The sequence below is a fragment of the Synergistaceae bacterium genome, from assembly GCA_031272035.1.
Taxonomy (GTDB): domain Bacteria; phylum Synergistota; class Synergistia; order Synergistales; family Aminobacteriaceae; genus JAISSA01.
Genome location: JAISUO010000049.1, coordinates 1 through 49,039, shown reverse-complemented (window position 1 = coordinate 49,039; position 49,039 = coordinate 1). Strand labels below are relative to the sequence as shown.

Annotated in this window: 42 protein-coding genes; 20 read left to right on the top strand and 22 right to left on the bottom strand. The window is 56.2% G+C overall.

Going from position 1 to position 49,039, the window contains the following annotated elements:
- The first annotated feature begins 155 nt into the window (after window positions 1-155).
- Genes LBR61_06380 through LBR61_06360 form a run of 5 tightly spaced genes read left to right on the top strand, consistent with a single transcriptional unit; the run spans window position 156 to window position 5,597 of the window.
- Entirely contained in the window at window positions 156-677 is a 522-nt protein-coding gene (locus LBR61_06380) for a TRAP transporter small permease subunit (GenBank protein MDR1731706.1), read from the top strand.
- Entirely contained in the window at window positions 674-2,032 is a 1,359-nt protein-coding gene (locus tag LBR61_06375; GenBank protein ID MDR1731705.1) for a TRAP transporter large permease, read from the top strand. The genes LBR61_06380 and LBR61_06375 overlap by 4 nt, the downstream gene beginning before the upstream one ends.
- A gap of 38 nt (window positions 2,033-2,070) precedes the next feature.
- Window positions 2,071-3,684, top strand: a complete 1,614-nt coding sequence (locus LBR61_06370) for a D-aminoacylase (protein MDR1731704.1) — start codon at window positions 2,071-2,073, stop codon at window positions 3,682-3,684.
- Window positions 3,685-3,735: 51 nt separating this feature from the next.
- Window positions 3,736-4,926, top strand: a complete 1,191-nt coding sequence (locus tag LBR61_06365; GenBank protein ID MDR1731703.1) for a PLP-dependent aspartate aminotransferase family protein — start codon at window positions 3,736-3,738, stop codon at window positions 4,924-4,926.
- Between the two features lie 14 nt (window positions 4,927-4,940).
- Window positions 4,941-5,597, top strand: a complete 657-nt coding sequence (locus LBR61_06360; protein MDR1731702.1) for an aspartate/glutamate racemase family protein — start codon at window positions 4,941-4,943, stop codon at window positions 5,595-5,597.
- Window positions 5,598-5,784: 187 nt separating this feature from the next.
- Here the strand turns inward: LBR61_06360 and LBR61_06355 are convergent, their stop codons facing one another.
- Entirely contained in the window at window positions 5,785-7,749 is a 1,965-nt protein-coding gene (locus LBR61_06355) for a DHH family phosphoesterase (protein ID MDR1731701.1), read from the bottom strand.
- A 568-nt stretch (window positions 7,750-8,317) separates the two neighbouring features.
- Here LBR61_06355 and thrS point away from each other — a divergent pair.
- Entirely contained in the window at window positions 8,318-10,270 is a 1,953-nt protein-coding gene (gene thrS, locus LBR61_06350) for a threonine--tRNA ligase (protein MDR1731700.1), read from the top strand.
- Between the two features lie 102 nt (window positions 10,271-10,372).
- On the opposite strand, the gene LBR61_06345 is transcribed toward thrS, so the two are convergent.
- Window positions 10,373-11,797 (bottom strand): TIGR00366 family protein, encoded by a 1,425-nt coding sequence (locus LBR61_06345; GenBank protein MDR1731699.1) that lies wholly within the window; start codon window positions 11,795-11,797, stop codon window positions 10,373-10,375.
- A 113-nt stretch (window positions 11,798-11,910) separates the two neighbouring features.
- The gene (locus tag LBR61_06340; protein ID MDR1731698.1) at window positions 11,911-13,044 is read right to left on the bottom strand and encodes an amidohydrolase; all 1,134 of its coding nucleotides are present in this window, start codon (window positions 13,042-13,044) and stop codon (window positions 11,911-11,913) included.
- A 496-nt stretch (window positions 13,045-13,540) separates the two neighbouring features.
- On the opposite strand from LBR61_06340, the gene ligA reads away from it, so the two are divergent.
- Both ligA and LBR61_06330 read left to right on the top strand, forming a co-directional pair.
- A complete protein-coding gene (gene ligA / locus LBR61_06335) occupies window positions 13,541-15,598 on the top strand; it encodes an NAD-dependent DNA ligase LigA (GenBank protein MDR1731697.1) in 2,058 nt (685 codons plus the stop codon).
- Between the two features lie 170 nt (window positions 15,599-15,768).
- Window positions 15,769-16,290 carry a hypothetical protein gene (locus tag LBR61_06330; protein ID MDR1731696.1) on the top strand — a complete coding sequence of 174 codons (522 nt, stop codon included), beginning with the start codon at window positions 15,769-15,771 and terminating at the stop codon, window positions 16,288-16,290.
- Between the two features lie 6 nt (window positions 16,291-16,296).
- On the opposite strand, the gene LBR61_06325 is transcribed toward LBR61_06330, so the two are convergent.
- From LBR61_06325 to trxB, 5 genes are all read right to left on the bottom strand, one after another.
- Entirely contained in the window at window positions 16,297-17,448 is a 1,152-nt protein-coding gene (locus tag LBR61_06325) for a M48 family metalloprotease (protein ID MDR1731695.1), read from the bottom strand.
- Complete coding sequence (locus LBR61_06320) at window positions 17,420-17,911, bottom strand: flagellar protein FlgN (GenBank protein ID MDR1731694.1); 492 nt, start codon at window positions 17,909-17,911, stop codon at window positions 17,420-17,422. The genes LBR61_06325 and LBR61_06320 overlap by 29 nt, the downstream gene beginning before the upstream one ends.
- Window positions 17,901-18,419 carry a flagellar export chaperone FliS gene (gene fliS, locus LBR61_06315; GenBank protein MDR1731693.1) on the bottom strand — a complete coding sequence of 173 codons (519 nt, stop codon included), beginning with the start codon at window positions 18,417-18,419 and terminating at the stop codon, window positions 17,901-17,903. Before fliS ends, LBR61_06320 begins: the two co-directional genes overlap by 11 nt.
- Before the next feature lie 145 nt (window positions 18,420-18,564).
- Window positions 18,565-19,500 (bottom strand): PfkB family carbohydrate kinase, encoded by a 936-nt coding sequence (locus LBR61_06310; GenBank protein MDR1731692.1) that lies wholly within the window; start codon window positions 19,498-19,500, stop codon window positions 18,565-18,567.
- Between the two features lie 9 nt (window positions 19,501-19,509).
- Entirely contained in the window at window positions 19,510-20,700 is a 1,191-nt protein-coding gene (gene trxB, locus LBR61_06305) for a thioredoxin-disulfide reductase (GenBank protein ID MDR1731691.1), read from the bottom strand.
- 354 nt (window positions 20,701-21,054) lie between these two features.
- On the opposite strand from trxB, the gene LBR61_06300 reads away from it, so the two are divergent.
- The 12 genes from LBR61_06300 to LBR61_06245 all read left to right on the top strand — a co-directional run bounded on the left by LBR61_06300 (window position 21,055) and on the right by LBR61_06245 (window position 36,821).
- Window positions 21,055-22,221: an FIST C-terminal domain-containing protein gene (locus tag LBR61_06300; GenBank protein ID MDR1731690.1), complete on the top strand. Its 1,167-nt coding sequence runs from the start codon at window positions 21,055-21,057 to the stop codon at window positions 22,219-22,221.
- Window positions 22,222-22,236: 15 nt separating this feature from the next.
- Complete coding sequence (locus LBR61_06295; GenBank protein ID MDR1731689.1) at window positions 22,237-24,420, top strand: response regulator; 2,184 nt, start codon at window positions 22,237-22,239, stop codon at window positions 24,418-24,420.
- 39 nt (window positions 24,421-24,459) lie between these two features.
- Window positions 24,460-26,520 carry a response regulator gene (locus tag LBR61_06290; protein ID MDR1731688.1) on the top strand — a complete coding sequence of 687 codons (2,061 nt, stop codon included), beginning with the start codon at window positions 24,460-24,462 and terminating at the stop codon, window positions 26,518-26,520.
- 92 nt (window positions 26,521-26,612) lie between these two features.
- Window positions 26,613-27,935: a hypothetical protein gene (locus LBR61_06285; GenBank protein MDR1731687.1), complete on the top strand. Its 1,323-nt coding sequence runs from the start codon at window positions 26,613-26,615 to the stop codon at window positions 27,933-27,935.
- A 241-nt stretch (window positions 27,936-28,176) separates the two neighbouring features.
- Window positions 28,177-29,109: an ABC transporter permease gene (locus LBR61_06280; protein ID MDR1731686.1), complete on the top strand. Its 933-nt coding sequence runs from the start codon at window positions 28,177-28,179 to the stop codon at window positions 29,107-29,109.
- 11 nt (window positions 29,110-29,120) lie between these two features.
- Window positions 29,121-29,993: an ABC transporter permease gene (locus LBR61_06275; GenBank protein ID MDR1731685.1), complete on the top strand. Its 873-nt coding sequence runs from the start codon at window positions 29,121-29,123 to the stop codon at window positions 29,991-29,993.
- Between the two features lie 20 nt (window positions 29,994-30,013).
- Window positions 30,014-31,063 carry an ABC transporter ATP-binding protein gene (locus LBR61_06270; protein MDR1731684.1) on the top strand — a complete coding sequence of 350 codons (1,050 nt, stop codon included), beginning with the start codon at window positions 30,014-30,016 and terminating at the stop codon, window positions 31,061-31,063.
- Between the two features lie 70 nt (window positions 31,064-31,133).
- The gene (locus LBR61_06265) at window positions 31,134-32,045 is read left to right on the top strand and encodes an ATP-binding cassette domain-containing protein (protein ID MDR1731683.1); all 912 of its coding nucleotides are present in this window, start codon (window positions 31,134-31,136) and stop codon (window positions 32,043-32,045) included.
- Between the two features lie 99 nt (window positions 32,046-32,144).
- Entirely contained in the window at window positions 32,145-33,644 is a 1,500-nt protein-coding gene (locus LBR61_06260; protein MDR1731682.1) for an ABC transporter substrate-binding protein, read from the top strand.
- A 108-nt stretch (window positions 33,645-33,752) separates the two neighbouring features.
- Complete coding sequence (locus LBR61_06255; protein ID MDR1731681.1) at window positions 33,753-34,823, top strand: M20/M25/M40 family metallo-hydrolase; 1,071 nt, start codon at window positions 33,753-33,755, stop codon at window positions 34,821-34,823.
- Window positions 34,820-35,857: a M42 family peptidase gene (locus LBR61_06250; protein MDR1731680.1), complete on the top strand. Its 1,038-nt coding sequence runs from the start codon at window positions 34,820-34,822 to the stop codon at window positions 35,855-35,857. The genes LBR61_06255 and LBR61_06250 overlap by 4 nt, the downstream gene beginning before the upstream one ends.
- A gap of 4 nt (window positions 35,858-35,861) precedes the next feature.
- Window positions 35,862-36,821, top strand: coding sequence for a hypothetical protein (locus LBR61_06245; GenBank protein MDR1731679.1), 960 nt, complete (start codon window positions 35,862-35,864; stop codon window positions 36,819-36,821).
- 45 nt (window positions 36,822-36,866) lie between these two features.
- Here LBR61_06245 and LBR61_06240 read toward each other — a convergent pair whose 3' ends face one another.
- The 14 genes from LBR61_06240 to LBR61_06175 form a co-directional block, all read right to left on the bottom strand.
- Entirely contained in the window at window positions 36,867-37,451 is a 585-nt protein-coding gene (locus LBR61_06240; GenBank protein MDR1731678.1) for a hypothetical protein, read from the bottom strand.
- Window positions 37,444-37,953 carry a hypothetical protein gene (locus tag LBR61_06235; GenBank protein ID MDR1731677.1) on the bottom strand — a complete coding sequence of 170 codons (510 nt, stop codon included), beginning with the start codon at window positions 37,951-37,953 and terminating at the stop codon, window positions 37,444-37,446. Before LBR61_06235 ends, LBR61_06240 begins: the two co-directional genes overlap by 8 nt.
- Window positions 37,950-38,336, bottom strand: a complete 387-nt coding sequence (locus tag LBR61_06230) for a hypothetical protein (GenBank protein MDR1731676.1) — start codon at window positions 38,334-38,336, stop codon at window positions 37,950-37,952. Before LBR61_06230 ends, LBR61_06235 begins: the two co-directional genes overlap by 4 nt.
- A 34-nt stretch (window positions 38,337-38,370) precedes the next feature.
- A complete protein-coding gene (locus tag LBR61_06225) occupies window positions 38,371-39,645 on the bottom strand; it encodes a lactate racemase domain-containing protein (protein ID MDR1731675.1) in 1,275 nt (424 codons plus the stop codon).
- A 22-nt stretch (window positions 39,646-39,667) separates the two neighbouring features.
- On the bottom strand, window positions 39,668-41,050 hold the full coding sequence (locus tag LBR61_06220; GenBank protein ID MDR1731674.1) for a sodium:solute symporter family protein: 1,383 nt from the start codon (window positions 41,048-41,050) through the stop codon (window positions 39,668-39,670).
- Window positions 41,051-41,113: 63 nt separating this feature from the next.
- Window positions 41,114-42,139, bottom strand: a complete 1,026-nt coding sequence (locus LBR61_06215; GenBank protein ID MDR1731673.1) for a hypothetical protein — start codon at window positions 42,137-42,139, stop codon at window positions 41,114-41,116.
- A 16-nt stretch (window positions 42,140-42,155) separates the two neighbouring features.
- A complete protein-coding gene (locus LBR61_06210) occupies window positions 42,156-42,596 on the bottom strand; it encodes a hypothetical protein (protein MDR1731672.1) in 441 nt (146 codons plus the stop codon).
- Window positions 42,597-42,939: 343 nt separating this feature from the next.
- A complete protein-coding gene (locus tag LBR61_06205; protein ID MDR1731671.1) occupies window positions 42,940-43,974 on the bottom strand; it encodes a mannonate dehydratase in 1,035 nt (344 codons plus the stop codon).
- A gap of 48 nt (window positions 43,975-44,022) precedes the next feature.
- Entirely contained in the window at window positions 44,023-45,066 is a 1,044-nt protein-coding gene (locus LBR61_06200) for a mannonate dehydratase (protein MDR1731670.1), read from the bottom strand.
- A 113-nt stretch (window positions 45,067-45,179) separates the two neighbouring features.
- Window positions 45,180-46,478, bottom strand: coding sequence for a TRAP transporter large permease (locus tag LBR61_06195; GenBank protein MDR1731669.1), 1,299 nt, complete (start codon window positions 46,476-46,478; stop codon window positions 45,180-45,182).
- A gap of 3 nt (window positions 46,479-46,481) precedes the next feature.
- On the bottom strand, window positions 46,482-46,940 hold the full coding sequence (locus tag LBR61_06190; protein ID MDR1731668.1) for a TRAP transporter small permease subunit: 459 nt from the start codon (window positions 46,938-46,940) through the stop codon (window positions 46,482-46,484).
- A gap of 129 nt (window positions 46,941-47,069) precedes the next feature.
- Window positions 47,070-48,122 (bottom strand): TRAP transporter substrate-binding protein, encoded by a 1,053-nt coding sequence (locus LBR61_06185; protein MDR1731667.1) that lies wholly within the window; start codon window positions 48,120-48,122, stop codon window positions 47,070-47,072.
- Window positions 48,123-48,393: 271 nt separating this feature from the next.
- Window positions 48,394-48,675 (bottom strand): type II toxin-antitoxin system YafQ family toxin, encoded by a 282-nt coding sequence (locus LBR61_06180; GenBank protein ID MDR1731666.1) that lies wholly within the window; start codon window positions 48,673-48,675, stop codon window positions 48,394-48,396.
- Window positions 48,662-48,943 (bottom strand): type II toxin-antitoxin system RelB/DinJ family antitoxin, encoded by a 282-nt coding sequence (locus LBR61_06175; protein ID MDR1731665.1) that lies wholly within the window; start codon window positions 48,941-48,943, stop codon window positions 48,662-48,664. The genes LBR61_06180 and LBR61_06175 overlap by 14 nt, the downstream gene beginning before the upstream one ends.
- Window positions 48,944-49,039: the final 96 nt, after the last annotated feature.

Genomic DNA, 49,039 nt, shown 5'->3' with positions numbered 1-49,039 from the left:
GCCTGATGAAGAAACTAAGCGACTCACGCGGCTCATACTTCACCGGTTCGCTGCTTATAAAGTTAGAATAGCTAAAAGCAGTGATATTCAAACATTAGCTTCTTCATTAACGCTCGGTTAAAAGCAAATTGGTATCATTCTTCAAGGAGGATTTCATGAAGAAAATTTATCTGAAATTCGTCAGGTGTCTTTTCGTTTTTGAAACGGCGATGGCCGCATTCGGACTGCTGTTTGCCACTTTTACCATCATGGCGCAGATTCTGAACCGCTACTGGCTCCATTTTCCGGTGATCTGGCTGGCGGACGTGTCCCTTTTCGTTTACGTTTTCTGCGCCTTTTTCGCTATCCCGCTGGCCACCGGACAGGACTCCCACATCAACGTGGACGTCTTCACCTCTTTCGCCGTCAAAGGGGAAAAAGCCAAAAAAGTGGTCAAAATACTCATCAATCTTCTGTGCCTGACTTTTTTGTGCCTGCTGTTTCCGGTTTTCTACGCTTATTTTCTGCGTGCCATCAAATACCCCGAATGGGCGACTCTCGTCACCTGGCTGAACACCAGCTGGATGATCGAGGCTCTTTTTGTCGCGTTCGTCCTGAACATCTTTCACATGTTCCATAACACGGTCGCGCAGATTCTGAGTCTGTGCGGAATTTCGGAAGGAGGCGCCGGCAAATGAGCGCAGGACTCATCGTCGCCCTTGTGACATTTCTGGGAGGGCTTATCTGCAGCGTGCCTCTGGGGTGGCTTTTTCTGGGCGCGCCGCTGTTCGGCTCTCTGGCGGACGGGGTCAGTTTCGCTTTCATTCCGATGACTCTGTACCACGCCATGAACAATTCCACCATCCTGGGCATAGCGGTTTTCGTTTACGCGGGCAGCCTCATCTCGGACGCGGGACTGGCTGACCGGATCGTTCGATTTTCCTACGCGCTGGTGGGGCGGGTGAGAGGCGGCATGGCGCTGGTGGGCGTCGTCGCGGCCGTTTTCATGGGAGCCCTGACGGGGTCTTCCGTGCCCGTCATCTCCGCGCTCATTCCCCTTCTCGTGCCCCGTCTGAAGAAGTACGGCTACGCCCCCAGATATACCACCGCCGTTCTCTGCTCCTCCAGCTTTCTGGGTTATCTCATTCCTCCCAGCGTGCCGGCCCTGATCTACTGCCTTCTGACTCAGCAGTCCATCGCGGCGCTGTTCCTGTCCACGGTGTTTCCCGGCCTCCTTCTGGCCCTGGGGTACGGCATCCTGAACTACTTCATCTGCCCGAATTACGTGATGCCCGAGTTGATCTCGGCGGAAGTGGCGGCGGAAATGAGCCGGAACCAGGAAATCGAGGCCGGCGGCGGCAGGCTCAAAGAGCTCCTGAGCGCCACCTGGTCCGCCCTTCCCGCTCTGGGATGTCCCGCCCTGATTCTCACCAGCATTTACGGAGGGCTCTGCACGCCCAACGAAGCCGGCGCGCTGGCCGTGGGCTATTCCCTGTTCGTTGGTTTCTTCGTCTATCGGGAGCTGACGATTAAAAAATGGTGGAAAGCGACTTACCACACGGTGATTTCTCTGGGAGTCATCGCCATTCTGGTGTTGGGCGGCACGGTTTTCGCCCGCTATCTGACCAAGCAGGGAGTCGCTCAGCAAATGACGAGCTTTATGCTGGGGCTGTTCCACGGCAAATACATGATTCTGCTGGCGGTGAACCTGCTTTTCCTCTTCATGGGGATGTTCATGGAGGCCATACCCATCATGCTTCTGGGCGTTCCCCTGGTGATGCCCCTGATGCAGGAACTGGGCGTCAACATGGTTCACCTGGGCGCCATGATTATCGTGAACGTGGGATTGGGGGTCGTGACCCCGCCCTTCGCCATGTCGATCTTCATCGGAAGCCGACTTTCCGGCTGCGGTTATGGCGAGCTGGTGCCGATCATGATGAAGTTCCTTCTGTTCGTGGGCATACCGGTGCTGCTCCTGACCGCCTACCTTCCCGTCCTGTCCTGCTGGCTTCCCGAGGTCATGCTGGGCTCCATGGTCGTAGGCCCCTGGTAGATCGCAAACGGGCAGAGTGTGAAAGAGAGTGAAACGACGTGTATGATTTCGCTGTTAGAAACGTCCAGGTGTACGACGGAACGGGAAACCCGCCCTTCAGGGGCGACGTGGCCGTACAGGACGGAAAGATCGCGGACATCGGGCGTTTGAAAAAAGGGGACGCCCGCGACTCCGTGGATGGAGGCGGGCTGACCCTGTGTCCCGGTTTCGTCGATATTCACAACCACCTGGACATGGCGGCCCTGGGGCTTCCCTTCATGCACAGCCACACCCTGCAGGGGGTGACCACCTCCCTGACGGGCAACTGCGGGCTGTCCATGGCGCCTTTGTCCGACTCCACGCGAGACCTGGCCCGGCAGTATCTTTCGCCCTTCATCCCCTCCGCCGTGGAAAGCGACTGGGCCTGGAACGGGTTCGGGGAATTTCTGAAGAGGCTGGAGGACACGGGCCTTGGACACAACATCGCGAGCTTGGTGGGGCAGGGAACCATCCGCATCGCTGTGAAGGGGTTCGACGCCTCTCCGGCCACGGAAGAGGAAATGACGGCCATGAAGACCCTGCTGCGTCAGAGCCTGAACGACGGGGCTTTCGGCCTCTCCAGCGGTCTCATTTATCCTCCCGGGAGCTTCACCGAAGACGCGGAACTGGAGGAACTGGCCTCCGTGCTGGCGGAGTACGGCGCGTTGTACGCCACCCACCTGCGCAGCGAGGGAGGAAAGCTGACGGAGTCCGTGGAGGCCGCGCTGAATCTGGGACGAACAAACGGCGTGAGGGTGGAAATCTCTCACCACAAGGCCACGGGACGCTACAATTGGGGCAAGCTGCGCCGAACCCTGCGTCTGATGGAACTGGCGCGGGAAGAGGAAATCGACGTCTGTTGCGATATTTATCCCTATACGGCCGGCTCCAGCACCATCACCATGTGCCTGCCCCCTTTCGCGCTGGAGGGAGGCGTCCAGCGCGCGCTTTCGCGCCTTTCCGACCCCGCCGAACGGGAGAAAATCCGACGGGAGTTCAAAAATCCCGCCTGGGAAAACAACGTGGTGAGAAACTGCGGGATGGAGAACATCGTGATTTGCTCCGCCCCGTCCCGTCCGGACATTCAGGGCAAAACTCTGAGGGACCTGCTGGAAACGCCGGAGGCGGGAGACCCTTACGAGGCGTTCATGGATTTGCTGGCCGAAATACGCTGCAACGCCACAATAGCGCTTTTCGCGGTGGACGAGGAGGAGATGGAGTGGGGCCTGACGCACCCGCTGTCCTCGGCGGCGTCGGATGCCTGGGCCATGTGTCCCGAACTTGGAGGGCGGCCTCATCCCCGCGCTTACGGAACCTTTCCGCGCTTCCTGCGCCGGTTCGCCCTGGATTCCCATTTGCTCTCGCTGGAAAACGCCATCCGCAAGATTACGTCTTTGCCCGCGTCCCGCATCGGCCTTTCCGACAGGGGACTTATCAAAAAAGGCTGCTGGGCGGACCTGGTTCTCTTCGACCCGAAGTCGCTCAGGGACAAAGCCTCTTATGACGATCCTCACCGTTATCCCGAGGGCATCGAAATGGTGCTGGTCAACGGTCGTGTGGCCGTGGAACGCTGTCAGATACGCGAAGAAAAGGCGGGGCGCGTCCTGCGAAGAACAAGTCAGCAGTCATGTTGAAAAAAACCTTGAATCGACTCGAACCAACTCGAACCGAAAGGAAGGGCAAATATGACCGATTCGAAAAATAGAAAAAAACTGGGTTTTCAAACTCGCTCCGTGCATGAAGGGAACGGCATCGACAGGGAAACGGGGGCTCTCCGCAGACCGATCACCATGGCCAACTGCTACGCTCTGCCCTATGACCCCTCCAGCGTCGATTGGAGCACCTCCAAAGAGGCCATATATGCCCGTAATGGGAACGCAAATCAGAAATTTTTGCAGGAAAAAATCGCTTCTCTGGAGGAGGGCGAGGACTGCGTGGTCCTGGCCACCGGAGTGGCGGCTTTGTGGGGCGTTTTTTTCACGACCCTGAAGACGGGGGATCACGTGGTGGTTTCGGACAGCACCTATATCGGGGCGTACCGTCAAATGCACCAGCTTCTGCCGGAGAAATACAACATTCAGACAACGCTGGTGGACAGTCGGGACCCCGAAAACGTCAGAGCGGCTCTTCGTCCCGAGACAAAGCTGGTCCACATCGAAACGCCCTCGAACCCCCTCACGAAGATCAGCGACATACCGGCCATAGCGAAAATCGCCCACGACGCGGGAGCGCTTCTGTCCGTGGACAACACCTTTGCCTCGCCTTACAACCAGCGTCCCATGACTTTGGGGGCGGACCTGTGCGTGGAAAGCCTGACGAAGTACATTAACGGCCACGGCGACGCGCTGGGCGGCGCTGTCATCGGCCCCTCGAACCTGCTCCATAAGATCCGCCGGGAAGCCATGATCAACACGGGCTGCGCCATCAGCCCGTTCAACGCCTGGCTGATCATGCGAGGCACGGTGACGTTTCCGTTCCGTATGCGTCAGCACAATCAAAGCGGCCTGACGGTGGCGAGGTTCCTGGAGGGTCATCCCGCGGTCCGTTTTGTGGCCTATCCCGGACTGGAAAGCCACGCCGGTCACGAACTGGCGAAAAAACAAATGTCAAACGGCTTCGGGGGCATGATGTCTTTCGGCCTGAAGGCGGACCACGACGCCCACTGCCGCTTTGTCAGCCATCTGCAGATCATCACCTCCGCCATGTCTCTGGGGCATGACGAAAGCCTCATCGTCTTTAATGGCGAGCAGGACGAACGTCAATACCTGTATCCCGAAGAATTTCACGCCGGATTCTTCCGGTTGAGCGTCGGTCTGGAGGATACGGAGGATCTCATTGAGGACATCCGCCAGGCTCTGGAAAAAGCCGGGCTTTAAGGAGATGTGAAAATATGAACCGCACAGTGTCTGTCATAGCGGGGACTCCTGTCGATACCAAAATGGGCATGGACCTGCTTTCCAGAAACGGTTTTACCGGAATCCCGACGGCCACCGCTTCCAGCGGGCCGGAGCAGTTCGACCTTCAGACGTATCATCGGGATCGGCTGCAAAAGATCACTCTGGACGCGATTTGCGCCGCCGCGGATAAAGGCGGAAAGGCCGCGATGATTTACTGCAATTCTTTGTCGGCGGCGCTGGACCTCGCGGACCTGAGGGCGAAGTCCCCTCTGAAAATCGTCACGCCTTTGGACGCCCATGCCGAAATCGCCCGAAAACACAAATACGCGGGGGTTCTGGCGGTTTCCGCCCAGTCCGCCTGCGGCCTGGAGCTGGCGTACTACGGGGCGAACCCCGACATGCTGGTCATCAGTTGTTCCGTAAGGTCCGTCATAAAGGGAATTGAGGCGCATAAGCCTCCCCTGGAGCTGGTCGAAAAAATGGGGCTGATCGAAATCTGCGAGGGCATGGCCAAAGTCGGAGCCGAGTGTATTGCGCTGGGCTGCACGCACCTGCCCTACATCGAGCGCGAGCTGGCCGCGCGAATATCCATTCCGGTGGAGAACCCCGACGACATCCTGATCCGCATGTTGAAGGAACTGACCGACTGAAATTTCCGGAGGGGCGGTTCGCTCCAGGTCTTCGAAGGAGGAACTGCCCTTCCATCGTATGCAAACATTGCGCCCTTTGTCTGTTTCATACTAATTTGCTTTCAATCGAGTGTTAATGAAGAAACTAATGTTTGAATGTCATTGCTTTTAGCTATTCTAACTTTAGGCCTTTGATTTCAAATTGGTATCAGTTGAGTTTGAACTGCGCGGCTTCTGTTTCGGACCTGAGGATGTCGCAGGTTTTTTCGAAAATTTCTCGCCCCACGATGCCATATTCGTTTGGCGCGTACTGAAGGAGCCAGTCTCCGCGATTGCCTCGCAGAGTGCCTCTGCCGGGGAGCCTCACGATGAATGGTTCGTGAATTTGCAGGGCCCAGGCGGGAAATTTCCCCTTGAGGTACACGCCGTCGGAGCCGGTCTCCGTGCCGGGGAGGGGAACATAGGTTTCGGTGAACCGTTTTTTGGGCACGGGCCAGGATTCTCCCTCGGGGCCGGTGAGCAGCGCGTCTCCCAGTTCGTAGGAAATCCGGCCCTCCCGGGTGTAGAGGGAGCCGCCCTTGGTGGCAAAGGTCACGGGGACGGGGAAACTTTTTTTGAGAACCCGCACGGCCTGGGGCTGACCGGAGATGTCCTCGTCCGTGCAGTCCCGAATGTAGAGTTTATCGAACAGGTCCGCCGTAACGATATAAAGGTCGTCCGAAGAACGGGCCACGATCCAGTCTCCGGGATCTCCGCGGAAGTAATTTTCGGTGTCCCATCGGGTGAAAAGTTTGACGCGTTTTTCGAGGCGCATGGCCAGCACGCAGCCTCCGCCCTCGCCGGAGGATTCGCAGGCCTGCGCGTAGTCCGGCAGAGATACCCTCGTTCCCGTGTTCTTGTTGAACACTTTGGGCGGATAGGAAAAGTCGATGGCAAAACGCTCTCCGGTCAGAGTGTAGGTTTCGATGAAATTTTCGTACTTTGCGGGATAAACTTCTCCTTTAAGGCCAATCATCAAAATCGTTTCCTCATCCGCGGAGATGTCGATGTCTCCTTCGAGCATACGAATCTGGAGGTCGGCGTGTCCCTCGAACAGCGTATGACAGGGCACGAACCCCAGGCGTACCGGCAGTTTCCGGTAACGTTTCATCTCTTTGACGTTCAAATCCCCGGAGAAGGGAGAAGTTACGGCCGCGCAGTCGATGATGGTGCAGGTGTCGAGGTACTCCCGAACCTCCGCCAGAAAATAGAGAGAAAGAGGGCGGTCACCGAACTGGTCCGCGTATTTTCTCCCGGCCAGGTATCCGCCGGCTTTGTCCCGGTGTCCGCCTCCCGACCCGATGTCCCGGGCCAGCCAGCTCGCCAGCTCCGAGGCCTTGGTTTCACGGACGGCCGTCCGCACGGAAAATTTGATGTCGTCCATTTTTTCCATCCCCGGCATGTAGACGATCGCCAAATCCACGGCGTCCACCTGCATGGACAGGTCGCTGATAAAGCCGAGAAGATTGGGGTCGCAGGGCGGCGTGGCAATGACCATGAAACGCCTCCTTGGGTCGAAGTGAAAATCCTTCAGCGCCGCCGACGCGATGGACAGATCGGAAAGCGCCAGATTCGACCTCTTGAGTTTTTTCAGAATACGCTCATTGACCGGAAGAGAATCCCACATATCCCGATCCAGAGGGTGACGAACCTCGGAAAATCCGTTGGTGTCGGTGAACAGACCGTAATGCAGCGCCGTTCCCAACTGGACGTCCACGGAGAAGCCCGCTTCTTCCAGAAGTTTCCACACCAGAGTGGAACAGCTTCCCAGCCAGGGACGCAGGTCCGCCAGAGCGGGCAGTTCGCTTTCCTGGATATGATGGTCGATGACGGCGATGCGAGGGGCCGAAACAGGCGCCACGTTTCCCGCTCCGTACTGGCAGTCCACGGTGATCAGCAGACCGTCCCACTCCTTCAGGTCCGGCTCGTGCTCCACGGGGATGTTCAGTTCTTCGATCATGGCCGTCAGGTTGGGTTTTGTCACGGCCGGGCCGCCGTAGAACAGCTTCGGGGGGTAGTGGCCTTCCGAGTCGAAAAAGCAAAAGAGTCCGAAACCGGCGGCCAGAGCGTCCGCATCGGGGTTATTGTGACACTGAATCGCGATCCGCTCGTCGGTCAGAGTCCTCAGACGCATGATGCATCTCCCCGTCCAGGCAGAGTGAAAATCACTTCTTCAGGAGACATTGTTCTCATAAGATATTTCCGGTCGTCCATTTTTGTTTGCGCGCTCCATACAGGTGTTCGTCATTTTGTGTAAAAATTTGTATTAATTTGCTGTATAAAATATTTGTTAAATCATATCACGGAAAACTATTCTAAGAGCCCTCTTGTGTTAAAGATGTTTCGATGTTATTCTTTTTCTTCAGAGTTGACAAATGAAATAGACACGATGAAGAGGAAGAGTAACTTCCATCGAAGGCGAACAGAGAATCGGGATCGCGGCTGAGAATCCCGCCGCCGGAAAAGAAGCGAAGACCCCCTCTGAGTGAGCGTCGAGGTCCGGTTTTGCCGCGAGGAAAGCGACGGAGGAATAAGACGCAGGGGAGCCGCCCCGTACAGCGGTTTTGAGCGCCGGATCGTTTTTTCGGTCCGGAAATGGAGTGGAACCGCGACAAGTCTGCGCCCACGTCGTCTCCATGGTGAGAGGACGCGGGCGTTTTTCTGTCTTGATTTTTTAGATCGAAAATTGGGAGATGATGGAGATGTTGAAATTCCAGGGAGGCGCCGGGCAGGGGAAAGTGTGTGAACTGCCTGAGGAATCGGCGAAGGTATCCGAGATTCTGTCCGGACTGGGCCTTCTGAAAAGTCCGAATGGAAAGAAGGCTCTGGCGGGGAAGCTGGACGGAGAGCTTCTGGATTTGGAGCGGACGGTGTCGCGGGGAGGCACGATGGAGGGCGTCTACGCGGATTCGGAGGAGGGGCTTGACATCATGCGCCATTCCTGCGCTCACCTGATGGCTCAGGCGATAGAAAAGCTCTGGCCGGGAGCGAAGTTTGGCATCGGTCCCTGCATTAAGGACGGATTTTATTACGACGTGGACGTGCCGGTGACTCTGACGGAACAGGACCTTTCCGCCGTCGAGGAGGAAATGCGAAAACTGGCGGGGGCCGCGCTGAAGATCGAGCGAATCGAGATGACGAAGGAAGACGCTCTGAAGTTTTTCAGGGATCGGGGAGACCCGTACAAGGTGGAGCTGATCTCCGAACTGGACGTCCCGGGCGTGTCGCTTTACAAACAGGGCGATTATGTGGACCTGTGCCGGGGGCCCCACGTTCCGGATACTTCCCGGCTCCGGAATTTCAAACTGCTTTCCATCGCCGGCGCTTACTGGCGCGGAGACGAGAAGAACGTCATGCTGACCCGCATTTACGGCACGGCCTTCGCGACTCCAGACGAGCTGAAGGAGCACCTGCGGCGTCTCGAAGAGGCAAAACTGCGCGACCATCGCAAGCTGGGCAAAGAGCTGGACCTCTTCAGCCTCCACGACGAAGGGCAGGGCTTTCCCTTCTTCCACCCGAAGGGTATGGCGGTCATCAACACGCTGCTGGACTTTTGGAGAAAGGAACACGCGAAGCGCGGGTACGAAGAAATCCGGACGCCGCTGATTCTGGACCGTTCGCTGTGGCTTCAGTCCGGGCACTGGGATCATTACAAGGAGAATATGTACTTCACGGAAATCGACGAAAAACCCTTTGCCGTGAAGCCGATGAACTGTCCGGGGGGAATGCTGGTCTATAAAACTCAGATTCGCAGTTACCGGGACCTGCCGCTTCGCATGGCGGAGCTGGGCATCGTCCATCGACACGAGCGCAGCGGCGCCCTGCACGGACTTATGCGCGTTCGCTGCTTCACTCAGGACGATGCGCACCTGTACTGCACCCCCGAGCAGGTCAAAAAAGAGGTCGTCGGAATCATGGACCTGTGCGACTACATTTATCGTGAGGTTTTTGGTTTCCGCTACCACATTGAGCTTTCAACGCGGCCGGAAAACTCCATGGGGACGGCCGAGCAGTGGGCGGCGGCGGAGGCGGCCCTGAAGGAGGCCCTGGACTCCACCGGCTCCCAGTACCGGATTAACGAGGGCGACGGCGCGTTTTACGGCCCGAAAATTGATTTCCACCTGGAGGACTGCATCGGCAGAACCTGGCAGTGCGGCACGATTCAGCTCGACTTCCAGATGCCGGAGCGATTCGACCTGACCTACGTTGGAGCCGACGGAAAGGAACATCGCCCCGTCATGCTCCATCGCACGGTTCTCGGCAGCATCGAGCGGTTTTTGGGCATCCTGATCGAACACTATGCGGGGGCGTTCCCCTTCTGGATCGCCCCTGTGCAGGTGAAGCTGATTCCCATTTCGGAGGAGCACGAGGCTTATGTGCGGGAGCTGACCGCGATATTCAAATCCTGGGGTCTTCGGGTGGAAGCGGACACCCGGGACGAAAAGCTGGGCAAACGCATCCGGGACGCGCAGCTCCAGAAGGTCCCCTACATGATCGTCATCGGCGACAGGGAAGCGGAGTCCCGGCTGGTGGCGGTGCGCGAACGCAGCAAAGGGGACCTGGGCAGCATGTCTCTGGAGGAGTTCCGCATCGTTCTGGACGGGGAGTTCAACCCCCTGAAGGATGGCGAGCCCGCGAAAAGCGCTGCCAGCTGAGCATAGACCGGAACATTGGATTTTGAAATTAAGCGAAAAGGGCGGCCGCTGACGACCGCCCTTTTCGTTCTGAATTTCTGGTCTGAATTTTTCGAAAAGCGATTACCAGCCGATGTATTGCAGTATGGTGATGGCTGCGCTTGCGAGGACGATCTGCATGACCACAACGGGGAAGAACCATTTGAGGTAGCGGGTATAGGGGATGTTGGCAAGGGCCAGGGAGCTCATGACGACGCCGGCGGTGGGCAGGATGCAGTTGGTGAATCCGTCGCCGAACTGGAAGGCCTGAACGGCGACCTGGCGGGTAATATGCGCAAGGTCCGCGATGGGAACCATCAGCGGCATGACCGCCACGGCCTGCCCCGACCCGGAGGGGATGAAGAAGTTGATGAGGACGTTGGCGTAGAACATGAGATTGGCGCCGATAATCGGTCCAAAGTAGGAAATGGGCTGAGAGATGTAGTACACGATGGAGTCGATGATTTTACCGTCGGCCATCACGACGGAAATGGCGCGGGAGATCCCGATGACAAAGGCGCCGGCCACCATCGTTCCGCTCCCCTTGATGAACTCCCGGCAGGTCCCGTTGACTCCGAGCCCCCCAAACAGTCCCACGAATATGGCCATCGCGAGGAACGTGGCTGAGTAGTAGGGAATACCCCAGTTCCAGAGGATGGAGCCGATAATGATGGCGCCAAATCCCAGGATGGTGATGAAAAGGCAGCTTTTGTGCCTCCAGGTGAAGGGCTCGTGGTCGCTGAAGTTCTGGTCGGAGCCATAGATTTCCGACAGGTCCGCCCCTTCGTCATAGAGCAGACTGGCCTGCGGGGTCTTTTTGATGCGCTTTGCGTAGAGCGAGACCCACCAGTACGACAGAGCCAGGTTGACGAGATGGAAGAGAACGCGAACGTAGAAGCCGGAGAATTTTTCCAGCTCCGCGATGTCCTGGGCGATTCCGACGGTGAACACGTTTCCCCATCCCACGTTGAATCCGGCGTAAGATCCCAGATAGACCATGCCGAACCCCACCACGTTGTCGAATCCCATGGCTCTGGAGAGCAGGATGCCCAAAGGCAGAAGGGCCAGCGAGGTATTCGCGAAGGCGCCCACCGCGCCTCCGATGGACATGAAGAACATCACGGCGAAAATGGCCAGCTGCTCTCTTCCGGAAACTTTTTTCAGCAGCCGCTGAAAGGAGACCCGCACCGTTCCCGTTTTTTCCAGGATATAGACGGCCGCCCCGCAGAAGAAGACCATGAAGATCATGCCTCCCGACTGCGAAAAGCCCCTGTCCAGCGCGGTGAAAATTGTCCAGGGCGCCTGGGGCGCGGAGGGAACTTCGTGGTAGGTCCCGGGAACGACGGTGCTTTGCTTCATTCCCGCCACGACTCGGGCCGTGCGCTCGAACTGCCCGGCCGGAACGACCCAGGTCAGAATGATGACGAACAGCACCGTGCAAAACAGGAAGGCGAAAACGTGGGGAAACTTTTTTACTCGCTCGGATACAGAAATTATTTTGTCTGCCATTTCAGATAATTCCTCCCAAATTAATTTTAAAATCCAAATTGACCCTGAAAATCAGGAGAGACGGAATATGAGATGTTCAGGCTTTTGTTTTCGGTCGGGGAAGGAGTCTCGCGTCAGGCAACCAGACTGTGAACCATCAGCGCCAGAACCTTGGCGGCGCAGATGACGGCTTCGTGATTGAAGGTCATGCCCCTGAGATGCAGGCCGGGAGTCAGGTCGGCCCCTACACCGATGACGGTGGTTTTCAGGTTGGGAATGCCCTGAGCGTAATAATGGAAATCTTCGCCTCCCGGGGTTTCCATGCAGGGCGCCAGCCCTTCTTCCCCCAACACGGATACGATGGCGCGGCGCGCGATTTCGACCACTTCATCGCTGTCCTGAGCGGCGGGGCAGCCGGTTTTCCAGTGGCAAACGGCCTTCGCGCCGACGGAGGCGGCTCCGCCCGTGATGGCGGCCTCGACTTTTGCGCGAAGATCAGCCATAACCGGGTTAGTCTGAGCTCTCATATCCACGGCGATTTCGGCCCTGTCGGGGATGATGTTGAGAGAATCGCTGCCGCAGCGTATTCGGGTCACCTTCGCGGAGTGGGGGACGAGCGGGGTCACGTGAACGCTGTTGATCGCGAATAGAGCCGCCGCGGCGGCCTCCGCGGCATTGACCCCCAGATGAGGACGTGCGCCGTGAGCGCCTTTGCCGGTTATCTCCGCAAACATGAACCCGGAGGCGGAATGTCGCAGAGAAGGTGTGATTTTTCCCATGGGAAGTTCCTCAATTGCGCGCAGGTGGGTACCGAAAAGATACTCCAGTCCCTCCAGCTCACCGCTTTTCAGAAGAGCCAGAGCGCCGCTGGCCACTTCCTCGGCAGGCTGAAAAATCGCCATGAAACGACCCTTTTGAGGTTTGCCGCATGCGGAGATGGCTTTTGCGGCCCACAGAACTTCGGTGCTGTTTGCATCGTGTCCGCAGGTATGGGAGGCGACGGTTTTTCCGTCCACCTCGTAAAGCAGGGCGTCCATGTCGGCTCGAATGCCGACCACCGGACCGGGTTTCCCGCTGTCCAGAACACCGATAACTCCCGTTGTGCCTCCGACGCCGGTTTTGACGGTGTAGCCGCATTCCTTCAGGTGCTGCGCGAGGCAGGCGGATGTGTTGAACTCCTTTTCGCTGGCCTCGGGCATGTCATGCAGTTCGTCGAGAGTCCGCAAAATTGATGCGCGATTCTCGTCGAGATATTTCACCAAATCCATTTCTCGTTCTCCTTCCAACTGATATTTAATTATTGGCAGCGCCAGTAACATTCTGCCGAAGCTTTGCGAAGAGTTTTTTTCTGCTTTTTCACTGCAGAGAGATAAACTATAACTGCAACATGGACAATAAGTCGCGACTCTTCAGGAAGGCCTGTATTCCCTGAATCGAATCGATTATAACATGTTAGGTTCTGTTTTACAAAAAGAAAGAGATTTTTATATATTCAAACTTGAAAGTTCTGGAGGTCAAAGCTCTCTTTTGAATTATATCCTGTTCGTTTAGTCCGGTATCTGTGCTATATTGACTGTTCAGAACGGGATGACGTCGGATGAAAACTTTTCAGTTCAGAAGAAGCGGGTGAAAACTTTGAGTGCCAAAAATCTGAAGGGGAGTTCTTCAGGCGGGGACAGTTTCATTTATACGGAAAATCATGCGGAAAATTTGACGGATGGCATAAAGGGGACGAACAGGCCGCCGGAAAAGGACATTCTCCGCATGGGAGAGCTCTATGAGGAGCTTGCGCGTCATTCGCGGCTCTATTACGAGGAGGATTCCCCCGTCATTTCAGACGAGGAATACGATCTGCTGCTGCGGGAGCTTGTGGAGCTGGAGCTCGCTCATCCGGAGCTGGCCCGGGCGGATTCCCCGACGAAACGGGTCGGAGGGGCCGTGCTGGAAAAATTTCAGAAGGTGGAGCACGCCGTTCCCATGCTGTCCCTGGACAATATCTTTGACGCGGGAGAACTGAGGAGTTTTGTCACGCGCCTGGAAGACGCGCTTCATCGAAACAGCGCCGAAACCAGGGCGGAGGGCGCGGCGGAACCCTCCTTTGTCTGCGAGATGAAAATCGACGGGCTCGCCGTGTCCCTGATTTATGAGGACGGGGTCTTCGTCCGGGGGGCCACCCGCGGAGACGGTCGGGTTGGGGAAGACGTGACGGAAAACCTGCGGACGGTGAAAAATTTGCCTTTGCGTCTGAAAAAAAACGTACCCGGACGGATGGAGGTTCGAGGCGAGGTTCTGATTACCCGCGAACAGTTCGCCGAGCTGAATCGCCTTCGGGAGGAAAATGGCGAGTCGCTTTTCGCCAACCCCCGCAACGCCGCCGCTGGGAGTCTGCGCCAGTTGAACTCCGAAGTGGCGGCTTCCCGGGGGTTGTCCGTATTTTTGTACTATCTCGTCGACGCGGAGCAGAGAGGGATAAAGCGGCAGAGCGAAACGCTGCGCTGGCTGGCAGAACAGGGGCTGCCGACTCAAAAGGCCTGGGCCTTTTGTCCCGTTCTGGAGGACGTGGAGACCTTCATCGAAATTTGGCGGGAAGGGCGCTTCGATTTGAATTACGTCACGGATGGCGTGGTCGTCAAGCTGGATGACATTGCGCTCTGGAACCGCGCGGGGGCCACGTCTCACGCTCCCCGATGGGCCGTGGCGTTCAAGTATCCGCCGGAGGAGGTTTTTACGCGAGTTCTGAGCATCGATATCTCCGTGGGGCGCACGGGGGCTCTGACGCCTGTGGCGAACCTGGAGCCGGTACAGGTGGGGGGCACGACCGTCCAGCGAGCCGGACTGCACAACGAGGACGAGGTGCGGCGCAGAGACATTCGGGTCGGAGACCGGGTGAAGGTCCACAAGGCGGGGGAGATCATTCCGGAAATTGTCGATGTGGACCGGGAGGCGCGGACGGGAAGCGAAGTTCCCTTTGTCATGCCGGAGAACTGCCCCGTCTGCGGCTCTCCTGTCGTGCGTCTGCCTGGAGAGGTGGCCGTTCGCTGTCCCAATCGGGCTTCCTGTCCGGCGCAGCTGAAGGAGGGCCTTCGCTATTTCGCCTCACGGGGAGGCATGGACATTCGCGGGCTGGGGGACCGTCTGGCGGAACAACTGACAGAAAAAGGTCTGGTTCGGGATCTGGCTGATATTTACGGCCTGACGGAGGAAGATCTTGCGAATCTGGACCGCATGGGAGAAAAGTCCGCGCAAAACCTCATCGCGGCCATCGAGGCCTCGAAAAAACGACCTCTGTCCGCGCTGATCGCCGGGCTGGGCATTCGCTTCGTGGGGGATCGGGTGGCGGATATTCTGGCGGAACACTTTGGCTCGATGGAGTCCCTTCAGAGCGTGTCCGAAGACGATCTGGCCCAGGTGGACGGCATTGGCCCCGTGATTGCCTCCTCCGTGGAGGCCTTCTTCCACGATGCCGCGAACCGGGCTCTTCTGGAACGTTTGCGGGAAAGCGGGGTCAGCATGGGGACGGGAAAAACTTCCTCCGGCCCGCGGGAGGGGATATTTGCGGGAATGACGCTGGTGTTCACGGGCGAGCTTTCGTCTGTTTCCCGGGCGGAGGCGGAGCGGCGGGTGAAGGAGCTGGGAGGAAAGGCCGCTGGCAGCGTCAGCTCGAAAACATCTCTGGTTGTCGCCGGGGCGAACGCCGGATCCAAGCTGAAAAAGGCCGAAGAATTGGGGATCCGGATCATCGACGAAGCCGAGTTTCTGAAGATGCTGCCCCAGGGAGAAAATAAGGCTGGAGAAAATTTGGGAGAAAATTTGGGTCTCTGAACAGGAGATATTTTTTGTTATAATAGAGCGGTAATACCTGTAGAATAACGAGCTCAACGTGCAGTTTGCCTTGTGGAACGTAAGTCCAGTTGCGGCAGGCGCACGTTTTTTATTACGTGTCTGGTGTGAGGGTGGGGCGATCTGCAGGAAAAAGAAAAGGAGGAAAGAGCATGATGTATAGCGTCAACGACACCGTGTTGTACGGCGGGTTGGGATTGTGCAGGATCATGGAAGTTTCAGAAAAGAACTTGCGGGGCAAAACTCTGGAATACTACGTTTTGAAACCTCTTTCCGATGAGAAATCCACAATTTTTGTCCCGGTGAACAATGAAACGGCCACGGCAAACCTGCGGCCCGTTCTGTCCATGGAGGAAATTCAGGATCTGATCCGGACCATGCCGGATGAAACTTCAATCTGGATCGATGACGAGGCGGTGCGCAGAGGAGAATACCAGAAAATTCTGGAGACCGGAGACCGGAAGGAACTGATCCGGCTCATCAAAACGCTCTACCTGCGCCGAAAATCGCAGAAAGAAAAAGGGAAGGAACTGCATCTTACCGACAGGCGGTTTCTGAGAGAGGCCGAAAAAATGCTTCACGAAGAATTTGCTCACGTTCTCAATCTGCGTTTGGAAGAGGTCGTCCCGTTTATCCTTGAACAGGTACAGGTCGAGGACAAAAAAGAGGCGTAGCCGGGTTTACCTGAAATACTTTGCGATGGGATGTTTGGCCTGAGCCCGGGCAAGGGCATCCAGCAGGTTTTTTCTGAGGGTTTTCAGGTCCTGCATCCCCTGGGGCAGAGGCGTCTGGGCCAGAATACCGTTTCGCAGACGCAGAATCTCATTGCCCTCCAGCTGCAGTTCATAGGGCGGGAGTTCCATCTGAAAATCCCGATCGAGGCTTTTCTGCGCCTGCGTCATCACCCTGAGAGTTTCCGCACTGTTAAACCCGCTCCAGACCGGAACGCCATCCACCAGCAGCCTTGCTTCACTGCCGAACTTTTCTATGGAAGTTCTGAGCAGATGCAAGGGATATTTTCTCTGAAGATTTATATGCAGCGCTTTCAGTTTTGCGCTCATGGCCCTGACGCGTTCGGCGGATTCCGGATGATCCATGTAAATGCCGTATTCGTAGATGGGCTGCTTCATTTCCTCGTGCAGAAACCCCTCCATGAGGGTGATCATCGCGGAGGGCGGGTACCCGGAGGCGATGAGGACGTCGAGTCCCATACTGTCGGCTTCTTTTTCGAATTCGATGCTGTAGGCGCTGGTCATGGCGACTTGGGCGACCTGGGCGATAACCACGGGGGCCAGCGCTCCTCCGCTGAGCACTGCGGCGGCCAGCGCCGCGAGGCTCAGCCTGTTGGATTTCGCGGCCATTTTCAGCCCGTGGCTTTGATCCACGTGAATCATTTCATGGGCCATGACCGCGGCAATTTCGGCATCCGAGTGCAACTGGTCCAGCATCTTTGACGTAAAAAAAATGAACCCCCCGGGGAGGCAGAAAGCGTTGGGGACATCCATGCGCAGGATGCGCAGCTCGTAGGGGATTTTGCGTTTCATGTGAGGTTCCAGTTTGTTCAGAATCATGGTCAGATGCGCAAGACGGGCGGGGTCTGCAATCAGCTCCCACCGGGCTTCGATCTGACGAACCGTTCTGCGGCCTATTTTTCTTTCCCTGGCCAGTTGAGGGTCCTCTATCCCCTCGTCTTCTGAAATGACTTCAGCGGTGCTGTCGACGTTTGCGGCACGGGCGCATAAGGGGCTGAGAAGAGACAAAAGCAAAATCAGGAACACCGAAAACGATCTGGCGGAAAAAATTTTAATCGGAATCCCCGTTACCCTGCTCAATCTTTCCTCCCCCCATTTTCGCGTAGCCGATACAGGCCGATCGGCCGTGGTTAATCTGCAACATTTTGGTTCGGAGGGACTGCACGTGTTTTTCCAGTTCTTCCTGGACGTTTTTCTCGGCCTTCATCAGGTCTTCGGCGGCGTTTCTCGTTTCCGTGAGAACGCTCTGGAAAGTGGCGGAATCCTCTTCACTGAAAAGAGACGACAGCGTTTCCCAAAAACCATCCGTCCCCCGCAGTTCCTCCAGACCCATGGAAGGCAGGGCATCCGCCCAGGTATCCGACAGCAGCTGCAGCCGAGAAATGATTTCCTGTTTTTCCTGCAAAATAGCCAGCAATTCTTCCATATCCCCATTGAGGATGATGGCCTCCAGTTCTCGTCCCACCATCCTGCGCAGGGTCTGATATATTCCCAGTTCTCGGGTCAGAAGGTTGGTTACCTGCGTCAGAACATCATCCCGCAATGTTCAGTCCCCCGGCGGGCGCGCTCCTGCTCTCAGACGGAACGGAAGGCGTCGGGATGTCCCTGACGGCGGTCTTCACTTCTTCGTCTTCGGGGTGAGCCGTCTGATATTCCTTCAGCAGCTTCATCAGAGCCTGCTCCCAGGTCTCTTTCAGGTCCTCCAGCATCGTCCGTACGGTAACAATGTTTTTGGGCTCTTTTTTGATGTTGGCGTCCACCAGAAGCTGGTACATGTAGTCGTAGAGGCGCATCAGCCCATTTGCCATGTCGCCGCCCTTTTCGGTGTTGAGCGTCACCATGAGTTCGCGAATGACGTCCTGAGCCCGCAGAATTTCTCTGTTGGCCACGTCGAAATTCTGAGCTTTGCCGTCCGTTTCAAGGGCCGCTTCCGCCATGCGGCAGGAACGTATGCCAATGTCGTAAGTGATCAAAAGAAGCTGCTCTTTTGTCGCCGTAGATATTTGGGTGGCCTGGTACGTAAACGGCGCCGTCTGAGTTTTATTTTCCATGGATATCACTCTCCCTCTTCTCTCCTGTTTTCGGACATTAAAAGTCAAAACGAAAGTCAGAACTTTTGTCCTGAGATTATGTGTGAACCGCGAGGAACAACCCGCAGCCTCTGTTTTCCGGAACGACCCCGTTGACCCGCGGGCCTCAGTCGATTTTTGTGAGAAGAACGTCGGAGGTCAGTTTTTCTACACAACTTCTGTTTTCGGGAAATTTTTCATGATGCGTGGCGCATTCCCTGCAACAGGCCATAGCCAGCCGGATGGCCCGCTCCGACGAAAACCGCTCCTGCAGTCCGGCCAACAGCCCCGCTAAAAGAGCGTCCTCCGTGGCGTAGACGTATCTCATTTCTGAAAGGGGGTTTTCGGCGATCCAGAGCCCTCCCGGCGAGGCGAAAGCGACTTTTTCCCGACTGAGAGACGTGATGACCCACTGGGTGCCGCGGCCGCGCAGAAGGAGGGCCTGTTTCGCGAAAGCGTTCACCTCTTCCTGACCTGCGAGGCCGGTTTCCGAAAGCCGGGACTGATAGTCCAGTTTGACCACGGTGGGGGCCTCCTCCAGGGCGGCCTCCAGAGCGTCCTCCGTCGGATGGACGACCACCGGAAGAGACGCGTTTTTTGCCATCTTCACCATTTCCCCGTAGATGGAGACGTTCAGTCCGGGAGGCAGGGATCCTCCCAGACAGACCGCGTGAGCGCGGGTCAAAATCCGCTCGTAATTGCGCAGAAAAATTTTTCTGTCCTGGGCGGGAATTTCGATTCCCCGCTCGTGCAGTCTCGTCTCCACATTACGCTCCACATCAATGATGCAGACGTTGATTCGCGTTTCCCCGCCGGTATGGATGAAATTCGTGGAAATGCCCTCTTTTCGAAGGGCCTCCAGAATATACAGCCCGTCGAATCCGGCCAAAAATCCCGACGCGATGGATGGCTGTCCGAGGCGACGCAGGATAATGGAGATGTTGATTCCCGCTCCTCCCGGGCTGCGCCGCGACACGTCCGCTCTGTATCGCCTGCCGGGAAGAAAGTCCTCGACGAGAAAATCCATATCGACTGCCGGATTGAACGTAACGGTGAGGATCATTTGAGATTTTTATCCCAGTATTTTTGCGATGTCGGCTTCCGAGGCGAGTTTTTCGACCTTCGCCACACTGCCCCTGCGCAGTTCCACGACGGCCGGAAGCTGGGAGCCGATATCCAGCTTTTCGATCATGCGCGCGTTTTTGTACCCGTCGATGATGGGAATCTTTTTACCCTGCTTTTTGGCGAATTTTTCGACCTCGTTGGACAGGTGAGCCTGCTTCTCGTCGATGCTCGAGTAAAAGAACGCCGTCACGGACTCGGGCTCCAGGAGGACGGCCCGCAGGTGAATCTGCTCGTTGATGTAAGAGGAGGCTCCCATGGCCGCAATGGCTCCGTCGGAGGCCGCCGTCAGAACCTGACGCAGGTGCTTGTTGCAGACGTCTCCGGCGGCGAAGATTCCGTCCACGGACGTTTCCATCTTTTCGTTGACCAGGATCCAGCCCTCTTTTGTGGCCTTCACGAGGCCTCTGACGCATTCGTCGTAAGGCGCCTGTCCCACGAACATGAATACGCCCGCCACCTTCAGGCTGGAGGTTTCGCCGGTCCTGACGTTTTTCAGGACGAGATTTTCCACGGCTCCGTCGCCTTCGATGCGCTCCACAACGCTGTTCCAGACGGGGACGATCTTCGGGTTGGAAAGCGCTCGCTCCACCGCGGCCCGGTCCGCGCGAAACTCGTCCCGACGGTGAATGATGTAGACTTTGGACGCAAAGTTGGTCAGGTACACGCCTTCTTCCACAGCGCTGTTGCCCCCGCCCACCACGGCGATCTCTTCTCCCTCGAAAAAGGCTCCGTCACACACGGCGCAGTAGCTGACGCCCTGGCCGATGTGCTCGTCCTCTCCCGGGCAGCCCAGACGGCGGAAGTACGCGCCTGTGGCCACGATGACGGCCTCCGCTTCGATTTCTCCCGTGTCGGTGACAACAATCCGGCTGTCTCCGCGAAGTTCCACTTTTTTGACGTCCGCCATGCGGATTTCCGCCTTGAACTTCAAAGCGTGCTCCCGGAACATGTTGCCCAGTTCCGGCCCCGTAGCATGCTGAACGCCGGGCCAGTTTTCGATTTCGTCGGTGATGTTGATCTGTCCTCCCGTGGCGCCTCTCTCCAGAAGCAGCACGTCAAGTCCCGCCCGTCGCCCATAAATCGCGGCGGCCATTCCCGCCGGCCCGGCTCCAATAATGACAAGCTCTCTCTTCTCCATAAACCATCTTCTCCTTTGTGCCGATCTTTCAGCACTCATCTCTTGTGGTGCAAACGCCGGCTGCGGCATTCCATCTAATATATTATCAAGTATGCGTCCGAGGCCTGTTCATGTCAAGCAGATTTTATTTGACGCGGGTCCGTCCTGTCAAACCGCAAGTCCGCCCAAATGGCTCGGATATGTTACAATAATAATGTCAGGTTATTTTCTCATGTGCAAAATCAGTAAATTGCCGGTATTTTTGTAGTAGTTATTCAACTCGACAGGAATTTCCGCATGCGGGCAGGCATATACTGGATTTTTTGAGTTAGTAAAAATATTTTGGCAGTAGAGCTGGTTCGGAGGATGCCCTGAATGATCAAAATGCGATGCGCATATACAACTGAAATCGACGATGTGGAAGTTGCGGTGGGTGATGTCGTTCGTCAGCTGGATCTGGAGAACTGCAGCTTCAAAAATGCGGTGGGGCTTGTGCACTGTTACAGCGAATACATCGAGACCGGTGTTGTGAAGGCGCTGTACGAGCGACTGCCCTTCGAGGTGATCGGCTGTACTACCACCAGCGGCGCCTGCAGGGACGAGGGAGGAAACGAGGTTCTGATCTTCACCATGCTTTACAGCGACGACGTTTCCTTTTCGACGGCCATGTCTGAAACCATCACTGCTGAGAACATCGAACGCACGGTTATGGATACCCATGCCCGGGCAAAAAGCAAACTGGGGGGAGATCCCTCCTTCATCATGGCCTTTTTCCCGCTGATGGGAGAGGTCAGCGGCGGACAGTTTCTGGAGAAGCTCGACGAAATTTCCGGAGGCATACCCATATTCGGCACGGTGTCCTGCGACCATTCCGTCTCGGGTCGGGAGGAAAGCCAGACGATCTGCAACGACCAGGCTCATCAAAACACCGCGGCTCTTCTCCTGATGAAAGGAGACGTCAACGCGAAGTTCACCGTCATTGCGCTTCCGGAGCACAGCATTCAGCAGCAGAAGGGGATTGTCACCGACTCGGAGGGCTACGTGGTGAAGTCCGTCAACGGTCTGCCTCTTCTGGAATATCTGGAAAGTTTGGGTATGCATACCGAGGACCTGAAATGGGGGCCGGCTCTGGCCAGCCCGTTTATGGTGGATTATGAGGATGGCACCCGTCCGGTGGCGCTGCTCATGTATGGCGTCACTCCGGAGGGAGACGGCGTCTACGGCGGGAGCATCCCCACGGGCGCGGGCGTGACCCTGGGATCTTTGAATCGCGAAGGTATCCTTCAGACGACGCAGGAATCTCTGGGCGAGATCATGAAGGTGGAGCATATCAATGGCATTCTGGCGTATTCCTGCCGTGGACGCTATTTTATCCTCAGTCCGGACTTCGCCAGCGAAACTCGAATCGTTCGGAAGTTTTCCGGGGACGTTCCGTTCATGTTCTCCTATTCCGGCGGGGAAATCTGCCCTGTTTACAGTGAAGACGGAAAACTCAAAAACCGCTTCCATAATTATACTTTGATTGCCTGTGTCTTTTCGTAGGGGAGGGCATTTGTATTGGAAAACGCTGTGATATCCAGTGACACAGCTCTGGAGGTCGAGGAGCTTCGACAGCAGGTGCTCGAGCTGCGGAAGAATGAGGTGCGCCTCAACCGTCAGTTGAAACGCCTTCAAAACGCCATGGAGCAGGTTGAAACTGTGGCCATGGTGAACAGCAACGTCAATGACATCCGGTCGGCCGAGCAGAAAAAACAGGAAAAGTACATGCAGCTCCTGCTGGGAAACAGTCCGGACCTCATTATTCTTTTTGATCGGGATCAGCGGTTCTCCTATTGCACCAGGGCGTTTTTGCGCAGAGCAGGGATTTCCAGCTTCGACCTGATCAACGGGCGGACTGTGCGGGAGGTTTTCAGTCGTCTTGAAGAATCCGAGGGGACGAAGCGGATCTTTGTCCGCATCGCCTATGCCGCGGAGGAGAAAAAATCGATTAACTTTGAAGAGGAAGCGGACATCGGCGGCACGGGCCACCCCCGCAGGTATGAAATTCATTTTACGATGATGACCAACTCCGCGGGAGACGTGGAGGGGTCGATGATGATTCTCCACGACATCACCGAGATGGAACAGGCCCGTCGGGACGCCGAGCGCGCCCAGAGAGACGCCGAGGACGCCAGTCGGTCCAAAAGCGAATTTCTGGCGAATATGTCCCATGAAATCCGTACTCCCATGAACGCCATTATCGGCATGACCCATATCGCTAAATCATCAGAAGACGTGAAAAAAAAAGATTACTGCCTTGATAAAATCGACGAGGCGTCGGTGCACCTTCTGGGGGTCATCAACGACATTCTCGATATGTCCAAGATCGAGGCCAATAAGTTCGACCTTTCCTATACCAAGTTCAACTTCGAAAAAATGCTGATTAAAATGGTGAACGTCATCAGTTTCCGTCTGGAGGAAAAGCATCAGGCCCTCAACGTTCACCTCGACGGCGCCATCCCCTACATGATCATCTGCGACGAGCAGCGCCTCAGTCAGGTCATTACGAACCTGCTCTCCAACGCCGTGAAGTTCACTCCGGAGAGGGGGGAGATCACCATTGACGCCCGCCTGATCGGCGAGGAAAACGACGACTGCGTCCTGCAGATTTCCGTCAGAGATACGGGAATCGGCGTCACCGAAGAGCAAAAATCCCGACTTTTCCATTCTTTCGAACAGGCCGACAGCAGCACCTCCCGCAAATTTGGGGGCACGGGGCTGGGGCTGGCCATTTCCCGGAGAATCGTGGAAATGATGAACGGCAGAATCTGGGTGGATTCGCAGGTGGGGGAGGGCTCCGTCTTCACCTTTCAAATTCACGCCCTGCGGGTCAGCGAGGAGGGGACGCCGAAATTTTTCGCGCCCTCTCTGGATCCGGGAAAAATTCGCGTGTTCGCCGTGGACGATTCGGAGGCGGTTCGCCAGTGTTTCGCCGAGATTGCCGGGGGTTTCGGCCTTCTGTACGACACGGCGGAGGGCGGGGTTCAGGCCTGTGAAAAAATCGAAAAAAGCGGTCCCTGGGACATTTGTTTCGTTGGATGGAACCTGAAGGACATGGAGACGTCGGAACTGATTCGACGCCTGAGAGATCGGGGAATTCCCTCCGTGCTGGTTATGGCTTCCGCGGTGGAGTGGAGCGCCGTCGAACAGGAGGCCAAGGCGGCGGGAAGCGAGGGATTCGTTCAGAAGCCCCTTTTTCCTTCGCTGCTGGCGGAAAGGATCAACGAGTGTTTCCACGCCGTTCAGGAAACTCAGGAGAAGGATGGAGTGAAGGACATCTCCAACTGTTTTCTGGGTTACCGGATTCTGTTGGCGGAAGATATTGAAATCAACAGAGAAATTCTCATTGCCCTGCTGGAACCCACGGCCATTGAAATCGTCAGCGCGAGGAACGGCATGGAGGCCTTCGCGGATTTCGCCGCCGCTCCCGACCGGTTTGACATGATTTTTATGGACGTCCAAATGCCGGAAATGGACGGATACGAGGCGACGCGCCGGATTCGCGCCCTGAATGTGGAGCGCGCAGTAAAAATTCCGATTGTCGCCATGACGGCCAACGTGTTTCGGGAGGACATCGAAAAATGCATGGAGGCCGGGATGAACGACCACCTGGGGAAACCTCTGAATTTTGACGACGTAATGGAAAAACTCTCGAAATATCTGCCCGAGAGAGGCAGAACGGCCGCGCGGGCTCTGACGTGAGTTTATGCGAAAGACGATTGAAACAGGGAGCTGTTCCTTATGGTAAATGACAGGCCGGAGTCCGACCTGCAGGTTGGCTCCCTCGACGGCTCCGTCGCGGGGCTGCCGCTGTCCAGCATCGACCATATTTTCGACAATCTCGACGCCTCGATTTACGTCATGGACATTGAGACAGATGAAATTTTATTTGTCAACGACAGGATCAACCGCAGTTACAGGACGGCCAGAGCCGGGGTCGGACAGAGATGCTGGGAGGTTATGCAGACCAGCGCCGACGGGCGCTGCGATTTTTGCCCCATGCACAAACTGACGAAGGAGCCCGAGCAGATTGTCCGCTGGGACGTGGAATGCGCCGACGGGCGCGTCTTCAGAAACACCGACCGCCTCATCGAATGGACCTGCGGCAAAAAAGTCCACCTGCAGCTGGCGGTGGACGTTACGTCTTACATCAAAATGGAGCGGGAGCTTTTGGAGGCCAAGGAAACCGCCGAGAAAGCGAGCAAAATCAAAAGCAGCTTTCTTGCCAGCATGAGCCACGAGCTCCGCACGCCCCTCAACGCCATCAAGGGACTGACGGAGCTGGAGCTTCGCAAGACGCTTCCCGTCGATACCCTCTCCAACCTCGAAAAAGTTTTTTCGGCAGGGAACACGCTTCTGAGTATCATCAACGATATTCTGGACATTTCCAAAATTGAGGCCGGCAGGATGGAGCTTCTGCCGGTGGATTACGATGTGGCCAACCTGATAGGAAACGTCGTCTCAATGAATATCGTCCGAATAGGCTCGAAACCCCTGGAATTTCGGCTGAAGGTAGATGAAAAACTGCCGTCCCGACTTTACGGAGACGATCTGCGCATCCTCCAGATTGTGAACAATCTCGTGTCAAACGCCATTAAATACACGAAAGAGGGATTTGTGGAGCTTTATGTTCATGGCTATTACGAAGCCGACCGTTTTATGCTGTGCTTCGACGTGAAAGACAGCGGGATCGGAATATCGCCGGAAAATATCGAAAAACTTTTCGGCGCGTACGAACAGGTCGATATGGCCAGTCACCGCGCCACGGAGGGCACGGGGCTGGGACTTGCGATCTGCAAAAATCTCGTCCGCATGATGCAGGGCAATATAACCGTTGAAAGCGAGTACGGCAGGGGAAGCCTGTTCTGCGTCACCCTGAGGCAGAACGTGGCGAACGTCACCATCATCGGAAGTGAAGTCGCCTCGAATCTGGAAAAATTTGATTTCATCACCAGCGCCGGCAAAAACCGGGAGGCGATGTCCTTCGTGTCGATGACGGGTAAAAAGGTGCTGGTGGTGGACGATGTGGAGATGAACATTGAGGTCGCGCAGGGCATGATGGAATACTACGATCTCACCGTTCACAGGGCGGCCAGCGGCTGGCAGGCGATTCAAATGATCCGGGACGAAAATCCGCGGTATGACCTGATTTTTATGGATCATATGATGCCAGGCATCGATGGCGTGGAGGCGGTGAGGATCATTCGGAACGAAATCGACACGGAATACGCCAGGAGTGTGCCGATTATCGCGCTGACCGCCACGGCCATGGCCGGCGCCGACGACATGTTCCTGAAGAGCGGGTTTCAGGGATACCTCTCCAAGCCCATCGATTCGAAGGAGCTGGACGCCATTTTGCTCCGGTGGATTTCTCACCCCGGAGGGCCGGAGAGCCCGGAACCGGAGACCTCTCTTCTGGATCAGAGGCAGGAGCACCGGATTCAGCAGAAATCCATGGATAAGTTCTTCTCCTTTGTCAGTATCGACGGAATGGATTTTGCCCAGGGCCTTGCGCGGTTTGACTACAAGCCCGAAATTTACCTGGCGGCTTTGAGGGGCTTCACAGACAGCGCTCCCGGCGCCCTGCGCTGTTTGAAGGAATACTGCGAATCCGACGACGAATCGAGTTTCGCCGATGTGGTTCAGGATATAAAGCTGTCCTGTTACAGCATTGGAGCGGACAAGGTCGGCAGAATCGCCGACACGATATCGATTCCGAGAGACGAGCAGACAGCCAGACAGCTCAACGCGTTCTGCGACGAAATTGAAGCTCTGGTGGAAAAACTCGCTTCCTTTATTTGACAGGGCATGGACCATCTGACAGTTTATGCCGCCCGCATTTTATAGATCGAATATCGGACGCGAAAAATGGGTTGATGCCGGGGGGAACGCTTTTGGTTACGAAGATTGGAATTGTCGGGCCGCAGACCAGCGTGGACCGGGTGATCGAGGCGATCAGAGGGCACGTGATGTACGTCGAACCCGTTCCGCTGCCGTACCGGACATTTCAGGACGCCGTTTCCATTCTTCGGGGAAGGCAGAGCGAGGTGGACTGCGTGCTCTTCACCGGCTCCACGCCTTACCGGTACGTTCTCCGCTTCCTCCGCGCCTCCTGCCCCTGGGAGTACATTCCTCAAAGCCTTCTCTCCCTCGTCTGCTCGCTCCTGCAGGCCGCCTACGTGAAGGGATTGGACATCCGCCGCGCGAGCTTCGATTCCTATAACGAGAGCCTGATTCACAACGCCTACCGCCAGGCGGGGTATGCGGGCGGCGACATCGAACCCTATTTCGCGGGGTTCAGCCTTTTCGAGGAAAACTACATCGACCTTCTCTGCCGGTTCCACAAACAACTGTTCGAGAGCGGCAGGACAACCTGCTGCGTCACGGGCATCGTTCGCGTGTTCGAGTTCCTGACCCGCGAGGGTGTTCCCTGCATCATCATCAGCAACGTAACGGAGGTCATCGTCCAGCAAATCAATAAACTGCGTCTTGATCTCCAGAGCAAGATGATGGAGGAGTTCCGTCTGGCCGCCGTTGAGATCGAGATAGCTTACCAGTCTGAGCGGACGTCCTCCGGCCCCAATATCCTCCAGCAGTTCTACGACAGAAGCGCCGTCAGCGAACCGGTTTATATGTTCGCGCAGAGGCTGGGCGCGGCCCTCGTTGAGTCGCCTCCCGATCATTTTTCTCTTTTCACAACCCAGACCGCTATCCGAAGCGAAACCGGGGACTTCAAACGGTTCGACCCGCTGCGGATGTTCTCTCTTCGCGGAGAGGAACAAAAGATTTTCGTCGGGATCGGCATCGGCGGCGACGCCAGCCAATCTCAGCACAACGCCCGCCTGGCGCTTCGCCATGCGAGATCGAACGGAGTCAGCTGCATGTTCGCCGTGCACGAGGATCAGCTCGTCATTGGTCCCGTCACCGACTATGAAGACGAGGAGAGCCAAAGGACCGGCGCGGCCCTGTCCCGCGTTTCGGAGCGGACCGGCGTCGGGTTGCGGACGCTGACCAGGCTGGACGGCATCGTCCGCCAGCACCATCTGCGTGACACGACGGCCAGAGAGCTGGCCGACCTCTACGGCATCAACCTGCGAAGCATGAACCGCATCCTGCTCAAGCTCGAAACGGGAGGATATCTGACCGTCGTGGGAAAGGAATCCTCGCCAACGGCGGGGCGTCCAGGACGGATCGTGCGAATCAACCTGAAAAAATAGATCATAATTCCTGAATTATTTTTCCCCGCCGGCTCATCCTTCAGTCCAAAATATTTCATAAGCCCATGCAACAGAAATATTTATGTTTTAGCCCCTCCTCTTTGGAGATTGTATTATGATCCTAAATAAGGTCAATATACGGCATGGTGAATTTTTGCTACTATCATGCGAATAAAATGAACTACAAATAAATTCCGGACGATAAGTAAGTATTTTTTGCTCAGGCTGAGATGAGAAGGACATGTATCGATACGTTATCAAACGGCTTTTGCTAATTATTCCCATCCTCGTCGGCGTGTGCTTCATCGTGTTTTTCATCAGCTCGCTTACGCCGGGAGATCCCGCCACGCTGATCCTGGGAACGTCGGCGGAGCAGTCGGCCATCGACGCGCTGAATCACGAACTCGGGTACGACAGGCCGCTTCTGGTTCGTTTCGCCCGTTATATCTATGACCTCATTTTCCGCCTGGACATGGGAAAATCTTACAGGAGCCAGATACCGGTCATCGACGTGATCCTCCGGCGCGCGCCCACGTCGATCATCATCGCGTTCAACGGGATGCTCTGCGCGTGCCTGATCGGGATTCCCCTGGGCGTGCTCTCCGCCGTCAGGCAGTACGCTGCGGTCGACACCCTTTCCACCACGACGGCCATGTTCTTCGCGGCCGTTCCGTCCTTTTGGCTGGGCATGATCCTCATGTACATCTTCTCGCTCAAGCTCGGAATCCTGCCGAGCAACGGCGTCGACAGCTGGCGGCACTACATCCTCCCCATGTTCGCCATCGGCCTCCCCTTCGCGGCGCATCAGCTCCGCTTCACGCGCTCCACCATGCTGGAGTCCGTCCGTCAGGACTACGTGCGCACGGCGCGGGCGAAAGGCGCCAGCGAGCGCGTCGTTATCTGGAAGCACGCCCTTAAGAACGCGCTGCTCCCCGTCATCACCATCACGGGCATCAACTTCGGCGGCCTGCTGGGGGGCGCGATGATCACCGAGACGGTCTATTCGATCCCCGGCCTCGGGATGCTTCTCGTCACCAGCATCAAGACGAAAGATATCCCCGTCGTCATGGGGACAACGCTCTTCCTCGCCGTCTTTTTCTGCCTCATCATGCTGGCGGTCGACCTGATGTACGCCTTCGTCGACCCGCGCATCAAGGCGAAGTACACGAAGTGAGGGACGCGCTCATGGAAAGCGAAAGGGCGAAACTCAAAAAACAGAGCGTTTTCAAGGAACTGTGGCGGCGCTACAGGAAAAATCCGGCGGCGATGGCGGGTCTCGTCTTCGTCGTCATCCTGATCGTCTGCGTCATCCTGGGCGACGTTATCGCGCCCTACAAGTCCGCCATCTCCCAAAACGTCAGGCAGCGTCTGCAAACGCCGTCCGCTGCTCACTTTTTCGGCACGGACGACCTGGGGAGGGACGAGTTCGCCCGCGTGGTTCACGGCGCGCGGTCGTCCCTCGCCCTCGGAGTGGTCACGACGCTTATCGCGCTGTCCGTGGGCGGGGTGCTGGGCTCGGCGGCGGGGTATTTCATGGGGCGCATCGACGACGTGATCATGCGTCTGATGGACGTTCTCACGTCCATTCCCAGCCTCCTGCTCTCCCTCGCCGTCGTCTCGGCGCTGGGCCCCGGCGTCCGAAACCTCATCGCCGCGATCACGATTTCGCGCGTGCCGGCCTTCGTCCGCATCGTGCGGTCCGCCGTGCTCACCATCGCGGATCAGGAGTTCATCGAGGCGGCGCTGGCGGGAGGGTCGGGCGACGCCCGCGTCATTTTGCGGCATGTCATCCCCAACGCGCTGGGCCCCATCATCGTGCAGGCGACCATGAGCATTTCCCAGCTCATCCTCCAGGCCGCCAGCCTGAGCTTTCTGGGGATGGGCGTGCAGCCGCCCCGCCCGGAGTGGGGCGCGATGCTGAACGAGGCGCGGGAGTTTATGCGCGTCGCCCCTCACATGATGATCTTTCCCGGCATGGCCATCGTCCTCTCGGCGCTGTCCTTCAACCTGGTCGGCGACGGCCTGCGCGACGTACTCGACCCCAAGCTGAAGAACTGACGCGGGCGATGGAACAGGCGATGGAACAGAAAGAGTATGCCATGAACGACACGCTGCTTCACGTCGAAAACCTCAGCGTCATCTATAAGACCGACCTCGAAACGGTCCGGGCGGTGAACGGCATCGACCTTTCGCTGAAACGCGGGACAACCCTCGGCCTGGTGGGAGAAACCGGCGCGGGAAAGACGACGACCGCCCTTTCTCTGCTTCGCCTGCTGCCGGAGCGTATCGGAATCGTGACGGGAGGGAAAATACTGTTTGACGGGCTGGACCTCCTGTCCCTGCCGATGACTGAAATGCGCGCCATCAGGGGAAAACGGATATCCATGATTTTTCAGGACCCCATGACCAGCCTGAACCCGGTGCTGACCATCGGCGACCAGATCGCGGAGGCGCTCATTCTGCATAAATACGGCGGAAGGCACGACAGGAGCGTCGAGGAGAAGGTCGAGACCGTCCTCTCACTTGTTGGCATACCGCCGTCGCGGAAGAATGAGTACCCGCATCAGTTCTCCGGCGGGATGAAACAGCGCGTGGTCATCGCCATCGCGCTCGCCTGCGAGCCGGACCTGCTGATCGCGGACGAGCCCACGACGGCGTTGGACGTCACGATTCAGGCGCAGGTGCTCAAGATGATGCGCGACCTCAAAGAGCGCCTGAGAACCTCAATGATCATGATCACGCATGACCTTGGCGTCGTGGCGCGCACCTGCGACGACGTGGCGGTGATGTACGCGGGCGAGATCATCGAATACGGAACGAAAGCGGACATCTTCAAAGGGGCGAATCACCACCCCTACACCGTCGGGCTCTTCGGCTCCATCCCCTCCATCCGATCGGAAGCCGTGCGGCTCAACCCGATCGGCGGACTCATGCCGGACCCCACGAACCTCCCCCCGGGCTGCTCCTTCTCTCCCCGCTGCCCCCAGCGCGTGGATGTCTGCGACTGCGTCCATCCCGACGACGCAATCCTGGGAACGCACAGGATTCGCTGTCATCTCTTCGCTGGAAATTCCTTCGACGGAAATCTCTTCGATGAAAGGAGGGATTTGCGTGAGGCGCAACGTTGATGCCCCGACGGGTGAAACGCCGCTTGTGGAGACCATCGGGCTCAGGAAATACTTCAAAACCTCGCGGGGAATGCTCCACGCGGTTGACGACATCGACCTGAAGATCATGAGGGGCAGGACGCTGGGCGTCGTCGGCGAGTCCGGATGCGGAAAAAGCACGCTGGGCAGGGTCATCCTGCGCCTGATTCCCCACACGGACGGGGACGTGCGCTTCGAGGGCGAGAGCATCATCCATTACGGCAAGAGCCAGCTGCGGGAGATGCGGAAGAGGATGCAGATCATCTTTCAGGACCCCTATTCCAGCCTCGACCCGCGCATGACGGTCTCGGAACTCATTTCCGAGTACATGATCGTGAACCGGATATTCCGGACGCGGCGCGAGATCGACAACCGCACGGCGGAGCTGATGGACACGGTGGGGCTGGCGCAAAGGCTGACCAACGCCTATCCCCACGAGCTCGACGGGGGAAGACGGCAGCGCATCGGCATCGCCCGCGCTCTTTCTCTGAACCCGAGTTTCATCGTGTGCGACGAGCCGGTCTCGGCCCTGGACGTCTCCATACAGGCGCAGATACTCAACCTTCTGATGGATTTGCAGGATGACCGGGGACTGACCTACATGTTCATCACGCACAACCTGTCGGTCGTGAAACACATCTCCGATGAAATCGCCGTGATGTACCTGGGGAAGTGCGTCGAGCGCGCTCCTTCACGGGAGCTGTTCGCCAATCCCCTGCACCCCTATACGAAAGCTCTGATCGCCGCCATTCCGGAGCCGGATATCGACGTCGCGGCAAAGGAATCGGAGGTCATTCGAGGGGAGGTGACAAGCCCCATCGAACCACCGCCCGGATGTCGCTTCGCTTCCCGCTGCGATTTCTGTTCTTCCGCCTGCGTGAACGGGGATCAGGAACTCCGCGAAGCCGGAGAGGGGCATTACGTGGCCTGCGCGTTAGTGAAAGGAAAAAGCGAAGATGTATAAAAGCGCCGGTGGGTTATTTTGTTCAATTTTTTGTTTTGTTCGATGCTTTGTTTTGTTAATAGTTAATAATTTGTTTTGTTAATAAAAGGAGGAGTAGTTATGTGTAAAAAGATGCTCTTCGCGCTCGCAATCGCTCTCGCCGTTCTCACGGCGTGGGGTTCGTTCCACGCGGCGACGGCCGCGCCGAGGACCGACATCAACCTGACGATCCCCAGCGAGATGACCTCACTCGACCCGTACTACACGACGGCCCTCGCGGACCTTCAGATACTGTGGCAGATGTACGAAAGCCTGTACTACACCCAGGACGACACCACGCTTGCGCCGCGCCTCGCGGAGTCCCACACGCTGGCTTCGGACGGCAGGACGTACACCTTCAAACTTCGTAAGGCCAAATTTCACAACGGAGAGCCCGTGACGGCGGACGACGTGGTCTTTTCCTTCCAGCGGGCCATGAAAGCGCCCGCGATGGCGATGCGCGTCTCGCCCATCGAAAGCGTGCGCGCGGTGGATCCCTCCACGGTCGAGGTGAAGACGAAGGCCGTCATGACCGCCGCTCTGGGTTATATCGTCGATATCGCGATCCTGAACAAAAAGGCCGTCGAGGCGGCTGGGGACAAGTTCGGGACGACCGTCGTGGATTGCGGCACCGGCCCCTACAAGGTCGTGAAGTACGACCCCAGCAGCCGCGTCGAGCTGGTCGCGTTCGACGACTACTGGCGCGGCGCGCCGGCCATCAAAAACGTCACGTACCGCATCATGCCCGACACCTCCAGCGCGCTTATCGCCTTTGAGAGCGGCGAGCTGGATCTGGTGCAGATTCCGCTGTCGAACTGGGCCGGGATCGAGGAGAGCAAAAAATACACGACGGTGCTCGCTCCTGAGAACCACATCAGCTATCTGGCCTTCAACATCAGCGAGAAGCCCTTTGACAATCAGAAATTGCGCCAGGCGATGGCCTGCGCTGTGGATAAGGAGTCCATCATCATCGCGTCCTACGAGGGATTGGCGGAGCCCGCCGATTTCATGCTGTACCCGAAGTACGTCGCGGACGCGCCAAAGGACGGCGTCAAATACGAGTACAACCCCGAGAAGGCAAAGGCGCTCATGAAAGAAGCGGGCTGCGCCGACGGGATCGACGTGGGGCCCATGATCATCATCGGCAGCAGCTACTGGCCCAAGATCGCGCAGGTCCTCCAGCAGAATTTCGAGGAGATCGGCGTCACCTGCTCGATTCAGCCGATGGACACATCCGCCGTCATCGCGAATATGCGCAAGGGGACCTACGGCTTCGGGCTCATGGGACTCAGCCTCGACCGCGATTTCAGCTATTTTTCGCGGCTGACGCACACCCGCTCCGCCGAAGTGGCGGCCGTGAAGTTCCGCGACCCGCACATCGACGAGCTGATGGACAAGGGCGACGTGGAGCTCGACCACGCGAAACGTCAGGCGATCTACAGGGAAGCGAACGATTACGTGCAGGAAATCTGCGGGTTCGTCCCCATTCTCTACAGGTCGAAGCCCTACGCCTGGTCCAAAAACCTCAACGCCAGTCTGGATCTGACGTTCTACTTCATCTACAATTTCAGCTGGAAATAGGACGCATTATAAATATTCGCGGGCGCGCCGTCTGAAACGGCGGCGCGTTTTATGAAACGAACGACTCTCGGGAAGGCTCGGGCTGTCTCCCGCAGGCGAGGTGTGTTCATGGATTTGAAAAGTGAAATCATGCGTCTGTCGTCTCTGCGCGGCGTCTCGGGAGACGAAGGCGCCGTGTCGGCCGATCTCGCGGCCAGGCTGCGCCCCCTGACGGACTCGGTATCCGTCGATCCATTCGGGAACGTCGTGGCCATGCGCGGCAGTTCCCGAACGGGCGCGCCGAAGCTCCTGATCGACGTTCACATCGACCAGGCGGGCCTGATGGTCACGGAGGTGACGGACGATGGCTTCGCCCGTTTTTCGCCAATCGGCATCGACGCCAGAATCCTGCTCTCGAACGAAATGACGATCCTGACGCGAAACGGCCCGCTCAAAGCCATCGTGAGCGCGCTGCCCCCTCACCTCCAGGAAGACGGGGACGAGCTGAAAGCGCCGCGCCCGGAGGATATGACGCTGGACCTCGGCATGAGCGGCGAAAAGGCGAGAGAACTGATCCGTCCGGGCGACTTCGCCGTATACGACACGAGGCCGGTGGAGCTTCTGGGCGGAACGATCGCCGGCCCGGCGATGGACAACAGAGCGGGGCTCGCAGCCGTTCTCCACGCGCTCGAAGGGCTTGCGGGCGTGGAACTGCCGTGTCAGCTCGCGGTCGCAGGCGTCACGAGGGAGGAATCCGGGTTGCACGGCGCGGAGCAGGTCGTCAGGCGCGAACGCCCCGAATATATCGTCGTGGTGGACGCCTGTCACGCGCGAACGCCGGACGCCGGGAAATATGAGCGGGTACACGAGATGGGGGGCGGGCCGGTGATCGGGCGCGGCGCGAACAGCTCCCCGCGCATGGCGGAGGCGTTGATCGCGGTCACCGAGCGGGAAAACATCCCTTATCAGCTTGAAGCCATACCGAGAACCAGCCGGACGGACGCCTGGGCGGCGCAAATCGCGGCGTGCGGCGCGGCGACGGTCGTCGTTTCTCTGCCGGTCCGGTATATGCACATGCCCGTCGAAACGGTCCGCCTGGACGACGTGGAAGCGCTGGGAAAGCTGTTATGCGCCTTCTGTCGGGACTTTCGCGGTTTGGACTTTCAGGGTTTGAATGGAGAAGGAGGCCGCGTCTCATGACCTCGCGAACCGAACTGACCGCGTTGATGCAGACGCTGTGCGCCGTCGATGGCGTTTCGGGCTACGAGGATCGCGCGCGTGCGGCCGTCCGCGAGATGGTCGCGCCCCACGCCGACGAGATGACGACCGACGCGATGGGGAGCCTCATCGTATTTAAAAAAGGAGCGGAGCGCCCGGCCCGGCGTTTAATGATCTGCGCGCACACGGACGAGGTCGGGGGGCTCGTCTTTCGAATCACGGACGAGGGGTTGCTGAAATTCGTCGCCGTGGGCTCTCTCGACCCCCGCGTCATCCTGGGGCAAAGGGTGCGGATCGGAGAGAAGAACCTGCCCGGCGTGGTGGGCGTCAAGGCGTTCCAACTGTGGGACGAAAAAAAGAAAACCCTCTGCCCTTCCATAGAGGAGCTGTTCGTCGATATCGGCGCCAGGGACAGGGCGGAGGCGCTCCGGCACGTCCACGTCGGCGACCCGATCGCCTTTGAAAGCGAGCCCTGCCCGTTCGGCGAGGACTATTTCAAGGCGAAGGCCATCGACGACCGTCTGGGCTGCGCCGTGATGGTTGCGCTCATCCGGGAAGAACTGCCGTTCGACGCGTGGTTCGCGTTCTCGGTGTGCGAGGAGGTCGGGCTTCGCGGCGCGGCGGCGCTCACGGAACGGGTCCGCCCCGACGTGTCCCTTGTCCTGGAGGGGACGAGCGCGGCGGACATGCCAGGCGTTCCCTCCGACAACCGCCCGACGTATCAGAGAGGCGGCGCGGCGGTTTCTCTGATGGACCGCGCCACGTTTTACGATCGGGATGTTCTGCGGCGAATGACGGAAGCGGCGGATGCCGAGGGTATTCGCTGGCAGCCCCGCGACGGGGCGAAAGGGGGCACGGACTCCGGCTCGATCCATCTGAGGAACGGCGGCTCCCTTACGTTCGGCGTGTCCGCGCCCACCCGCTACATTCACAGCGCCAACAACGTCCTGTATCTGCCTGACGCCGTCGCCGTGCTCGACCTGACGCGGCTTTTCATTCGCATAATGGGGAAGTGAAGATATGACGGAACTGCTCGCGTTAATCAAAAACATCGTGGAAGCTCCGGCGCCCACGGGATACCAAAAAGAGAGAGCGGAAGTTTTGGCCCGCGCGATGGAGGGCCTTGCGGACGAAATTTCGTTCGACCCCCTTGGCAGCCTGATCGTGTGCCGCCGCGGAACCGGGGGAAATGGGGAAAAGGGGAGAAAAATCATGATCTGCGCTCCTCTCGACTCGCCGACGTTGATCGCGAAAACCCCCGACGGGACGGGGAAGGTCGGTTTTATGCCGATAGGGACACTCGATCCCCACGCTTTGGTTGGCGCGCAGGTCCGCTTCAGCGGCGGAGGGCGCGGCGTCGTCGCTTATGACGCCTCCGTAGAAATGAAGAATCTGTATATCGACATGGGCTCGCCTGAACACGCCTCCGGAGTCAGGGCGGGGGATGCCGCCACGTTTCCTCCGGCGTTCGCGGAGGGGGACGGCATTGTGATCGGGGCCTCCTGCGCGGCGGCGGCGGCGTGCGCCGCGCTCGTCATGGCGGCGGGAGAAACGCGCGCCCGAGGCGATATGGCGTTCGTTTTCGCCGCGCAGGCAGAGCTGGACGCCAGAGGCGTCAGGGCGGCATCCGGGGCCCTCGCCCCCGAGATTGGCGTCGCGATTGACGTCATCGACGCTGGAAGGACGAAGTTCGGACACGGCCCGTCCGTCGTCCTTCGGGACACGGGCGCGATATACCCCCGGGATGCGGTTGAGCGGGTCGAGACCTGCGCCAGGAGAGCGGGCGTCGAGCTTCAGCGCGAGATCATCGACAAACCGGACGGACGCGAAACTGCCGCAAGCCACATGCTTCGCGCCGGCGCGTCGGCGTGCGCCATCGGCCTGCCCACGAAAGGCCGTCTCTCTCCCGGCGAGATGATCTGCCTCCGCGACGCGGAAGGTGTGGCAAACGTGCTCGCGGAGATCATTCGCACGGCGTAAGAAGACTTTCTTTCCAGTACAGCATGAACCAGTACAGCATGAAGCTCAGGGCAGCCTGTAACGGATGTTCCTTCTGCCGGCTCTGATCCGGAGGATGCCTTCTGCGTCAGGGCCCGTTCCGTCCGTGAGGATCATATAGACTTCTACGGCATTTTCTCTTAAAACGGCCTCCGCGATCTCGGCTTTTTTCCCGCCTTTCAGTCCGTTGAAGCTCATTCGGGCAAGCGGTTCCAGCGTTTCCGCGTCCCCTCGAATGACGACGCCTGGGCCGCCGGGGTGGGAGAACATGCTGAAACCGTTTCCAATATCCTCCGTCGTGCCCTCGGAAGACCGACCCTCCCGGTTCGGGTTGCCCAGCACGCCTCCCGTAGAGGCGCAGATTTCTGGATGGCGGAAGGTGATCCCCACCGCGTATATGAAAGACTTCGCGCGTTCCTGCACCGCTTCGGCGGCTTTTTTGTCCAGAAGGAAGAGGTCACGGCAGGATGAAAGGTTCAGATGTTCCAGCCTCCTCATTTCCTCTTCACAGAGCCGTTCCGTCCCCGACTGACAAAAGCCTCCGGCGGCGAAGGGAATGGACGACCCCATCATCCCCGCGCAAAAAAACACTCCTGTGACCGTGTCATCCATAATGTTCGAGCACCGCTTCCGCCATGGCGAGGCAGGCGGCGGCGCAGTCGCCGGGCCTGTCCCGCCAGCTTTTGAGAAAAGCGGCGAAGGCCGCCTGAGCCTCTGTGAAAGGGCCGGGCACGTTGATGACGACCGTATCGCCCAGCCGGCCGCAGAGCATTCTGCTCCACAGGTGGCCATTCTTTCCGTAGATGGCTCTGGACGCCGGATTTTCCAGGATTTTTTCCAGCGCCGAGTGTGTGTAATCTTTTCCCAGGCTGCTGCTGTGCCGGTGTCCGCCGCCGCTTCCTCCGATCAGAACAACCAGCCCGGCTCCTCCGTCGCGCCCTTCCAACACGGCCTCGGCAATGGCCGATTCCTCGTCTGAAAGCGGGGAGGCCCGGATTACCCGGCACAGGGGGTACGCAGCGAGAACCTGACGCATGAGTTCGGGACTGTCCGTGTCCAGAACAGTCCCGTCCCGAATTTCACCGCCCGTGGGCAGGATCAAAACGTTTCTCATTTTTTTACGACGCGTCCTTCTTTATGGGGCATCCATCTTTCCGCGGCGCAGGCGGCGTCTCTGTCAGGAGGCATGTCGGCGAAGTCAGCGGGAATAATTTTTCGTGAAGCCGTCACAGCCGTAAGGTCGGAAATCGTGATGCCCTCGGCAAGGGCAAGCGCTTCCACAAACCCTCTTTCGTTCCTGAGAACCTGTTCGTCGGGGACGCCGTAGATGTCCATTTCGATAGAACTTCCCGTAACTCCGATAACCCGAACGACACTTCCGACCTTTTCGCTCAGAATGGCTTCCAGCCGTCTCGTGTCCAGCCCTTTCACGGACAGTCCGCTGATTTTGAGAACCTGTTTGTCCGCCTGGGCGATGATATAGGTCTCGTTATCCATCGTGGCCCCTTCCCGATTTTCCGCCGCGATTCGATCAGGCCGCGCCCGAGGTCAGCTTCAGGTTTGGGTCGATCTCGAAATACTGCATACTGCCGTCCGCCAGAACCGACACCTTCGTTCCCGGGCCGTAATCCCTGAGCAGCTCCATGACCTCCGCCCAGGAGTTGACGTAGACCTGCTTGTCCATGTTGCCCAGGATGTGCGCCGTGGTGGAATCTCTGTTCATGAAGCAGATGATGCGGCGGATGAAATCGCTGGGCTTGGCTACCTTGCGGTACTGCCTGCCGGGGGCGTCGTCGCCGAACATGCCGAAAAGATAGTGAACGATCTGTCCCATGGTGGTTCGGTCGATGAGCACGATGTCTCCGCCTGTTTCTCTGGAAATGCCCAAAAACGCCAGGGCGAGAGCGATGTTGGCCTCGTTGGAACGGGCGTTGGCGTTGACGATGACGATCTGCTTGTCCCTGGCCCGTTTGGAAACGTAGATTTCCTGGGCCTTGGGAACCGCCGCGTAGTATTCCTCAATGGCGTCCCCGGAGTATACGTCAACGATCTCCTGGCGGGTGTTGAAGAGGCAGTCGATCTTGAAGAACTCCCCCACCATCCGGGTCATTTCCTCCACTTCCGTGCGCATGGCGTCCACCCGCAGGTCGCCCAGCAGGTCCGCCAGGGAGACTTTGTTCTTTTGCATGAACGAAACGATGGCCGTGTGGTTTCCGTTCACGGTCACGTCCGAAGCCATGCCGGGGAACAGGATTTTGCCGCCGCCGCCGAAAGCGTTGAAGATGTGGGGAAGCATGGCGCCCAGACCGATTTTCAGGTCGCAGGCCATCAGCTCGGCGTTGATTTGGACGGGAATCCCGCGTTTGGTGACGCCGATCTGCAGGTTGTTCTCGTAGCAATTATGGTTGTAGACGTCGTAGCTGCTGACGATTTCTTCGCCCAGTTTGCAGACGAAGTCGCGCCTGTTGTGCGCCCCATGCATGCCCAAAGCGCAGAGGAATCGGATCTGCTCCTTTTGAATGCCCGCCGCGTGCAGCTCTTCCAGAACGATTTCGGCCAGGATCTGCGTGGGCGTGCCACGGGAAATATCGTCGAAAACGATGGCGACCTTTTGCCGGCCCCTGGCGAGCTCCCGAAGGGGCGGCAGGCCGAAGGGCCTGTTGATTTTCGCCCGGATTTCCTCCTTTGTAAGCGCGGGCAGGGAGTCGGCTTTGACGCCGTGGTACTCCACGTCCCAGGCGTCAGGCAGCTCGATCTCCACCGGCTCGAAACCCTGCCACATATTTTGCTGTAAAGTGAACTTCATGCCTTCGTTCCTTCAGTATCCTTCAGGACTTCGCCTTGCCCGAGTCCATCAGAGTGGCCGCGATGCCCACCGCGAAGGAAACCACCAGGGAAGGATACAACACCGAAATCCTGCCGTCGAGTCCCATGACAAGCCAGACGGCGACGACGATGGTGCTCGCGATGACGCTCCAGGATGCGGCTTTCGTGGTGACCCTGCTCCAGAAGGTTCCACCGATGATGGCGAAGCTGAAGGGCGAGCCGCAGGCGTACCGGACGGTCATGAACAACGCGTTGATGGCGCTGGAGGGCAGAAGGATGGCGGGAATCAGGGTGATGTAGGCCGCCAGGATGGTTCCCCATCGAGACACTGCCAGCAATTGCTTATCTGTGGCCTTCGGGTTGATGAGATCGAAATAAAGGCCTTTCACCACCGTCCCGGCGGACATGATGAAGGTGGCCATGGTGGCCGCGATAATCATGGTGGTGACCGCGAAGAAGAGACCTGCAACGGCAGGGTGGCTGAGTTCCTTGGTGATCCATGCGAAAGCGCCGACGCCATTCCCCAGGCTGAAATTGCTGTGCTTGGCCGCCATCATGCCTATGATGCCGGTGATGATGCAAATCGGAGCGCTGATGACGTAGCCCAGCAACGCCCCCGCGCGGGCAACGCCGTCGCTTCTGGCGGCCAGCAGGGGCTGGAGGACCACCTGGGACAGAGACGAACTGAGGACGCCGCCGAGAATAAGCGCTCCCACGTAGGCGGGCGTCATGCGTCCGGCGAATATTTTTCCGTGCCCTTCCGGAAGGCTGGCGACCAAACCGCTGTAGCCGCCAAATTTATTCAGGTGCATAATGACAAACGCGATGAGGAGCAGGTAAGTGAAGAAACACACGATCTTGCCGATGACCTCCGCTCCCTTCATTCCGGCGTAACCGGTATAAACCGCAGCCAAGGTGATGGAAACGACCAGGCAGATCCTGACGTCGAGTTCGGGGATGACGACCTGAATCAAAGAGGCGACGGATTTGCTCTGAAGGGGAATGAGGAACAGCATCATGAGAAGGAACATCACGGCGTAAAAACGGGACAGCCCTTTGTTGAAATGCTGCCTGAGAAAGGCGGGGACGGAGTCGCCCGTCATTTTGGCGCGGAGCCCTCCGGCGAACAGCGCGTCCACGATGAAGTAGGAGCCGGTGCCCAGGGAGTACCACATGGCCGCCAGACCGAAGTTGTAGCCGTCCTGAGCCGCTCCCACGATGGCGGCGCCGCCGATTTGGAAGGCCGCGTAGATGCAGGCCAGCCCCCACACTCCCAATGTTCTGTCCGCGCCGCTCCACTGGTTGGACTGGCTGATGACGTTGCCCGCGTAAATGCCCAGAGCGACCATGATCAAAAACGCTATGACCCATGTTGCGATTAACATATATAATCACCTCATAGTTTTGAAATTCCGCTTTTTTAACGGGTCCATGACCCACGGCCCTGGTTAAACTTCAATCTCCGTCTCTTTAGCGACTTTCGACACGGGAAGCTTCGAGGGTTTGTCCACGCCGGGGATGATCTCGTCGGCGCGGGTCAAAATTTCCTCGCGGCTGAGTTTGGGCGTGGGTTTCTGTAATGTTTCCCTGGTGATGCCGACGCTGCTCAGTTCCAGCCACGCCCTTGGGGTGATGTTGTCATAGTCGATTTCGGCGTGGTAATGCCGGGCCACCGACAACACCGCCGGCGAGCCTCCGATGATCCGCCCTGGAACGCAGCCGTCGTCGATGGCGTTGAGAACGTGTTCCGCCAAAAAGGCCTTGTCGGAAACAATGCATTGGATGTCGCTTTTGAGAGTTCTTGAGTACGGGCCGGAATTGTGCGATGTGTCTCCGGCTTTGAAGAGCGGCACCTGAAAGACGCGCCCGTACAGTTCGGGAACCACCATGCCGATGCCCACCGAAATTTCCCCTCCGCAGTACCCCACCAGCACGTCGCCATCGCCCAGGACGCACTGGATCTGGCCCAGGATGGGAAGCAGAATCTCCTCCATGGTGGCTATGTTCATCATTTCCGTGGCGGAATTGTTGTTGTTAGCTCGTCCGGTCATGACCGCCTGGTGCTTTGGGATACTTTTGGTCGCCGGTTTTGGTCCTCTGAAGAGCCTCCTGCCGGAGTAGCGCTTTTCCCACTGGATCAGGTGGGGCTCCTTTTCGACGCGCTCTCTGGAGTAGGGCATCTCCGCCATGAACAGCGTGCCGAAATCTTTGTTGAGTATTCCTCTGTCCATGGCGGCCATGCAAATGATTGCACCCGGGGCCATAAGTCCGTCGCTGGTGGTGGTGACGGCCTCCATGTCGAAGATGTTGATGCCGCAGGGCCCTCCACAGGCTTTTCCCACAGCCAGAATGGCCTCCTGGATAGTCGTGCCTGCCCTGCGGATGTCCCTGACGTCGATGTAGGCGATGGTCAGCGGAATGAACTTGTCCTCCAACATCCCCTCGGCGATGAGGCGGTACCTCAATTTACCCATGGTTATCCTCCTTTCTTCAGTCTTTTTTCGCTCGAGCGTCGATGTCTTCGTAGCCCGTCAGGGGTAAACTTTCGACAGGGTGGTAAAATTTCAGCGGCAGTCGCTTATCCTCCACGTCGGTAAAACCGGCGAGTTCCGCCTCCTCCGTCTCGTGGAAAATGGTGATTTCGCGCAAAATGGCTTTGACCTTCTCTCCGTTGGGGCCGTAAGCTCGCAGGACGAGGGTGTGTTCCGTTTCCGGGATCAGGTTCATGAAATGCGCCTCTACCCTCTGGACGTCCGGACGCTCCACCAGTTGCTGAATGGTTTCCTCAATGCGTCCGGTGGCCACGGATTGCATTTTGGCTGTCCGAAGGTTTTCCAGGCCCGTCACTTCAAACTCCTTGCCAGGGACCTTGCACGCCGCCCGGCGCAGTTTCTCGTAAAACTCCGTCAGTTTCGTGTGCATAAACCTCATTCACTCAACCACCTTTCATTATTATTTGTGTTATGTATGATGTCGACATATAGATAAGATTTAAAAATTATAATATGTTCGGTCACTGTTGACAATATGCGTGTCACTTTGTGCAGGAAGTCCCGAGAAAATAGATCTATGAAGCCAGCAACAATTGCAAGGACTATGTACGTCGACCGAAAGATCAATTCATAGAATATATTTTATATTTATGACCAAATTGGTTCACCCTGTACTTCCAAGCCTTATCACACATAGATATAAAAATACGGGACTTCAGGATCAAGGCCTCTCGAAGTCCAATCCATTGGAGGACAGTGGGAGATCTGCAAGCTTTAGGCTTCTATTGAATTCCTCTATGTACTTCGCTTTGCGCTGCCTGTCTGAGTGCTTTTATATATCCGATGGCGAAAGCGGTCTGGGCAGCCAACCCAGTAGTCATATCGGGACTATGATCATAGATCATCGTCCCATTGTAACCGGCCTCCACAAAGGTTTTCATAATCTGGTACATATCCGCATACCCGTCATCCACAAATGTTTCAATGAAATATGGAAGCGTACCAGATACATTGCGAAAATGTACAATCGAAACCTTACCGGCCTTTACAAATTCTTGGATAGCCTGAAAAATATCTGAGAAGTGAGCGCGTCCTCCCTCCAACCAACAGCCGCAGCAAAATTCCATGCCGAAGAAATCGCTTTCAGCGATTTCGAAGGCCCGCCTGTAGTCGTCGATGTTTTCAATGAGAGTTGCGACTCCCAAAGAACTGGGAACGGGTGGGTCATTCGGATGGAGGCAGATTCTCACCTTACTTTCTTCTGCGGTTGGCACGGTAGCTTTTACGAAGTATTCGAAATTCGCCCATGTTTCTTCCTTCGTCACAAGCAGTTTTTTTGAGAGAGGGTCGGCATCCACTGTTTGTTGGTCATAAAGGCGCGTCGGCGCTCCGCCACGGGTCGTGATCTGATACCTGGGCTGTCCAGATTTTACCACCCAGCCTTCCGGCGATGTCGCGTAGGCATGTTGTGATTCCCATGTGATAGTTGTTGTAGGTACGCCGATCTTTCCGAGAACGTTGATAAAATTATTCAGCCGTTCAATGTCTCTGTCCCGTTCTGGCAGACCTCGATGGACAGCGTAGGATTTGGCGTAATCGAGGCTGCCTAAGTTGAACAGGTTGAGATGATACTTTGCGGTACGCTCCTTAAGCCGCGCCAGAAAATCGTAATTATCCTGGTCTGTCTTTATCCAGGCATAGCAACAATCGATACCCATCTGCTGCAAAAACTGTAAAAAGTCATCGCTTTCTTCCGCGTCGATTCTGTTACTGATTTTGATGTTAGAGTTTCCGTGGTATTCTTTTACGAAATTCATCCCATTGACTCCTCTATCGAAAAAGCTTTACAAATAACGGTTCTGCCTTCAGGCATGGGGTACTGACGGAACAAAATCCAGCATGTTCAACATGCCTTTGATGTACCCAAGTTCATGTGCCCGCGCCCTGTGGCCGTATAAAGAATCAAAATCCATGTGCGCTACATGGTCTTCCATGATCAGTCCCTCAAATCCCTCTTCGGCAAGGAGCTTTATAATTTCTGCCGGGTTGAAGTTGCCCTCACCCAAGAAACATTCCTTAAAATTGGGTAGAATACCCTGAACATCACGAAAATGCACACTATATAGGCGGTGATTTTTTGTAAAGAACCGGATCAAATCCCTGACCGCGTCCGCTCCACCCATTTCCGAGCAGCATCCAAGACAGAGGTTAGCTCCCCATGCGTCACTGTTGGCGACGACCATTGCCTTCTCATAGTCCTCCCTGGAGGTGACCATGCGTTGTATTCCATTGAATTCCTTTAACGGTGGGTCATCGGGATGTAACAATAATTTGACGCCTTCTTCTTCCGCCACGGGTGTGACGGCTTTCATAAAGTACGCGTAATTCTCAAACAAATGTTCCGTCGTCAATCCCCTGGCAACCTCGAACACATCGTAGTCCAGTAAATGGCGTTTGCGTCTCATCAGCTCTGTAAAAGCATTCGAATTAACACGCAGATTTTCAAGGCGAAATTCCGAGACTTTTGAATTACCTCGCCCAAGTGCTTTGTCGTCCGTGCGCCACACAAAGGTTGGGGAAAAGTGATGACCGAAAAGCCTGATATCAAGCCGTGCCAGGTTACGTATAGTAGTAATGTAATTTGCAATCTGTTCGTCACGTCCCGGCAGGCCTAAAATTACCCTGTCATAAAATATCAGGGGTATGTTTTCGATCATGACTAACTTGAGTCCATGGTGTTGTATTCTGTCTTTCAGGTCTTTTATGTCCTCAAAAGCCCATACTTTTTCCCCTGGCAGCGCGGGAGTATTCATTTGGATTTCATGTATGCCTAACTGAGTTGCGAAAGCAGCCATTTCTTCGTCAAATACCTGGAATTGGCTGACAACCATCCTAATGTTGTGTTTCATGAAGACACCTCACAGTGTGGAATACGTTGTTCTTGCTATCTGGGTGTTACAAACCGTCCCCCTCATGGCATGGAGGGCTAACAGCAGCGTTCGTCCGGACTTTTCTCTCAAGATCACATATAGCCGCCGAGAAGCAGGTGTGGCAAGCCAAGTGTCAGAATCGGGAACAGGTTTATCAGCAACAGGACAAGCAACAAAGCGATGTAGTAGGGTGTGACAGCTTTAAATGCCCGTTCAAAGCTGATCCCTCCGATTTTAGAGGTTATCGATAGACAGATTGCCATTGGCGGTGTCAACAGACCGATCATGAGATTCAACACAAATATTACCCCGAACTGTACTGGATTGATGCCAAGAGATCTGGCAATAGGGAAAAGAATTGGCGCAGCTATGGTAATTGCCGCCACAGTTTCCATGAATGTACCCAAAAAGAGAAGAAATAAGTTGATTAGCAGCAAGACTACCCAGGGGTTCTGGGACAGGGAAAAAAGGAACCTGGCGACGGTTTCTCCTACTTGCTGGTCTCCCAGCGCCCATGTGAACACTTTACCTGTACTCACAAAAAGGAGGACGATCCCGACGGAGTTAACGGCCTGTTCGAAAATACCGTAAAGATCCCGGAATTTCAATTTTTTGTAGATGAACATGCTTATGAACAGAGCATATACGAAAGCAAAAGCGCCAGCTTCTGTAGGTGTGATATTGCCATTCTGGAGGCAGTACAAAAGGATTACTGGCGTCAGCAGCGCCCAAAATCCGTCTCTGAAAGATTTCCATAATTGCTTCATCGTTGCGCGTTTTTCTACGGGATAATTACGTTTTCGAGCGATAACGTATACCGTCACGCACATGAACAACGCCATGAGAACCCCAACAACCACGCCTCCGTAGAACATAGCTCCGATGGAGACGTTAGCAAAGATGCCGACATACACCATGGGGTTGGAAGGAGGAAATATCGGCCCTATTGTACTGGACGCAGCAGTTATACCGACAGCAAAATCGGCGTCGAACCCTTTTTCTTTCATGGCGTGGATTTCGATATTGCCGAGCCCCGCCGCATCGGCATTTGCGGAACCTGACATTCCGGCAAAAATAAGGCTGGCCAGTACGTTAACGTGCGCGAGACCGCCTTTGATGTGCCCCACCAGGCAATTGGCAAATTCGAAGAGTTGTTCCGTGACACCAGCATGGTTCATCACATAGCTTACTAAAATAAAAAAAGGAGATGCCATGACCGCATAATTACCGAGCCCCGACACCATTCCCTGGGAGATATTGCTGAGGGGCAACCGTCCCGAGAGAAGGATGAACGCAAAGCAGGATATAAGCATCGAAAAAGCGATAGGCACGCGCAATACGATTAATAAAAGGAAAAACGCGATTATGAAGAACAGGTAATCGCCGGCCATAAACTAATTTTCTCCTTTCGCTGGGATTTCACTCAGCCCCTGGTTATCGTTGAACTCTTCTTTAAAAGTGCGTCTGATATTGTGGCCGAAAAGCAGTAGCATAAATGGGGTAACAATGGGGAACCCCAGATACCTGATTCCGTTTGGTAAACCGAGTGACGGAGTGCTCAGGTTCCATTGGCGAATGGAGAGCCTGATACTGTAGATGGCTATCGTGGATACTAAGATGAAAAGCACCACCTGTGTCAACAAGAAAATAATTCGTTGGAGATTTCGGGGCATTTTGAAATAAAAGAACTCGATCTGAACATGGTTTCCTCGATAAAGTGTGTACGTTGCGCAGAAGAATCCGAACCATGGGAGCAGGATTATTGCAATTTCTTCGATTTCCGCGTAAGACCTTCCAATAATGTTCCGGCTTGTGATTTGAAAAAGTGTTATGATTATTTCTATAACAAACATGGTAATAGAAATATTTAGCACAAGCTTTTTTACCTTGTTCATAAATTTCACAACGGGGCCTTCTTTCTGTAAAGAAAAAGCGGCTCGGAAGGGTCTTTCCAAGCCGCTTTCAAAGGGAGTGAGCTGAAGTTACGCGTCTTTTGTCTTCTGAATGATGTCCCATACAGTCATATCCCACTCATTTTTGTATTTCTCAAGGATGATGGGAGTGACGGTATTTTTGATACCTTCAACATCGATTTCGCTGTTTTGGTAGACTTTCATGCCCTTCTGTTCCCACTTCTTCGCTATCTCGGAATCTCCTTTGGCTTCTTTTTCATTGAAGAGTGTAAAACCGGTTTTTACCGCCTGGAGGATGATATTATGCTGGGCATCGGAAAGACTCTGCCACCATTTTTCATTTACGTGAGCCGCACGGAAAGAATACGTATGGTTAGTCAGCATGGCGTATTTAGCGACTTCGTACACCGAAATAGAGTCAAAAGTGGACAAAGGAGATTCACAAGCTTCTGCGACGCCGCTTTGGAGGATCTGGTAGACTTCGGACCAGGAGGAAGTTAAGGGGCTTACCCCAAGAGCGTTAAATGCAGCAACTGCCGCTGCAATACCTGGTAAACGAAATTTCACGCCTTTGAAGTCCTTCGGCCCAAGTATCGGTTTATTGGCCACTATCATGCGGGGACCACGCAATTCAAGGGAATCCATTAGAATCCTGACCCCTTGCTTTTCAATCATCTTTTCGTTGCATCGATCCGCAACAGTTCGCCAGAATCTCTCACAATGCTCCGGTGAATTGAAAGCGAAAGGAATTTGTCCGAATCCTGCTACTTCTGGAACTGCACCGCTTATCATAAGGTCTCCCATGATAAGCATCTCACAACTGCCTTCCGATACCGCGATTACGCCGTCATTGTCGTCGGTGTAGAGCTGTCCCTGCAAGTAACGCTCTACTTTCATTTTCCCGCCAGAAAGGCGCTCGATCTCGTCTGCAATAAGCCCGTGGGCTTCATCTGACAACGCCTGAGACGATACAAAAGCAAATTTGAAGGTGACACTTCCAACATCATTGTTTACATCGGCAGCCCCACTGGCAGTTGCTCCTAAGGTCCCGTATCCGAGTAACAGAATCGCCAACGCCAAGAACAGTATTGCCGTGGTTATACACCTTTTCTCCGTTTTCATCAGATGTGTCCTTCTCTTTCTTTTTTGTAATTTATAGAAAAGTAATGTTATTTTGCTATAGTTGCAGTTTTGTGTCAAGTGTCTCCAGAAGCTGTGTGTTGTTCGTCTGTGATAATGTCCTACTGTAACTCGTCAGGGAAAATGTCCGCATGAAACGGGAGCGAGTGACATTGAGCATAGACGAGTTGAAGCGGGTAAAAGTGTTGGGGCTGCGTCCTGGGCGGCGGTATGACCTGCACGGAGGGGCTTCGTATCCTGCGGCCAGTCCTGCTCAAAACAGGTCACTGTGAGTCCCAGTTCGAACAAAGTAAACTTCCCTGATGTCATCATCAATTTGGTAAATCAGCAGCCAATCCGGTTCGATATGACACTCCAGCGAACCGGCATATTCACCCTGCAGTGAGTGTTCTTTGTAAATTGGCGGCAGCGGAATTTCGTTTTCAAGCTCGCTCATGACCGCAAGCAGTTTCTGTAAAGGATAATTGCGTTTTGGCAGCGCCTGAAATCCCGCTTGAACTGCGTGGCATAAACAGGCGTCCTCATCCGGAAACATCCATTTCCTTTGCAAAATCAGCAACAGATGCCGACTGTTTCGGTATTCTGCCAGCTCGCATATCCGCAATTTCTTCTAAAGCGGAAATTGTCACTGCGTTGGGTTTTACAAGAGAAATTTCAAACGGTATCTTGCCCTGCCTTACAGACTGCCGTACAAAAATATTAAACGCGGTCGTCATATTCATGCCAAGTTCGGAGAACAGATTTTCCGCCTGCTCTTTCAGTTCCCTGTCCATTCGGATACTAAGGTTAATCGTATCGCCCATAGCCACAACCTCCTTCAATATTGTAAGCATATTGTAATACGTAATCTGGTTCATATCCATGCATAGCACTTATTTTTTACTTTGCCCATTGGAGCT

Coding starts and splice junctions, on each gene's coding strand:
- LBR61_06380 (MDR1731706.1), top strand. CDS start 156: ATGAAGAAAATTTATCTGAAATTCGTCAGGTGTCTTTTCGTTTTTGAA.
- LBR61_06375 (MDR1731705.1), top strand. CDS start 674: ATGAGCGCAGGACTCATCGTCGCCCTTGTGACATTTCTGGGAGGGCTT.
- LBR61_06365 (MDR1731703.1), top strand. CDS start 3,736: ATGACCGATTCGAAAAATAGAAAAAAACTGGGTTTTCAAACTCGCTCC.
- LBR61_06360 (MDR1731702.1), top strand. CDS start 4,941: ATGAACCGCACAGTGTCTGTCATAGCGGGGACTCCTGTCGATACCAAA.
- LBR61_06355 (MDR1731701.1), bottom strand. CDS start 7,749: ATGCGTCTGAGGACTCTGACCGACGAGCGGATCGCGATTCAGTGTCAC.
- thrS (MDR1731700.1), top strand. CDS start 8,318: ATGTTGAAATTCCAGGGAGGCGCCGGGCAGGGGAAAGTGTGTGAACTG.
- LBR61_06345 (MDR1731699.1), bottom strand. CDS start 11,797: ATGGCAGACAAAATAATTTCTGTATCCGAGCGAGTAAAAAAGTTTCCC.
- LBR61_06340 (MDR1731698.1), bottom strand. CDS start 13,044: ATGGATTTGGTGAAATATCTCGACGAGAATCGCGCATCAATTTTGCGG.
- ligA (MDR1731697.1), top strand. CDS start 13,541: ATGGGAGAGCTCTATGAGGAGCTTGCGCGTCATTCGCGGCTCTATTAC.
- LBR61_06330 (MDR1731696.1), top strand. CDS start 15,769: ATGATGTATAGCGTCAACGACACCGTGTTGTACGGCGGGTTGGGATTG.
- fliS (MDR1731693.1), bottom strand. CDS start 18,419: ATGGAAAATAAAACTCAGACGGCGCCGTTTACGTACCAGGCCACCCAA.
- LBR61_06310 (MDR1731692.1), bottom strand. CDS start 19,500: ATGATCCTCACCGTTACGTTCAATCCGGCAGTCGATATGGATTTTCTC.
- trxB (MDR1731691.1), bottom strand. CDS start 20,700: ATGGAGAAGAGAGAGCTTGTCATTATTGGAGCCGGGCCGGCGGGAATG.
- LBR61_06300 (MDR1731690.1), top strand. CDS start 21,055: ATGATCAAAATGCGATGCGCATATACAACTGAAATCGACGATGTGGAA.
- LBR61_06290 (MDR1731688.1), top strand. CDS start 24,460: ATGGTAAATGACAGGCCGGAGTCCGACCTGCAGGTTGGCTCCCTCGAC.
- LBR61_06280 (MDR1731686.1), top strand. CDS start 28,177: ATGTATCGATACGTTATCAAACGGCTTTTGCTAATTATTCCCATCCTC.
- LBR61_06275 (MDR1731685.1), top strand. CDS start 29,121: ATGGAAAGCGAAAGGGCGAAACTCAAAAAACAGAGCGTTTTCAAGGAA.
- LBR61_06270 (MDR1731684.1), top strand. CDS start 30,014: ATGGAACAGAAAGAGTATGCCATGAACGACACGCTGCTTCACGTCGAA.
- LBR61_06265 (MDR1731683.1), top strand. CDS start 31,134: ATGCTCCACGCGGTTGACGACATCGACCTGAAGATCATGAGGGGCAGG.
- LBR61_06260 (MDR1731682.1), top strand. CDS start 32,145: ATGTGTAAAAAGATGCTCTTCGCGCTCGCAATCGCTCTCGCCGTTCTC.
- LBR61_06255 (MDR1731681.1), top strand. CDS start 33,753: ATGGATTTGAAAAGTGAAATCATGCGTCTGTCGTCTCTGCGCGGCGTC.
- LBR61_06250 (MDR1731680.1), top strand. CDS start 34,820: ATGACCTCGCGAACCGAACTGACCGCGTTGATGCAGACGCTGTGCGCC.
- LBR61_06245 (MDR1731679.1), top strand. CDS start 35,862: ATGACGGAACTGCTCGCGTTAATCAAAAACATCGTGGAAGCTCCGGCG.
- LBR61_06240 (MDR1731678.1), bottom strand. CDS start 37,451: ATGGATGACACGGTCACAGGAGTGTTTTTTTGCGCGGGGATGATGGGG.
- LBR61_06235 (MDR1731677.1), bottom strand. CDS start 37,953: ATGAGAAACGTTTTGATCCTGCCCACGGGCGGTGAAATTCGGGACGGG.
- LBR61_06230 (MDR1731676.1), bottom strand. CDS start 38,336: ATGGATAACGAGACCTATATCATCGCCCAGGCGGACAAACAGGTTCTC.
- LBR61_06225 (MDR1731675.1), bottom strand. CDS start 39,645: ATGAAGTTCACTTTACAGCAAAATATGTGGCAGGGTTTCGAGCCGGTG.
- LBR61_06220 (MDR1731674.1), bottom strand. CDS start 41,050: ATGTTAATCGCAACATGGGTCATAGCGTTTTTGATCATGGTCGCTCTG.
- LBR61_06215 (MDR1731673.1), bottom strand. CDS start 42,139: ATGGGTAAATTGAGGTACCGCCTCATCGCCGAGGGGATGTTGGAGGAC.
- LBR61_06210 (MDR1731672.1), bottom strand. CDS start 42,596: ATGAGGTTTATGCACACGAAACTGACGGAGTTTTACGAGAAACTGCGC.
- LBR61_06205 (MDR1731671.1), bottom strand. CDS start 43,974: ATGAATTTCGTAAAAGAATACCACGGAAACTCTAACATCAAAATCAGT.
- LBR61_06200 (MDR1731670.1), bottom strand. CDS start 45,066: ATGAAACACAACATTAGGATGGTTGTCAGCCAATTCCAGGTATTTGAC.
- LBR61_06195 (MDR1731669.1), bottom strand. CDS start 46,478: ATGGCCGGCGATTACCTGTTCTTCATAATCGCGTTTTTCCTTTTATTA.
- LBR61_06190 (MDR1731668.1), bottom strand. CDS start 46,940: ATGTTTGTTATAGAAATAATCATAACACTTTTTCAAATCACAAGCCGG.
- LBR61_06185 (MDR1731667.1), bottom strand. CDS start 48,122: ATGAAAACGGAGAAAAGGTGTATAACCACGGCAATACTGTTCTTGGCG.
- LBR61_06180 (MDR1731666.1), bottom strand. CDS start 48,675: ATGTTTCCGGATGAGGACGCCTGTTTATGCCACGCAGTTCAAGCGGGA.
- LBR61_06175 (MDR1731665.1), bottom strand. CDS start 48,943: ATGGGCGATACGATTAACCTTAGTATCCGAATGGACAGGGAACTGAAA.